Raw genomic sequence first — 41687 nt, forward strand, 5'->3', positions numbered from 1 at the left:
GCTTCAACACCGCCTCGACGTCGGACAACGAGCAATCGGTGTTCGACAACGGGCTCCCTCTCGGCCGAACCCCGTGGATCGAGAACGGCGTGCTGCGCTCCCTGATCCAGACACGGCAGTCGGCTGACCTCACTGGCCAGCCCGTCACGCCGTACGTCGACAATCTGATTCTCGACGCGGGCGGATCAGGGTCTCTCGACGATCTGGTACGCGGCACGGAGCGCGGACTGCTGCTGACCTGTTTGTGGTACATCCGCGAGGTCGATCCGCAAACTCTCCTGCTTACCGGGCTCACCCGCGACGGCGTCTACCTGATCGAGGACGGTGCGATCACCGGCGAGGTCAACAACTTCCGTTGGAACGAATCCCCGATCGATCTGCTGAACCGGTTCACGCATGCCTCTGCGCCGGAGCGGAGTTTCAGCCGCGAATGGGGCGACGACTACTTCAACCGCACCGCCACGCCGGCGCTGCGGATCCCCGACTTCAACATGTCCAGCGTGAGCCAGGCCCGCTGACCTGCCGCGCCAAAACGCCGCGGTCAGTCGGCGAACGCCTCCGGAGGCGGGCAGGCGCAGACCAGATTCCGGTCGCCGTACGCCTGATCGATGCGCGCCACGGGCGGCCAGTACTTGTCCGGATCGATCCCCGAGGGGAAGACGCCCAGCGTCCGGTCGTACGCGCGATCCCACTCGCCCACGAGTGCCCGCGAGGTGTGCGGGGCGTTGCGCAGCGGCGACTCTTCGGCCGAGTAGGTCCCGGCAGCCACCTGGTCGATCTCGTCACGGATGGCCAGCATCGCCTCGCAGAACCGGTCGATCTCGCGCAGGTCTTCGGACTCGGTGGGTTCGACCATCAGCGTGCCCGCGACGGGGAACGACATGGTGGGCGAGTGGAAACCGTAGTCGACGAGCCGCTTGGCGACGTCGTCGACCGTGACACCGGTGTCCTTGGTAAGGCCGCGCAGATCGAGGATGCACTCGTGAGCAACCAGACCGTTGTCGCCGGTGTACAGCACCGGGAAGGCCTGACCGAGCCGCTTGGCGATGTAGTTGGCGCTCAGCACCGCAGTCGCGGTCGCGCGGGTCAGCCCCGAGGCTCCCATCAACCGGATGTAGGCCCACGTGATGGCCAGGATGCCTGCGGAACCGTACGGTGCCGCGCTGATGGCACCGATGCCAGCGCGCTTCGCCTCGTCGGGGTGCTGCTCGTGTGAGGGAAGGTACGGCGCCAGGTGCGTGCGAACCGCGACCGGACCGACACCCGGACCGCCGCCACCGTGCGGGATGCAGAAGGTCTTGTGCAGGTTGAGGTGGGATACGTCGCCGCCGAACCGACCTGGGCGCGCGTAGCCGAGCAGCGCGTTGAGGTTGGCACCGTCGACATACACCTGGCCCCCCGCCGCGTGCACGAGGTCGCACAACTCGGTGATGGTCTCCTCGTAGACGCCGTGCGTCGACGGATACGTCACCATGATTCCGGCCAATGTCTCGGCGTGCTGCTCACACTTGGCGCGCAGGTCGTCCAGATCCACCGATCCGTCCTCGGCCGCCTTGACCACGACCACACGGAGTCCGGCCATCACGGCCGATGCCGCGTTGGTGCCGTGTGCCGAGGACGGGATCAAGATGACATCACGCCCCTCGTCGCCGTTGGCCTGGTGGTAGCCACGGATCGCCAGCAGGCCCGACAACTCACCCTGCGAGCCCGCGTTGGGCTGAATCGAGACTCGGTCATAGCCGGTGACCTCAGCCAACCAACCCTCCAGATCGCCGATCAACTTGGCATAGCCGGTGGCGTCCTGAGCCGGTACGAACGGGTGCACGTCGGCGAAACCCGGCAGGCTGATCGGCTCCATCTCGGTGGTGGCGTTGAGCTTCATCGTGCACGAACCGAGCGGGATCATGCCGCGGTCGAGCGCGTAGTCACGCGCGGAAAGCTTGCGCAGGTAGCGCAGCATCTGGGTCTCACTGCGATGCTCGTGGAACACCGGGTGGGTCAGGAAGTCGGTCTGTCGCAGCAGCGAGTCGGGCAGGCGTACGCCCGGGTTCGTGGTGCTCAGATCGGCGCTGAGCCCGAACGCTTTGAGCACCGAGGCAAGAGTGGAGCGGGTCGTCGTCTCGGATGTGGAGATGCCGACCGTGTCCGCGTCGACGAGACGAAGGTGCACGCCGAGCGTACGAGCGCTCGCGACGATGTCGCTCGCGCGACCCGGTGCCGCCACGGTGAAGGTGTCGAAGAAGGCATCCTGCCCGACCTCGTACCCACCGGCGCTCAGCGTCTGGGCGAGTAGGGAGGCGTAGCCGTGGGTCATCCGCGCGATCGCGCGTAGGCCGTCCGGCCCGTGATAGACCGCGTACATCGAGGCAGCGACCGCCAGCAGGACCTGCGCGGTGCAGATGTTGGACGTCGCCTTGTCGCGGCGGATGTGCTGCTCGCGGGTCTGCAGTGCCAGGCGGTACGCCGGCCGCCCCTCCGCGTCCACGCTGACGCCGACCAGGCGACCGGGCAGGTGCCGCTCCAACCCGGACCGTACGGCCATGAATCCCGCGTGCGGGCCGCCGTAGAACAACGGCACTCCGAAACGTTGCGACGAACCGACCACCACATCGGCGCCGAGTGCCCCCGGTGCCTCCAACAGCGTCAAGGCCAGCAGGTCGGCCGCAACCACCGCCATGCCGCCGCGCTCGTGGATCGCCTCGATCACCGGCCGGGGGTCGCTGATGCGACCCGAAGCACCGGGATATTGCACGAGCACACCGCACAGGTCCCCCTCCGGCAGGCCCTCGGTCAGGTCTGCGACGACGACCTCGATCCCGAGCCCCCGGGCCCGGGTGCGTACGACTTCGAGCGTCTGCGGGAGTGCGTCGGCGTCGACGACGAACGCGCCGGTGGCTTTGCGGTCTGCTCGCCGGATCAGCGTCATCGCCTCGGCTGCAGCGGTGCCCTCGTCAAGCAGCGACGACCCTGCCAAAGCCAGGCCAGCAAGGTCGGCGATCATCGTCTGGAAGTTGAGCAGCGCTTCGAGCCGGCCTTGGGAGATCTCCGGCTGGTAGGGCGTGTAGGCGGTGTACCACGACGGGTCCTCCAGTACGTTGCGCCGGATCACCGGAGGAGTGATCGTGCCGGAGTAGCCGAGACCGATCATGGACTCACCTGGCCGATTCGCCGCCGCGAGCGCGCGCAGTTCCTTGGCGACGGCGTCTTCCGAGGCCGGGCCGGGCAGGTTCAGCGACTCAGCCATGGCGATGCTGGCGGGGACTGCCGTCTGCATCAGCGCTTCGAGTGACTCGTATCCGAGCGTCTGGAGCATCGTGGCGACATCGTCTTGGGTGACGCCGATGTGACGCCGTGAGAAGGCGTGGGCGGCGCCGGTCTCCAGGTCGGCGAGAACGTACGGCTGATCGGTCATGGGCGCTCCTCGAATTGCGGGACTCGGGTCGCTCCCCCTCAGTCGCCCGCGGGCTCCAGAGTTGCCTGCTCCACACGGTCCTGGCGCCTGAGAGGTTCCGGGGAGGAGTTGCCCCTTCGGCGCTTCGTCACGTCACCGGCCCGCGGGCCGAAGGCGTACGAAGACTCTCCCGTGCGGGATAGTCAGCGCTGTCGAACCTACCGGATCAATCCCGAGGAGGCGACACCTTGGGCGCTGGGCGCGTGGGATCGTTGCGTGGCGAGTCGACGTCCTCGGGAACCTTGATCGGGCGCCAGCGCGCCCAACCCAAGAAGGCCGCTGCGACCACCAGCAGTCCCAGCCCGGTCCAGAGGTTGGCGTTGATGCCCCCGGTCTTGTCGGTTGCGGGATCGAAAGCCATCCCGGCAAGCGTCAGCAACAGGCCATAGATCCCCAGCAGGGCTCCGATGATGTTGCGGATGTCGAAGGCGCCCGCCGTCTTGGTCGGCGAGCCTGCGGATTCGGGGGTGCTCTCAGCAGATGAAGATGACATGGTGCTGCCCTCTCGTTAGAACGCGATGCTGAGTGCGATGACCAGGGCGGTGCGTTGAAGAACCCGAACAAGGTCTGGAGGTAGTCCATGACGTTGCTGAACCGTCCCGCGATGGAGGCGGTGAAGATCGCGATGAAGGTGGCGGCGACGGTTGCCAGGCGACCGATGCGCAGGTAGTAGTCGTCGTCGTGGTTCTTGCGGATGTAGTGCTGCCACAGGTCATAACTGAAGACGGTGTTGAACGCGCTGATGTTGGCGGCCATGCCGGCCATGAAGGCGGCCAGTTGGCATCGATCAGCGTGGCGTGGGCGATGCCGCCCAGACGTAGGTCGGGCAAGGCCTTACTCTTCCGAGTCGAGTTGGCCCTTCCAACCTAGGGGAGCATCGTGACCTGCGTCATACCTTCCGGGGTGGGCCTCAGCCCACGTTGCGGGCGGCGCGACGAGCGGCGAGCTCATCGCCGGCTGCCGGTGCGGCAACGGTGTCGGTGACGTCGGCGGTGCGCTCGGACGGCAGTTCGGCCAGCGAGCCCTCGATCTCGCGCCACACTCCCCCGATCGCGATGCCGAACACGCCCTGGCCCCCTGAGAGCAGGTCGATGACCTCGTCGTTGCTGGTGCACTCGTACACCGAGACGCCGTCGCTCATCAGCGTGACGCGGGTCAGGTCATCGGTGCCGCGGTCGTGCAGGAACTGCACCGCGGTGCGGATCTGCTGCAACGAGATCCCCGCGTCGAGCAGCCGCTTGATCACCTTGAGGATCAAGATGTCGCGGAACGAATAAAGCCGCTGGGAACCTGAGCCCTTGGCGCCACGTACGGTGGGCTCGACGAGCCCCGTACGCGCCCAGTAGTCAAGCTGGCGATAGGTGATGCCAGCCGCGTTGCACGCGGTCGGACCCCGATAGCCGAGGTCACTGGGCAGGGGTGAGACGTCGTCGGTGAAGAGCAGTCCCTGCTCCTCGGCGGACTCGGCCGCAGCGGTCGTGACGCCGTCCACCTCGTTCACGTTGTCCTGCACTGCAACCTCCGCGGGCCTACTCCGTTGCGCGTAACGTCCAGGGGATTCCGCAGGTGCGTGCTCAACGACTGCGAGAGCACAACGGTGGAGTTACAACAGAGACAGTTCAAGGTAAGTGTCGATACCTAGGCGGGTCAACGCGAGAGTCGGCGTGTCGCAACCCTCAACCTCAACTTGAGGGTGAGCCTTCGGGCCCTTCCTCGAAGTCGTCTGCGGACACCTGATCGAGGAACTCGCGGAACTTCTCGACCTCGTCCTCCTGCTCGGCAGGTACGTCCAGCCCGGCCTCGAGCAGCACCTCGTCGGCGACCCAGATGCGAGTTCCGGTGCGCAACGCGAGCGCGATCGAGTCCGAGGGACGGGCGCTGACCTCGGCCCCAGAGCCAAACCGCAGCGTCGCGAAGAAGACCCCGTCCTTGACGTCGGTGATCTCGACGCGATCCAAGGCGTTGTCGGTGGCGTCCAGGATGTTCTTGAGCAGGTCGTGCGTCAGCGGGCGCGGCGGGGTGACGCCCTGCTGAGCGAACGCGATCGCGGTCGCCTCGACTGCGCCGATCCAGATCGGCAGATAGCGCTCGCCCGTCACTTCGCGCAGCAACACGATGGGCTGGTTGGAGGGCATCTCGACCCTCACTCCGATGACATCGACCTCACGCACGTCGCCAGCCTAGCCCGAGGGTGAGGACGTCAGCGACGACGAAGTCCGGTCTTGACCAACGTGGCGTGCAGTCGTACGGACAGCGCGGCGATCTGCGAGATCGTGTCGTCGGCGCGACCTCGCGCGGCGCTGTCGCGACCGCTCTGCAACGGTGCGACGACCTGCTCCACCAGGCCCACCTCACGATCAGCTGCCGTCTTGAACGCACGAAGGTGACGGGGCTCGAAACCGAAGTCGGCCAATTCGCGTGCGGACTGCGCCACGATCAGCGCATCCGGGTCGAAGTGTGCGGTGCCCGGGATCGGGCGCACCAGGCCGTAGGCCTCCAACTGCTCCAGCAGATTCGCGTCGATCTCGGCGATCTTCATCAACTCGCGGCGCGAGAGGCGTACGTCGCTTTGGCGCAGGAAACTCTCCGCGCTGGGCAGGCCGTCCTCGGCCAAACGCACCTTGGGCACAGTCGGGACAACCGACTCGATGGGCGGCGGCTCCAGCCCGCGATCCATCGCGTCCAGGTGCTCCCCGATCACCTTCAGGGGCAGATAGTGATCGCGCTGCATGCGCAGCACATACCGCAACCTCTCGACGTCCTCGGCCGTGAACTTGCGGTAGCCCGAGGGGGTCCGCTCGGGCGTAATCAGGCCCTCGGCTTCGAGATAGCGGATCTTGGGGATCGAGATCCCGGTGAAGTCCGCACGCAACTGCTCCAGCACCTGACCGATGCTGAAACGTGCTCGTGACGGTGATGCGGCGGACCCGGCAGCCGGCATCGAGTCAGCGCCCCGGACCGGTGAAGAACACCAGGCGGTACTTGCCGACCTGCACCTCGTCCCCGTCGCGCAGGTCGACCGAGTCGATGCGGTCCCGGTTGACGTAGGTCCCGTTGAGGCTGCCGACATCGCGCACGGCGAAGGCCGTGCCCGTGCGGTGGAACTCCGCGTGGCGGCGCGACACCGTGACGTCGTCGAGGAAGATCTCGCTGTCCGGGTGCCGCCCGGCGTGCACCACGTCGAGGTCGAGCAGGAACCTGCTGCCTGCCCCCGGACCTCGCTGCACGATCAGCAACGCGTGCCCGCTGGGAAGCGCGTCGACCGCCGCGGCATCCACGGGGTTGAGGGCGCGGTCGGAGGTGTCGACCTGCTCGGGTGCGCCGAAGGTGATCGTGGCCGTCGCATCCGGAGCGGGCTCCTGCGAGGGCGACACCAGTTTGGTGCCGCATTGCGCGCAGAACTTCGCGTCGTCGGGGTTGCGATTACCGCAAGCGGTGCAGAACGGCATGCGTGGAACCTACCAGCCGGGTCGAGGGGAGCAGTGAGGGAAAACGAGTCTAGAGGGAGGCTTGATAGTCCGCAGCGGACATCAGGCCCTCCAGTGCGGACGGGTCGGAGAGCTTGACGTCGAACAGCCAGCCCTCGCCGTACGGGTCACTGTTCACCACCTCAGGGGTCCCCTCCAGCGCATCGTTGATCGCGACGACCTCACCCGAGACGGGCGCGTAGATGTCGCTCACCGACTTCGTCGACTCCAGTTCGCCGCAGGTGTCGCCACCCGAAAGCGCGTCGCCGACGGCAGGCAGGCTCACGAAGACGATGTCACCCAGAGCGTCTTGGGCGTATTCGGTGATGCCCACGCGTACGACCCCATCCGCAGCCTCGCGGACCCACTCGTGCTCGGCGGTGTAAGACAAGTCATCTGGGTACAAGGCTGCTCCTCGAATCGGGTGAGGTGAAGGTCGAAGACCGAGGTGTCGCGCAGGGCTCTGGTGGCGGCACCCTCGGGCTCAGGATGAGGCTAACGGATCAGGAATCGTCTGGCTCGGCGTATTCGGGTTTGATCGGCTGACGGACCTCACGGATGTCCAGGTTGCTGAACTCCCTGAGCGTGACGGTGGCTCCGCTCTCCTCCATCGCCCCCACCGGACCGCGAAAGAAGGTGACGCCTTCACGCAGGGTCGCGGGGTCGCCGATGGCGTCGATCACGAACGGGGAGGTCACCTCGGCGCCGCCGAAGGTGAAGCCCGCAACAGTGGGCTCGACCGCGGTCTGCGCGATGACGCGCTGGGAGTCGTTGACGCCGATGGCCTCGGCACCCGCGTTGCGAAGCTTCCTGGATCAGATCCACCATCGTGTCGATCCCGACTCGGCCGTCGGTCTCGGTGATCGTGATCCGCAGTCCCGGACCGGAGACCGGCACCAGTCCGGCCAGCACGTTGTAGGTGTCGAGATCGTTGCGGGCCTCCCCCAACGCCGCCTCACGGCGAGAGTTGGCTGATCTGAGGTCGTCGAGGGTGCCCTCCAAGCGTTCGCGTTCCTCCTCGGCCAGTTGCGAGGCGCCACTGAGACCGTTGAGGACGTCGATGAAGTCCTGCTCGCGGTATCCGGCGTACGTGTCGTCATCATCGGTGAGTCGCACCTGGGTGACCGCGCCGAACCCGAGCGCGGCCAGCAGCACCGCCACCAGAATCTGTCCCCTGCCGGGTTTGGAGAACGCATGCCATAGGCGGCGACGGGCGCGAGTCTCGTCCGGTGCCGCCGGCTCGCTCGACGGGATCGTCGGCTCCTCGTCCACAAGGTCAGGCATGGAAGAGATGCCTCCGGATGGCCGCGACGTTGGAGAAGATCCGGATCCCGAGCACCACGATGACGCCGGTGGACAGTTGCCCGCCGACCCCGAGCTTGTCGCCCATGAACACGATCGCGGCAGCGATCACCACGTTGCTGACGAACGACACCACGAAGACCTTGTCGTCGAACTTGCCTTCCAAGAGCGCCCGCAGGCCCCCGAACACGGCATCGAGCGCGGCCACGACTGCTATCGGCAGGTAGGGCAGCAACGAGGGGGGCACGGAGGGGTCGAGGAAGACTCCCAACACCACCCCCAGCACCAGACCGAGCACGGCGATCACGGCATCACTCCTTGGGTCTCGGGCAACGGTACGTCCCCGCGTACGCCGAGGCGCACCGTACGCAGCTGCGGAGCCGTCACGGCACCCAGACGCAAACTCTTGACCTGCTCCTGGGTGACCGTGAAATCCAGCAGTCGCGCGTAGTCGAGGAAGCGGACACCCGTGGGGGCCTCCAGAAGCCGGGCCGCCAGCGTGCCGGAATCCCCGATCGCCGCAACCACATAAGGAGGCGTCAGGGGTCGGGAGTTGACGTGGACGACGTCGCCACTGTTCTTGATATAGGTCAGCGGCGTCATTCGCTGACCGTTGATCGCGATGGCCTCCGCGCCCGCGGTCCACAAGGCGTTGACCAACAGCGCGAGGTCGGCGTCGCGTACGGAATCACGGGGCGCGGCACCTTCGGGACTGTTCACCGTGATCTTCAGCGCAGGACCGGTGACGGCGCGGAAGCCGGTGCGCGCAGCCACCCCAGCGGCTTCCTGCTCCATGGCGTTGGCGTCTCGGTCGGCCGCCTGACCACGCGTACCCTCCGTGGCGATCTGCGAGCGGAGTTCGGCGTTGCCGGACTGGATCCCTGCCAGGCTGTCACGTTGAGCCTGTACGCGTTCGATCAGGATCGGCCTGCTCTCCTGCTCGTCGACGGACTGCTGCGCCGTCTGCGTGACGGCGACGGCGAGCACCACGCCGACAGCGACCAGCGTCGCGATGCGCAGCACCAGTTGCGGCCCGGCTCGCTCGGTGCCGGAGTTGGCCCTGCGCGTGGCGGCGAGGTCGTAGTCGCGATCGAGGGTCTCGTACGCGATCCGTTCCAGCAACGGCATCCGGGCAATGTCGTGCGGGGAGGCGTCGCGAGTGACGACGTCGGCCGGTGCGCGACCGTCAGCCATGGCGCTCCGCGGCGGGCAGGGGCTCGCTCTCGCGCAGCAACACCACGACCTGATACGCGTACAGGATCCCGGCCCACCAATACAGCCCGATCCCCCACAACGCGAAGGCCCAGCCGAACACGTTGGCCAGCGTCGCCATGGCGCCGGTGCCGTCACCGAGCAGCAGCAGCGGGAACGCGTACAGAAGATTGAAGGTGGCGGCCTTGCCGAGGAAGTGCACCGGCAGTGCGCTGTAGCCCCGGGTGCGCAAGAACGGCACGAGGACCCACAGCAGCAGATCGCGCAGCGGCAAGATCACGGCTACCCACCACGGGATGATGTCGCGCAATGCCAGACCCACCACCACCGCCAGGATGTAGAGGCGGTCGGCGACAGGGTCCAGGATCTGGCCCAGCGTGGACCATTGGTTAAGTCGTCGTGCCAGGTAGCCGTCGAGCCAGTCGGTCACACCCGAGACCATCAAGACGACCAGAGCCCAGCCGTCGGCTTCGGGACCGAGAACCAACCACAAGAACAGTGGCACGCCGAGCAGGCGGGTCATGCTGATCACGTTGGGGATCGTCCAGACGCGAGACGTACGCGCTCCGGTGTCGATCACGGCGACAGACTACCGAGCAGCGGTCCAGTTGACGTGATCACCTGGCTGGCGTCCGCACCCGATCACTGATCATCGTGATGCGCGGCATCGCGAATCTCGCCGACGAGTTCCTCGATGATGTCCTCCAAGGTGACCAGCCCCGTCACCGCGCCCTTGTCGTCGACGACCTGTCCCAGATGTGCGCCCCGCCGGCGCAGTGTGCCCAACGCGTCGTGGAGCAGGTCGCTGTCCCGGACAGCGGCGAAGGGGCGGACCCACTTGTCGTCGATGATGCGCGTACGCCGCTGCGGCGTCGTCTCGATGACGTCCTTGATGTGCAGATACCCGAGCAGCATCCCGTCAGGCCCCGAAACCGGGAAGCGACTGAAACCCGTCGTCGCGCACAGTTCCTCCACCTGCTCAGGGGTGCTGCCGCGCGAGATCACGGTCAACTCGTCGAGAGGCAGTCGTACGCTGTCCACCGTCTTGTCGGCGAACCCGAGAGCGCCGGTGAGCCGGCCGTACTCCTCGTCCGCAAGCAGTCCTTCGCCACGCGACTCCTCGACCAGGGCCGCGACCTGTTCGCGAGTGAAGGTCGAGCTGACCTCCCCTTGCATCTGCACACCCACGAGTCTCAAGACGCCGCGCGCGCACGCGTCGATCAGCCGCACGAGGGGACGCAGCACGGTGACGATGCCCCACACTGCAGGCCCCAGGATCATCGCGGCGCGCTCAGGGCCAGCGAGGGCGATGTTCTTCGGCACCATCTCCCCCATCACGACGTGGAGGTAGACCACGATCGACATCGCCACGGCGAACGACACCGGGTGCAGCGCGGCCTCGGGCAGGTGCAGACGGTGCAGCAACGGTTCGAGCAGGTGCGCGACCGCCGGTTCGCCGACCGCACCGAGGACCAGGCTGCACACGGTGATGCCGAGTTGGTTGACACCGATCACCAACGAGATGTTCTCCATCGCGCGCAGGGTGGTCCGCGCGAGTCGGGATCCCGCCTGGGCATGGGGTTCGATCTGGCTGCGTCGAGCCGAGAGCAGCGCGAACTCGGCACCCACGAAGAAGGCGTTGCCCAGCAACAGTGCGAGCGCGAGGAACACCGCGCCGGTGTCACTCATGGTCGCGCCTGATGCGCAAGGCAAGTCGGTCCACGCGCAGGCCGTCCATCCGGACCACCTCAAGCAGGGCGGTTCGAGCCGTCTCGGCGCGCTGTTGGATCTCGTCAGCGAGCAGATCCGGCAACGGCACTTCGGCGACGTCACCGGGGCGCGGCAAGCGCCCGAGCGTACGAAGCACCAGGCCTGCGACCGTGTCGTAGTCCTCGTGCTCGGGAAGCGCGATGCCGCTGACGTCCTGTACTTCGTCGGGACGCAGCAGTCCTGAGATGGACCAGCCTCCGTCGCGCAGTCGGAAGGCTCGGCTGCCCAGCCGGTCGTGTTCGTCCGCGATGTCGCCCAGGATCTCCTCGACCGCGTCCTCCAGCGTGACGATGCCCGCGAAACCGGCGTACTCGTCGAGGACGACGGCGAGCTGGAAACCATCCGCGCGCAGGAGGGTGAGCAGCGGGTCGAGCCGCAGCGAGTCGGGCACGACGATCGGCCTGGCCATGATGTGTTTGACCCGCGACGTCGCGCGGTCGCCGAGCGGCACGGCGACCGCGTGTTTGAGATGGACGGTGCCGACGACCTCCTCGTTGTCCAGCACGGGGAATCGACTGTGTCCGGTGGCCCTGGCCAACTCGATGACGCTGACGACGCGATCGCCCACGTCCAGGCTATGCGTGCGAACCCGCGGGGTCATGATCTCGCCTGCCGTACGCGTGCCGAACTCGACAGACCGCCCCATCAACACCGCGGTGCTCGCATCAAGGGTGCCCTGCTCGCCCGAGTGCGCGATCAGGCTGGCGAGTTCTTGCGAACTGCGTGCCGAACGCAATTCTTCTTGAGGCTCCACGCCCAAGCGCCGCACGATCGTGTTGGCAGAGCCGTTGAGAAAGCGGATCGGGATGGCGTTGACCGTGGTGAAGATCCGCGAGAAGGCCTGCGTCGCCATCGCGGTCTCGTACGGCCTGGCGATCGCGAGATTCTTGGGCACCAACTCGCCGAAGATGATGGTCAGCGCGGTGCTCAGAGTCAGGCCCACCGCGACGGCGATGCCGGGCACCATCGTGTCGGGGATCCCCGCACTGCCCAGCGCTGGACCGATCAGGGTGGCGATGGCGGGCTCGGCAAGGAAACCGATGGCCAGGTTGGTGACGGTGATGCCGACCTGTGCGCCCGAGAGTTGTGTGGAGAGTTGTCGCAGCGCGCGCTGAACACCCGCCGCCCTCGCGTCTCCCGCTTCTGCCGCGCGAGCCACGGCCGTACGGTCGACGGTGACGAACGCGAACTCAGCGGCGACGAAGACCCCGCACAACGCGATCATCGCCAACGAGATGACGAGCAGGATCAGAGCGGTCATCGTGGCGCGAACTCTAGTGGTGCGGCGCCAGACGTACGCATTCGGACGTCACTCGGAGGGTTCGGGCACCTTCACGTCCGGGGTCTTGCACTTCTCGATCTGCGGGTTCAGTCCCGTGTAGTTCAGGGGTCCGGCCAGCACTGTGAGGCCGATCGTGCCCAACTCGGCGCAGCCGCGCTCGCTCGAGTTGTCCAAGTAGCCGCGCTGGAACGCCGCGGCTCCCCCGATCAACAGCCAGATGATGAGCGCCAGGCCGAGAAGTTTCCTCATAGCCCTCAAGAGTGCCGCACCGGGTCGCACTTTCGCCTCACCCGTGAGGGGACACGCCGCACCGCAGTCCGGGTCCCACCTCGCCCGCACTCCACTTTCGGCTACTCCTTGCACTTCACACCTTGCTATTCGCTCATGCGTTCGATAGAGTGGGCGATACGCCACATCAGCCTGACAGGGCCACCAGGACCAGTCACCAGTGCGCAATCCCGGGGCTGTCGTCGCGAGTTGTGAGGTCGCCCGTAATTGTGCCGTGAGAACCGGCCCCCCTTCGACGCTGAAGCACAAGCACGCCCGCTTGCGCCTTGTCGTCCTTGGAGGGAGGCCGGTCCAGATGTCCACCACACCTGGCATGCATCCCATCCTCGGGGCGGCCGAGTTGATCCGTACGACACTGGCTTCGGTTGCGGCCACGAACGCGACGTTCATGTCTCCGGCAGACAAGCAGACCGCGTTGGTGCAGTTGACCTCTGCTGCGTCGTCGCTGCACGAGTTGACGCTGCGGGTGCTCGCCACCGCGGGCGAAGTGGCTGCAGACACGGCGTTTCGCGATGGCGCTGACTGGTGGGCCGCCGAGGCTCGGTTGCGGCGAGACGAGGCCCGCGCAGCGCAGCGACTGGCCCAAGCTCTCGACCGCCGTTATGGGCTGGTGGCGGCGGGAATGGCGTCAGGTGGGGTCAATCCGGCGCAGGCGCACGTGGTCGCGTCCGTGCTCGATGCTCTGCCTGACGACCTGCCGCCCGAGTTGTTGCCCAAGGCCGAGGCCCACCTCGTCGGCTTGTGTGCCGATCACGACCCTGCGGACCTGCGCCGGCTGGGGTCGCATCTAATCGAGGTGCTCGCCCCCGAGATCGCCGAGGAAGCCGAACGCAAGAGACTTGAACGCCTGGAGCGCGCGGCAGCGGCAAAGACCCGACTCCGGTTGCGCCGACTCGGCGATGGCACCACCCGACTCTCCGGCTTGATCCCCGACGCGTCCGCCACTCGGCTCGCCACCTTCCTTGACGCGTTCACCAACCCGCGCAAGAACCCCGACGAGCTCCCCGACCGCATCGTGGGCGCCTCCCCCGAACACGGCGGCGACCCCCTCGCCCGGCTCACCCATCCCCGCCGACTCGGCGAGGCGTTCGTCCAACTCTTGGAGTCGCTCGACCCGTCGCGACTTCCCCTGCACGGAGGTGACGCGACCACAGTCGTGATCAAGATCGACCTCGACGCCTTGCGTACCGGACTCGGCATCGGCGAGATCGTCGCCGCGTCGGCCCTCCCGGGCGACAACGTCACGGCCGACCGCATAAGTGCAGGCGAAGTACGCAGGCTGGCCTGCAGCGCCACCCTCATCCCCACCCTCCTGGGTGGCGCATCGGAGGTGCTTGACCTCGGCCGGGCCCAACGCCTGTTCACCGCAGCCCAGCGACGAGCCCTGCTCCTGCGAGATCAGACCTGCAGAGCAGCAGGCTGCACGATCCCCGGCACCTGGGCCGAAGCCCACCACTGGATCCCTTGGCAGGCAGGCGGGCCTACCAGCCTCGACAACGCGGTGTTGCTGTGTCACCACCATCACCAACGAGCCCACGACGAGGATTACGACCACGATCGGTTGCCCGACGGCACCATCCGCTACCACCGACGCAGATAGGAGCGTCGCGGCACATCTCTCCCCCGCCTGCCCGGCTGCCCTGCCCCGCGACTTAACGCGAGGGACACGAGGACGATGAGATCTCCCGCGATCGCGTCGAGGAAGTAGTGGTTTCCGGTGAGGACCACCGCGGTGATCATGAGAACTGGGATCAGCCTCCCGACTGCCCGGACCCAGGCCGAGCGGCCCTCGCGAACAAGAGCGATGCCGACGAGCAGGTCCCACCCGACGTGGAAGCTCGGCATCGCGGCGTACGGGTTGGTAAAGGCGGGCGGCTGCAGCACACGGTAGGCCTCGGTGTTCAACGTGACGGTGTCGACGAACCCGAGGTCCATTAGCCGTGGCGGCGCGACCGGGTACAACGCCACGATCAGCATGCCCACGACTCCGGAGATCAGGAGGGCGTTGCGGTAGACCACGTACGCCGAAGGTCGGCGTCGGCCCAGCCAGACGAGGACAGTGAAGATGACCGGCCAGTGGCCGTAGATGTAGATCGCGTTCATCACCCGTTCCAGGCCCGCGATCCCCAGCGCCCATCTTTGCAGGTCGAGTTCGTGAAATATGCCCAGGCGCTGTTCGAGCGCGACGATGTCCCAGGCGTTGTTTGCCGCCTGTGCATGATCGCCGGCCGTGAGACTGCGGACACCGAAGTAGACCGCCACGGCAAGCCCCAGCAGGACCGCCTCGCGCAGATACACCCGTTTCGAGGACAGGACCCCAGGCGCCGTCCGCGCAGGCGAGTCTTCGAGCACAGCGGGGCGGTCGATCAGGAGCGTCGGGGCCATCGTCCGATGACATCAACTCCGACCCGCCCTTGGCATCAGGTGATGCACCCGGATCAACCCTCGTCTTCTGGTTGGGGACAGCCCGGGGGAAAAGGGGCTCGAACCCTGATGTCGAACGGTCGGCGGAAGGCTAGCGGTGTCAGATCTGGTTGTCAGAGTGGCGGTCAAACCCCAAAAACGAGGGAGAGGCTGCCTCTCCGATTCTGGAGAAAACAGCCTCTGACCTGCGGTTTTACTTGTCGGGCTGACAGGATTTGAACCTGCGACCCCTTGACCCCCAGTCAAGTGCGCTACCAAACTGCGCCACAGCCCGATGCCCCGTGGGGCGGGTGAACACTATCGCAGCGTCCCGACGGTGAAGAATCCGGGGCGCGAGTCGGCTCAGCAGGCCAGGGTGGTGGCCGTCATCTCCATCTGCGTCACGAACATGTCGCCCGCACCGAGGTGCCTGCGCCACACCAATGCTGCACCTGCATCACGCCCGGGTTTGTGGTCGCTGCTGCGTCGCCGACGGTGGCCGTGAAACCGGTGGTGCTGCTGGTCGCGTTGGTTTGATCGAGCACCGATTCGGCGTACCACTCCACCGGGCACGGCCCGGAGGTTGCCAGCGCGGGCGCGGCATCGGGCGCCTCCCCCATTTGGCCACGCCCTGATGCACAGTCAGAACCACACAAAGCCAACGAAACACATCGTCAGCGCTTCCGCTTCTCCCGAGGACGTTGCTGCAGGACGATCGGCGTCCCGACGAAACCGAACTGCTCGCGCAGGCGTCGCTCCATGAAGCGCTCGTACGACGCGTCGAGCTTGCCCGAGGTGAACAACACGAACGTCGGAGGCGCAATCGACGTTTGGGTGCCGAAAAGGATCTTCGCCTGCTTGCCCGAGCGCACCGGGTGTGGGTGTTCGGCGACCAGGCGCCCCAGGAACGCATTGAGGGATCCCGTGGAGATTCGTGTCTCCCATCCCTCGATCGCCCGATTGAGCGCGGGGACCAGTCGGTCGATGTGCCAGCCGGTGCGCGCGGTGATGTTGATCCGGGGCGCCCACTGGACCTGTACGAGATCACGCTCGATCTCACGCTCCAGATAGTGACGCCGCTCCTCGTCGACCAGATCCCACTTGTTGAACGCGATCACCAGGGCACGACCGGCCTCACGCACGGTCTGCAGGATCCGTACGTCCTGCTCCGAGAGCGACTGGCCCGCGTCCAGCACGAGAACCGCGACTTCGGCGCGGTCGATCGCCGTGGTCGTGCGCAGCGACGCGTAGTACTCGTGGCCCGACGCCTCCTTGACCCGCTTGCGGATGCCGGCGGTGTCGATGAATCGCCAGACCTCGCCACCAATCTCGACGAGTTCGTCGACCGGGTCGACCGTGGTCCCGGCCACGTTGTCGACGACCACCCGCTCCTCCCCTGCCAACTTGTTGAGCAGCGACGACTTGCCGACGTTGGGCTTGCCCACGATCGCGATCCGCCGGGGACCGCCGACCTCCTCGTACGACACCTCGGGCGTCTCCGGCAGCGCCCCCAAGATCGCATCAAGCAGATCTCCGGAGCCACGGCCGTGCAGCGCCGAGACGGGTTGCGGCTCCCCCAGGCCCAAATTCCACAGTGCCGCAGCCTCGGTCTCCGTGCGCAGATCGTCGACCTTGTTGGCCGCCAGAACGACCGGTTTGCCCGAGCGCCGGAGCACCCGTACGACAGCCTCGTCGGCGTCGGTGATGCCGACGGTCGCATCCACCACGAAGAGCACCGCGTCGGCAAGAGAGACCGCAATCTCGGCCTGGGCCTTGATCCGCTCGGCGAGGCCGCGCGCGTCGGGGTCCCAGCCGCCGGTGTCGACGACTGTGAAGGCGCGCCCGTTCCAGTTGGCGTCATAGGAGACCCGGTCGCGAGTCACGCCCGGAATGTCTTGCACCACGGCCTCGCGCCGCCCGATGATCCGGTTGACCAGGGTCGACTTGCCGACGTTGGGGCGGCCTACGACTGCGAGCACAGGCGTGGCGACGCCGTTCGATTCGGTGTGGGGGTCGGTCACAAGACGTCCTGTTCTTTGGCGAGGGCTGCCTCTTTGTCACCCTCGGGAAGCGGGCCGGGCAGGTTGAGTCGCGTCTCGGCCTTGGCATTGTCGAGGCATCGGACCAGATGCTGTCGCAAGGCCTCGGTGCTGTCTTCGACCACGGACTTCGTCCGCGGCCACGGGCGCGCGGCGGTGCGCCAGGGCATGCCGAACGACACATCCACACGGGTGCCGCGCGGTGGACGAGACCGGCTCCCAGCACCGGGGAGCCGGGTGCCGAAGAACTGCACTGGCACCACCGGGGCACCGCTGACCAGAGCCAGGTAGGCAGCACCGCGATTGATACGTGACAACTCACCGTCGCCGCGGGTGCCCTCGGGGAAGATTCCGGCGGCTCCGCCTTCCGTCAGCACTCGCAGACATGCCTTGACCGCACCCGGATCGGGGTTGCGCCGATCGAGGGAGATCTGTCCGGCCCAGCGCAGGAAAGGCCCCATGGGTCCGCGGAACATCTCCTGCTTGGTCAGCGCGTGCACCGGCCGAGGCGACACGGTCGCGAGCAGCGGTCCGTCCCACCAGCCGACGTGGTTGGGCGCCATGATCACCGGCCCGGCGAGCGGAACGCGGTCGGCGTGGTGCGTACGCAGGTCGTAATAGCTCTTCAGCAACCGCAGCGCGGCCGGACGTAGCCGCGTCAGCGCGCCGGTGCTGGGGTGCGCGATCGCGTCGATGCGCGGCAGGCCGTCGTACGACGTCACGGGCCGGACTCTCCGGTCAGGGCCACGATCTGCGCGATGACCTCGTCCAACGTCAGGAAGGTGGAGTCGATGTGGACCGAACCATCGGCCATGGTCAGAGGGGCGGTCGCCCGGGAGGAGTCGATCTCGTCACGGCTGAGGAGTGATTCCTGGGTCGCGGCCACGTCCGCACCCCCCTCCTCCAACGCCCGACGGGCGGCACGTGCGGCGGCGTCGGCGCTGAGATAGACCTTCACCCGCGCCTCGGGAGCGACCACCGAGCCGATGTCGCGTCCCTCGACCACGATCTGACCGGCGCCGATGATCTCGCGCTGCAGTGCGAGCAGCCGCGCCCGGACGGCTGGAACGGCGGCCACGGGACTGACCGCACCGGTGACCTCCTCGCCACGGATCTCCACTCCCACGTCGCGACCGTCCACGTGGATGGCCGGATCGCGGGGGTCCGTGCCCGACTCGAGCACCGGCTCGTGCACGCGTCGTGCGATCGCGTCCGGGTCCTGGATGTCGACGCCGTGCTCCAACATCCACCAGGTGATGGCTCGAAACATCGCACCGGTGTCGAGGTAGCGCAGCCCGAGGCGCTCGGCGACGCCGCGCGACGTGCTGCTCTTGCCCGACCCGGAGGGACCGTCGATCGCGATGATCAGACCGGGGGCACGATCGTCGGCAGCAGCAGAGCACACGACCGAAGATCCTACCGGTGGGTCACCCAGCCCTTCGATTCCAACGCGTCCAGGAGAGTCTTCGCATAGCTGGCCTCGACGCCGAGTTCGACCAGACCGGTGTCGCGCCCCGGGTCGTGATCGATGCGTACGTCCTCGATGTTGACGCCACTCTCCCCCGCGTCGGCGAAAAGTCGGGCGAGGGCCCCGGGTTGGTCAGGGATCGACACGAAGACCGTGGCGCTCTCGCGGGTCGGGCCTCCGTGCTTGCCCGGGATCTGCTGCGTTCCGCTGACACCTTGAACCAGGAGTTGGGTGAGCGCATCGGTCGACCCGTTCTCGACAGCCTGCATCAGCGCATCGAGATCCTCACGCAACTCTCGCAGAAGACAGAGCACCGGCACCGCGTTCGCGGCCACGATCTGGCGCCACAAGGTCGGATCGGAAGCCGCGATCCTGGTGACGTCGCGTACGCCCTGGCCGGCGAGAGCAAGTTCGTCCGCCGGAGCGGAGGCAAGTCGTCCCGCGACGAGCACCGACATCAGATGCGGCAGGTGCGAGATCCGCGCGACGGCGGCGTCGTGCTCCTCTGGTCGCAGCATGACCACCGCGGCACCCGCCAACTCGGCGACGGCTGTGACTAACTCGATCGCTGCGAGGTCGGCCGACTCGTGGGGGGTGACCGCCCACGGGCGACCCTCGAAGAGGGTGTGCGTAGCAGCCAACGGACCGGAGCGTTCTGAGCCGGCCATCGGGTGCGATCCGACGTACCTGGCCAACCACTCCGCGGGCACCTTCGCTGCCACATAGGCGAGGGGGGCGACCTTGACGCTGCCCACATCAGTGACCGAGGCGTCCTCGAAGCGGCCGAGCGCGTCCGCGATCGTCGCGCCGAGATGGTCAGGAGGCACGGCCACCACCACGACCTGCGGTCGGTCCCCTTCCACCAGCGGACGCCCGGCGTCGAGTTGATGAGCCGTGCGTACGTGTTGGGGGTCCCGGTCCTCCAGCAGCACCTCCACACCCTGAGCGCGAAGCGCCAACGCGATCGACGTGCCCACCAGTCCGGTGCCGACGACCAGGACCGGGCCGGCCAGCGGTGCGTTCACGCCTCGGGCCCGTCGACCACCTCATGCACGCGACTGAGGTCACGACGCAGGCTCGCCGCGCCGTGCAGGTAGCAGTGGGTGATGTCTCCGCGCGGCAGGTCGGACTCCACGTGGGCGAGCATGCGTACGACTCGCGGCATCGACCCCTCGATCTCCAGTTCGGCCGCGCACATCAGCGGCACGTCGGTGAACCCGAGCCCGCGAGCGGCGTACGCGGGAAACTCGCTGACCAGGTCGCTGGTCGAGGTGAAGACGACCGAGATGAAGTCGTCGGTGGTGAGTCCGTTGGACGTCATCACGTCCGAGACCATCTCAGCGACACGCTCCAACAAGTGGTCGCGTTCGTCGCGTTCCAGTTGGGTGGCTCCGCGTACGGCTCTGACTGGCATAGCAGAAGGATAGGGAGGCGCCGGCTCAGAGACCGACACCGTCCATCAGTGCGCCCAGTTCGGTCACGGAGAGTTCGCGCAACTCCCCGGGCGCCAGCCGTTGCAACGTCAGGGGACCGATCTGCGTACGGGTCAGGCGACGCACCGGATGGCCGACGTGCTCCAACAGCCGACGCACGATGCGGTTTCGGCCTTCATGGATGGTCAGTTCGACGATCGAGCGATTGGCCGCGTCCTTGCGCGGATCACCGCCGAGCACCTTGGCGCGCGACACCGTGACCGGTCCGTCGTCGAGCGTGACGCCCTTGAGGAGTGCGCGGATCGTACGGATGTGCACCTCACCCTCGACCTCAGCGACATAGGTCTTGTCGACCTCGTGCGACGGATGCGCCAGGTGCTGGGCGAAGTCACCGTCGTTGGTCAAGATGATCAGCCCGGAAGTGTCGGTGTCGAGGCGACCGACGTGGAAAAGGCGCTCAGGGCGGTCCTTCACCAGATCGCCCAGGTTCCGGCGGCCGTCGGGGTCCGACATCGTCGAGACCACTCCGCGGGGCTTGTTGAGCACCAGGTAGACGTGCTGGCTGATCGGCGGCAGTCGCCGCCCCTCGACCCGCACGACAGCGTTAGCCGGATCGACCTTGGTGCCCAATCGGGTCACGACTTCCCCGTCGACCTCGACAAGTCCGGCGAGCATCAACTCTTCACACTTGCGCCGCGAGGCCACTCCCGATTGCGCGAGCAGCTTCTGCAGCCGGATGAGTCCGTCCTCATCGGGCTTGGGTCGATCGGAGGCGGGATGCTCGTCTTTTTGATCGTGGGGTTTCACTCGGCACCCCGATCCGAGGCACCCTGATCCGGGGCAGCCTGATCCGGGGCAGCCTGATCCGGGACGGTCGGCTCGGGTGTGCTGGCGAGCACTGCACCGAGTTCGTCCTCCAAGTCGTCCAGATCGGGAAGGTAGGGCGCCAGCTCCGGCAGGTCGTCCAAGGAGGTCACACCCATCCGCTCCAGGAAATAGGAACTGGTGCGATAGAGCGTCGCGCCATGCTCCCCGTCATGGCCGGCCTCTTCTACCAGTCCGCGCGTCAACAGCGTACGCATCACGCCATCGACGTTGACCCCGCGTACGGCCGACACCCGTGCCCGCGAGACCGGCTGCTTGTAGGCCACCACCGCCAGCGTCTCCAGGGCCGCCTGCGTCAGTCGGGCCTGTTGGCCGTCAAGCACGAACTTCTCCACGACCGGAGCGAAGTCCTCGCGGGTGTAGTAACGCCAACCGCCCGCGACATTGCGCAACTCGAAGCCGCGACCTTGGGCGTCGTACTCCCCGGCCAAAGCGCGCAAAGCAGCCTGCACCTCGGGCACGGGAAAACCGACGGTGGCGGCCAAGGTGCTCTCGTCCAAGGGCTGGTCGGCGACCATGAGGAGTGCTTCGAGCGAAGGCGCCAGCGACTCCGGGTCTACCAGGGCGACGTCCAAGGTGTCCCCCAAGGTGTGCCCGTCAGAGGCTGCGTCCTGATCGGTGTTGACCTCGGGCTCAAGATCCTCGGAGTGAGGGGTCTCAGTCATGCTCGTTCCTCCGGCTCGCTGGGAGCCTCGTCGGGTCCGGGGGTGGCCTCACCCTCGGGCGCTGGTTCGGTGCCGGGCAGCAGGTCGTAGTCGTCCTCGATCTCGACCTCACCCTCCTCGCTGCCTGTCCATCTCACGGTGAGTTCGCCCAAAGGCGTCAGTTGCTCGAAACCGACCGCGCCCTCGCGAAAGAGCTCGAGCAGGGCGAGGAAGCGCGCGACCGTGGTCAGTCTGTCGGGCGAGTCGCCGCACAGAGCCCGGAAGGTCTGGGTGCCAAAGCGGCGCAACCGCTCGACGATCAGCGCCGCCTGATCGCGTACGGACACCTGCGCGGCGTGGATGTGCTGCAGGGACAGTTCGAGCACCGGCTTGGGCTCCAACGCCTTCGCCGCCAACTGAGCGAACTGCTCGAGCCCGATCCCGATCAGCACCTCCGGCAGCAGGGTCGCGAACCGCTCTTCGAGGCCCACTGCACGCGGGTGTCGCTTGGCTTCGGCCGCCAGTCGGGACTCGAACGAACCGGCAACCTGCTTGAACGCCTTGTATTGCAACAACCGGGCGAACAGCAGGTCTCGCGCCTCCAGCAGAGCCAGGTCCTCCTCGTCCTCCACGTCGCCTTGGGGCAGCAGCCGCGCAGCCTTCAGGTCGAGCAGCGTGGAGGCCACCAGCAGGAAGGAGGTCGTCTGTTCCAGGTCCCACGTGGGTCCGAGCGCCTTGACGTGACCAATGAACTCATCGGTCACCCGCGACAGCGACACCTCGGTGATGTCGAGTTTGTGCTTGGAGATCAGGCTCAACAGCAGGTCGAAGGGACCCTCGAAGTTGTCGAGGTGCACGGCGAATGCCGGAGCTGCTGCACCCGGCTCCCCCGCCAAGGCCGTCTGCGCGGTGCCTGGCTGGGTCATCCCTCGATCAGCCGTCGTACGAGCGCGCTCTCCTCGCCGTGCTCCTCATAGTCGGCCAACACCAACGAGATCGCCTCGCGGACCAAGCGACCCCGGTCGATGGCGAGGCCGTGGCGCGCCCGCATGGACAGGCGTGCCTGCTCCAACTCGAGGAGTTCGGCCGAGGTGACGTAGACGGTCATCTTCTCGTCGTGGCGCACTCGACCGCTCGGGCGCTTGGTGGGCGTGGGCTCGGCCGCGTCGGGAACGGCACGTACGGGCGCAGGCGCCGACTCGGCCGCGTCCGTGGGCCGGAACAGGTCGTCGGCCGACGGCAGGCTCACGCGTCGCGAGGCTCGTCCTGACATCTGGCGAGCACCTCCTTGGCGAGGTCGCGGTAGGCCGTCGCGCCGGCCGAGGTCGAGGCGTACGTCGTGATCGGCTCGCCCGCCACCGTGGAGTCAGAGAACTTCACGGTGCGTCGGATCACCGTGTGGAAGACCTTGTCACCCCACGCCTGGACCAACCGCTCCATCACCTCCCGACCGTGCAGTGTGCGACCGTCGAACATCGTGCCGAGCACGCCGTCGATCTCCAGCTTGGGGTTGAGCCGCTCCCGAACCTTGTCGATCGTCGTCTTGAGCAGGGCGACACCGCGCAGCGCGAAGTATTCGCACTCCAGGGGCACGATGACCCCGTCGGAGGCGGTCAGGGCGTTCACCGTGAGCAGGCCGAGCGAGGGCTGGCAGTCGATCAGAATCACGTCATAGTCGGCCAGCGCAGGAGCGAGCACACGCTGGAGGGTCTGCTCACGAGCGACCTCGTGCACCAACTGCACCTCGGCGGCGGAGAGGTCGATGTTGCTCGGGAGCAGATCCATGCCCTCGATGCCGGTGGGGACGACGACCTCGGACAACGCGACGTCGCGCTCCATCAACAAGTTGTAGATGCTGAGTTCCATGTCGTGCGGGTTGAGGCCCAAGCCGACCGACAGCGACCCCTGGGGGTCGAAGTCGACGAGCAGCACCTTGCGGCCGAACTCGGCCAGCGCCGCGCCCAGATTGATGGTCGTGGTCGTCTTGCCGACCCCGCCCTTCTGGTTGCACATCGAGATCACCCGGGCGTTGCCGTGCTGGGTCAACGGCGCGGGGTCGGGCAACACCGGGATTGGGCGCCCCGTCGGCCCCAGCTTGGGCTCGGAATCAGGCACGGGGAAGGGCACGGGGTCGCTCACGACAGGCTCACTCACGTCGGGGATCTGTGAAGTCGGCACAGTCGCGCGCGGGGGCATCGCTGGCGCTGCACCACCCGTACCGACCGAACCGCCTCCACCGTACGGCGCGCCACCGACACCACTCATCTGGGACCCCTCGTCCTCGTCTGGTCTTTGTCGACACGGCGACTTCTCGCCTTGCCGTCGGTGACTCTAGGGCCGCCGAGAACGCGGTCACAACACAAGTCCGGTAACCCCCAGCGGGCATGCCGAATCTGTTCATGGTCACGCGCGGTCTCTGCACAGGCGAGCCCTCGGCTGTGGACACACCTGTGGAGTCGCGACGACCGATTCAGTGCCCGCCGCAGCGCCGAATCGCCAGTACGAGCAGCGAGCGCGCGATCGCCAACGTCTCGTCGATGCTGACCTGATCGCGTGGCGAGTGGGCGTCCTCCACCCGTCCCGGACCGTACTGCAGGGTCGGGATTCCCCCGATACCGATCATCAACCGCAGATCACTGCCGTACGCACCCGCCGCGGGCGCCGGACGCAGGCCATGCACGGACTCGACGGCCGCCGCCACGTCCGTGATCAGCGGATCGTCGTCGGCGAGGCGTCCGGAGGCGAACTGGCCGCCCGGCCAGGTGATCCGTGGCGGGTGGTCGGTCAGCCAGGGATCGCGGAGTGCGGCCGCAGCAAGGGCAGCTTCGAGAGCCGCGCGGGCGTGCGCGACGTCCTCGCCCAGGCGTACGCCCAGTCGGCCCTCGGCAGTCAGCCGATCCGGCACCGACGAGGCCCAGTCGCCGGTGCGGATGATCCCGAGCGAGATGCCGTACGGCAGCACGTTGTCGCCGAAGAGCGCGTCGCGATCGACGTTTCGTTCGCGTTCGAGCTCGGCGAGTGCTGCGTGCAACGGCAAGAACGCCTCGAAAGCGCTGACGCCCGAAAGCCGTGCCGACCCGTGGGCGGCACGGCCGTCCACCTCGATCAGGAACGTCAACGCGCCCGCGTTCGCGGTGACCAACCGCCCACCGGTGGGCTCGGTGATCACGCACGCATCTCCGCCGTGCCCGCGTACGAGCGTCGCGAAGGCGCCGAGGCCACCGTCCTCCTCGCTGACGACGGTGTGCACCGCCAGCGGGCGCTCGAGTCGTACGCCGGCCGCGCGCAACGTGCGGATGACCGCGGAGTTGATCGCGACACCTGCCTTCATGTCACACGCGCCGCGACCATGCAGCACTCCCGCACCGTCGATCCGCGCGCCGAATGGGTCCCGATCGCGCCACTTGGCCAGGTCGCCGGTAGGGACCACGTCGACGTGGCCCTGCAGCACCAGAGCGGGCGTGCCCGGGCCGGTCTGCGCGACCATTCCGTAGCCCTCGACTCGCGGCACTTCGGTGCCCGGGAATCGCGGGTCCGTCGTCAGCGCCTCCAGGTCGAACTGCCACGAGTCCACGTCCAGGTCGTACGCCGCGTACTCCCGCGCCAGGTGGTGCTGGAGCTCGGATTCCTCGGCGGTGCCTGTCACGCTCGGGCGCCGCACCAACTGCACCAGATCCTCGACGAGCGCCTGCTCGTCCAGGGACGCCACCACGGCGGCCTCGCGTTGGGTGAGTCCGTCCACGGTGTCACTCCAGCCCGTCGAGCCGCCGCATCGCCACCGTGGCGAGCACCAACTCCCCCGACTCGTCGCTGGCGTCGCAGTCCACGACCGCGTCGATGACCCAGTCTCGATGTCCCTCGGGATCCAACAGCGTTTGGCGTACGCGCCGAATCCTGGCGCGGGCCCCCTCTTCGACACCCACGGGTTCACCGGTCGCCACCTCGCCGATCGCCAGGAGTGCCGGTCCACGCGCATCTCCGGCGGTCAGCAGGGTGTCGTGCTCGGTGAAGTACGCCTCGATCGCGTCGTCCCAGCCCGATCGGCCGACACCGACCGCGCGAGGCGGCTCCGTCCGGTCGGCCGCGGCGCGTTCGAGCCGCATCAGCGCGTCCAGGTCGTCGCGCGCGACCGCCTCCACGCGCGCGAACATCGCATTGCGAATCGCGATCTCGAACGCGCGGGTGCTGGAGAAGGGCCGCGGCGGCGGCGCCGCCGGAGCGCCAGGATCGCGCACCAGGTCGGGATCGGAGAGCCCCTCCCACTCGTCCAGCAGCGACGAGTCGGTCTGGCGGACCGTGTCGCCGAGCCACTCGATCAGGTCATCGAGTTCCGGCGGTCGGTGCGCGTCCGGCACCGTATGCCGCAGCGTGCGATAGGCGTCGGTGAGATAGCGCAGCACCAAACCCTCGGAGCGGGCGATCTCGAAGCGCTTGACGAAGTCCGTGAACGACATCCCCTGCTCCCACATCAGTCGCACGATCGACTTGGGGTTCAGCGCGTCGGGTGAGAGCCACGGATGCGTCTCGCGATAGATCTCGTACGCCGGTTCGAGCAGGTCGAGCAGCGGCTGCGGCCAGGTGACCTCGTCCAGGATCGCCATCCGCTCTTCGTACTCCACGCCGTCGGCCTTGAGTTCGGCGACGAGTTCGCCGCGGGCGATGTTCTGCTGCGCGAACAGGATCTGGCGCGGCGCCTCCAAGACCGCCTCCACGACCGAGAGCACATCGAGGGCGTACGTCGCAGATTCGGGGTCGAGCAGATCGAACGCCGCCAGCGCGAAGTGCGAGAGCGGCTGGTTGAGGGCGAAATCCGGCGGCAGGTCGACGGTCAAGACATAGCGGCGACCGAACTCGTCGGGTGTGTCGAGCCTGGTGATCACGTCGGAGCGTACGAGCGACCGGGCCAGCCGCAGCGCGCGCCGCGACAACTTCACCTGCTGCTTGCGCTGCTCGTGGTTGTCGGTCAGCAGACGCCGCATCACCGAGAACGCGTCCTCCTCGCGGGAGAGGACGTTGATGAGCATCGCGTTGTCGACCTTCATCCGCGAGACCAGCGTCTCGGGGATGCCCTCGACGAGCTTGGTGAAGGTGGCCTCACTCCACACGACGGTGCCTGGTGGCGGCTTCTTGAGATGCGGCTTGGAGTTCTTCTTCGCATTCGCGGCGTTCTTGGCCGCCGACTTGGCCTTGGCCGCCTCGTTCTCGATCACATGCTCAGGAGCTTGGACGACGACGTAGCCCGTCGTGTCGAAGCCGGCCCGCCCGGCACGACCTGCGATCTGCTGGAACTCCCGGATCCGCAGCACCCGGTCTCGTTGGCCATCGAACTTCGCCAGCCCGGTGAACAGCACGGTGCGGATCGGCACGTTGATGCCGACCCCGAGGGTGTCGGTGCCGCAGATGACGCTGAGGGCTCCGGCCTGCGCGAGCCGCTCCACCAGACGCCGATACTTCGGCAGCATCCCGGCGTGGTGCACGCCGATGCCGACCCGCAAGAGCCGCCCCAGCGTCTTGCCGAATCCGGCCCCGAAGCGGAAGCCCTCCATGATCTGCTTGCGCATCTCCCCGGAACTCGCCACGCCGGCGCTCGTCCCCCCGGCGCTCGTCCCCCCGGTGCTCGTGCCCGTCCCCCCAGTGGTCGTGCCCGTCCCCCCGGTGCTCGTCCCCCCGGTGGTCGTCCCCCCGGTGGTTGAGGAGCGCCGAAGGCGCGTCTCGAAACCACTTCGCTGCAGACTCACCGCATGCTCCACCGCCGCCGCCTGCGTCGGATGCACCACGTAGACCGGCGCCTGCCCGGTCTCGACGATCTCCCCCAACGCTTGCGGCAGCGGTGTCAGCGACCAAGAGAAGACGAGGGGTACGGGCCGCTCGGCATCGGCCACCACTTCGACCTCTCGGTGCGTACGCCGCAGAAGATCATCGCGCAGCCAGCCCACGTCGCCTAACGTCGCGGACATCAGCAGGAACTGGGCATCCACCAGTTCGAGCAGCGGCACCTGCCACGCCCAGCCCCGGTCGGGTTCGGCATAGAAGTGGAACTCGTCCATCACCACGAGGCCGACGTCGGCCGCCCGCCCCTCACGCAAGGCGATGTTGGCGAGCACCTCTGCGGTGCACGCGATGATCGGCGCGTCGGCGTTGACCGCCGCGTCTCCGGTCAGCATCCCCACGTTGTCCGCACCGAACGTGGCGACCAGGTCGAAGAACTTCTCACTCACCAGCGCCTTGATCGGGGCCGTGTAGAACGACACCCGATCCGCCGAGAGCGCCTCGTGGATCGCCGCCGTAGCCACCAGCGACTTGCCCGAACCGGTAGGCGTGGCGAGCACCACGTGCGATCCGGAATACAACGCCAGGATCGCTTCCTCCTGATGTTCATACAGCGACAGCCCGCGCGCGGTGGCCCACGCGGAGAACGCGTCGTACGCCGCGTCGGGACCTCCCGAGGTGGCACCCAAGTGAGCCGTCATCAGCGTGCCCTGGGATGCGACGTGGCGAAGACCTCGCGCAGGTTGTCGACCGTGACCAGCGTGTAGATCTGCGTCGTGGTCACCGACGCGTGTCCGAGCAGTTCCTGGACCACGCGTACGTCCGCCCCACCCTCGAGCAGATGCGTCGCGAACGAGTGCCGCAGCGTGTGCGGCGAGACGTCCTTGTCCACGCCAGCCCGATCGGCCGCACCGACCAGGATCGCCCAGGCAGACTGGCGCGAGAGCCGACCGCCTCGCGAATTGAGGAAGACGGCGGCACCAGGCGCGGCCCTGACCGAAGCCTTCTCGAGGATCGCGGGGCGGCCTCGGGTCAGCCACGCGCCGAGCGCGTCCGCGGCGTACGACCCGAGTGGCACCATCCGCTCCTTGGCACCCTTGCCGCGCAACAGCACCGCGCCGTCGACCAGATCGACGTCATCCACGTCGAGCCCGACAGCCTCGGAGATGCGCGCGCCGGTGCCGTACAGCACCTCCAGCAACGCCCGGTCGCGCAATGCCAATGGCGTATCAGCCGACCCGGCAGCGGCCAGGATCGCCTCGACCTCCGCCAGCGACAGCGCCTTGGGCAGTCGCTTGGCCGCCGAGGGCGGCTTGACCGACGCAGCCGGGTTGTCCTGGGCCAGGCCATCGAGGACCGCGAACTTGTGGAACCCGCGCACCGCGACGACCGTACGAGCAGCCGACGACGCACTCAACGCAGGATGCTCCTGGTCGCCCTCGCGCAGCCGCATCAAGAACTCGGTAATGGTGGCTTCCTGCACGGAGCCCAGATCCTCGATCCCCTGGCCCGCCAGGAAACCGCGATAGCGGCGCAGGTCGCGTGCGTACGACTTCAAGGTGTTGTCGGCCAAGCCTCTCTCTACCGACAGGTGGTCCAAGTACGTCCGCACGGCGCGCGCCACAGCATCAGCCAAGGAGGCCACGCTCCTTGACCGCCAACACCGCGAGCGCCACCGGTGCGTCCTGCAGGCGTCCGTCCAGCACCGCGGCGAGCAGGTCGGCGTACGGCACCCAGAAGGGCTCGATGTCGATCTCCTCGTGGTGCAGTTCGAAGTCGCCGCGATCCGCAGGCGTCAGGTCTGTGGCCAGGTAGTAGTGCAGGAGTTCGCTGGTGATGCCGGGCGAGGAGTAGGTGCTCAGCAGTGGCGTCCACGTGGCTGCCGACAACTGCACCTCTTCTCGCAACTCCCGCTTCGCCGCCTCGACCGGGTCCTCGTCGACCGCGTCGAGGAGTCCTGCCGGGAGTTCGACGAACGTACGCTGCGCGGGGTGGCGGTATTGCCTCAGGCAGCACACCCGCTGCTCATCATCCAAAGCCAGGACCACCACAGCGCCGGGATGTTCCAAGACGAGCCGTCCGAAGCTGCCGCCCACACCGTCCGGCCGACGGATCAGATCCTCACGAAACGCCATCACCCAGTCCGTGCGGTAGTGGTCGGTCGAGGAATCGACAGGCCAGGCTGTCGGTTCGTCCCGCAGATGCTCGTCCACGGGTCGGACACTACTGTGACCGACATGACTGCCGAACAGATCCTCTACCTCACCCAGGACGAGGCGAAGGCCCGCTCGCAGATCCTGTCCGTCGAGCGCTACGACATCGAGGTCGACATGCGCGACCTGCTGGAGGGAGAGGTCTGGCGTTCGGTCTCGACCGTACGATTCACCTGCTCCGAGCCGGGTGCCTCGACCTTCGTCGACGTGGTGGGTGAGGTGCACTCCGCGCAACTCAATGGCCAGGAACTCGACCTTTCCACCCACGCCGGTGGTCGGCTCCCGCTGTCCGGCCTGACCGCAGACAACACCCTGGTGGTGTCGATGTCGCAACACAACACCGGATCCGCCGAGGGCATCCTGCGTACGGTCGACCCGACCGATGGGCTGGTCTATGTCTGGACCTCCTTGGAGGCCGACGACGCGCGCCGGGTCTGGGCCTGCTTCGACCAGCCGGACCTCAAGGCACCACACCGATTCGTCGTCACGGCACCCGAGTCGTGGGTGGTGACCTCCAACGGCGCCCCCGAGTCGATCACGCAGGCGCCAGACGGCGACGGCCGCGTGTGGACTTATCCCGACACTCCCCCGCTCTCGACGTACGTGGTGGTAGTCAACGCCGGCCCGTTCCACGAGATCCGCCAGCAGCACGATGGCTACGACCTCGGCTTCTTCTGTCGCCAGTCGCTGATCCCCCACTTGGAGCGCGATCTCGACGAGATGGTCACGGTGACCCGGCAGAGCCTGGCCTTCTTCGCCGACAAGTTCGGGATTGCCTTCCCGCAGGAGCGTTACGACCAGGTCTTCGTTCCCAACCTCGGCGGCGCGATGGAGAACTGGGGCTGTGTCACCTACGGCGATGCGCAACTGTTCCGTACGCCGGGTTCCTACATGCAGCGCGAGACGCGCGCGGAGTTCATCCTGCACGAGATGGCACACATGTGGTTCGGCGATCTCGTCACGATGCAGTGGTGGGACGACCTGTGGCTCAACGAGGCGTTCGCGTCGTGGGCCTCGTGCTGGGCGCTGGGACGCGTGACCCAATTCGACGACATCTGGGCGACCTTCCTGGCCGGCTTCAAGAAGCAGGCGTACGAGATGGACATGAGCCCGGCTCGCCACCCCATCCGCGGCGAGGTGCCCGACGTGTCGGTGGCGCTGGCCAACTTCGACGCGATCACCTATCTCAAGGGCCAAAGCGTCCTGCACCAACTGATGGCCTACATCGGCGAGGACGCGTTCGTCGCAGGCTTGCAGGCGTACTTCGCCAAGCACGCGTGGAGCAACACCCGACTCTCCGACCTGATGGACGAGTACGCCGCTGCCGCGGGCCAGGACCTGACCGAGTGGACGTCCGCGTGGCTCGATCGAGCCGGCCCGGACGTGATCAGCCTGGACGCGATCAGCCTGGACGGCGCGACGGTCTCGGCGCAGTCCCCGGACGAGGCTGGCCCCCGTCCGCACCGGTTCGACATCGCCCACTACGCGGTCGGTGACACTCTGAGCGCCACCGGGGTCACCGAAGTCTCCCTCGTCGGCTCCTCCCAGGACGTCGGCGTGCTCGACGGCGAGTTGCATCTGCTCAACTCCAGCGACGTCACCTACGCGGTCGTACGCCCGGACGCACGCTCGCAGGAAATCATGTTCGACCGGGTAGCCGAACTGCCCGACCCGTTGTCTCGCGCCGTGGTCATCAACACCGCGACCCAGTTGCTGTTGCTCGGCGAACTTGCCCCCCGAATCGCGGCGAAGGCGGCCACCAAGGCACTTGCGAGCGAGCCCGTGGCAGGACTCGCGGAGAGTTTCGCGAGCCAGGGCTACCTGTTCGCCGACCGCTGGGCTCCGGGGGCGGAGTCAGCCGAACTGAAGGCCGCGCTGGCCGAGGCCTGCGTACGCCAGGTCGACCGCCCCGACGCCAGCCAGGCAGCCCTGCGGATGCTGGCCCAGTGTGCGACCAGTGACGCAGACTGGGCGATCCTGGAGGAGGCCGCCGCGAAGGCGACCGACACCGACCTCACCTGGCGGATGCTTGCTCGCCGAGCCGAACTGGGAGATCTCGATCGTGCTGCCGCCGACGCGTTGCTGACCGCCGACCCGGATCCCGACGCCCACATCCGGCACCTCATGGTGCTGGCTCAGGCCCCGGACACCGAGTCCAAGGACGAGGTCTGGAAGGCGTTCTTCGTGGATCGCTCGGTCCCCGCGAGCCGTGAGACGCTCGTGTTGGGGCAGATGTTCTGGCGGTCGGCACAGCACGAGCTGCTGGAGCCGTACACCTATCGCTACCTCGACGAACTCACCCGGATGGCCGGAGGCTTGCTCAACCAGGGCGTGGTCATCCGCGCGATGTATCCGCAAGGAGTGGGCGACGCGGCTTTCGCGGACGCTGCCGAGCACGCGACGAGCGGCGATGCGATCAGTGCGTACGCCAAGAACCAGGTGCGTGCCCAGACCTTCGTGCTGCGTCAGATCCTCACTGCTCGCACCCGCTGACTCGCAGACTGTGCCGGGTCGGTCTGGGTCAGGCCTCGTCGTCGTAGGTCCTGCGCAGTCCCGACTCATCGAGGGGGAACCGCTCGGAGCGCTGACGCTCGATGGCCGCACCGATCAGCCCGGCGAATAGCGGATGCGGCCGAGTCGGGCGCGAACGCAACTCCGGGTGCGCCTGGGTCGCGACGTAGTAGGGGTGGACGTCAGCAGGAAGCTCGACGAACTCGACCAGCCCCAGTTCCGGGTTGGTGCCGGAGAAGACCAGGCCCGCCCGCTCCAGGGCGTCGCGGTAGGTGTCGTTGAACTCGTAACGGTGACGGTGTCGCTCCTCGACCACGTCGCTGCCGTAGGTCGCATGCACGACCGTGCCGGGGATGAGTTGGGCCTTCTGCAGGCCCAGGCGCATGGTGCCGCCGAGGTCGCCAGCACCCTCCACGAACTGTTTCTGCTCCTCGATGGTGGAGATCACCGGCTCGGTCGTCTGCGGATCGAACTCCGTGGAACCGGCGCCCGTGACCTCGGCGACATTGCGGGCGTACTCGATCACCATGCACTGCAGACCCAGACAAATGCCCAGGGTGGGCAGCAGATGTGTGCGCGCGTGCGTGAAGGCACCGAGTTTGCCCTCGATCCCGCGAATGCCGAAGCCGCCTGGCACCAACACCGCGTCGACGTCGGCCAAGGCCCGTGCCGCGCCTTCAGGAGTCTCACATTCGTCCGACGGCACCCAGCGCAGGTGCACCTTCGCCTCATGCGCGAATCCACCCGCACGCAACGCTTCCGCGATCGAGAGGTACGCGTCCGGCAGGTCGATGTACTTGCCGACCAGCGCGACCGTGACCTCTTCGTTGGGGTGATGTACGCGGCGCAGCAGGTCGTCCCAGTCGGTCCAGTCGACGTCGCGCCAGGGCAGGTCGAGACGGCGTACGACGATCGCGTCCAGCCCCTCGCGGTGCAGCACCTTGGGGATGTCATAGATCGAAGGCGCATCGGCAGCCGTCACCACCGCGTCCTCGTCGACGTCACACATCAACGAGATCTTGCGTTTGATCCCGTCGGGGAGTTCTCGGTCTGAACGACACACGATCGCGTCCGGCTGGATGCCGATCGAGCGCAACGCAGCCACCGAGTGCTGGGTGGGCTTGGTCTTCAACTCCTGCGACGGTCCGATCCACGGCACCAGCGACACGTGGATGAAGAAGCAGTTGTCACGCCCGATGTCGTGGCGCACCTGGCGCGCTGCTTCCAGGAACGGCAGCGACTCGATGTCGCCGACCGTGCCGCCGACCTCGGTAATGACCACGTCGACGTCATCGCCGCCCATGCCGATGATGCGGTCCTTGATCTCGTTGGTGATGTGCGGGATGACCTGCACCGTGTCACCGAGGTAGTCCCCCCGGCGCTCGCGCGCGATCACGTTGGAATAGACCTGGCCAGTCGTCACGTTCGCGTCGCCGCTCAGGTCGCGGTCGAGGAACCGCTCGTAGTGGCCGATGTCGAGGTCGGTCTCCGCGCCGTCGTTGGTGACGAACACCTCGCCGTGCTGGAACGGGTTCATCGTGCCGGGATCGACGTTCAGGTAGGGATCCAACTTCTGCATCGTCACCCGGATCCCGCGTGCCTTGAGCAGGTTGCCGAGAGAGGACGCGGTCAATCCCTTGCCGAGAGAGGAGGCGACGCCCCCGGTGACGAAGATGTGCTTGGCAGGAGCGCGGCTACCGGAGGGCTTCACGGGCTTCAAGCCTACAACAGGTCACAGGTCTTCGTGGTCAGCGCGCCGACCGCGATTGCGCGGCCTCCAGGAGTTCGACGGCGTGTGCCTGGGCGCTGTCCGACTCCTCGACTCCGGCCAGCATCCGGGAGAGTTCACGTACGCGTCCCGGCTCGTCGAGCACGGTGAGCCCGCTGGTGGTGACGACACCGTCACTGGACTTCTCGATCAGCACGTGGCGATCCGCGAAGGCCGCGACCTGAGGGAGGTGGGTGACCACCAGCACCTGAGCGTCCTTGGCCAAGCGCGCGAGCCGGGCACCGATCTCGGTCGCCGCTCGTCCGCCCACGCCGGCATCCACCTCGTCGAAGACGAACGTCGGCACGTCACCGGAGCCGGCCAAGACGACCTCGAGTCCCAACATCACGCGGGAGAGTTCGCCGCCGGATGCGGTCTTGGCCAGGGAGCGTGGCTCGGATCCGGGGTTGGCGGCCAGACGAAACTCGATCTCGTCGACGCCTGTCCGACCGAAGGCGACCTCGCGTGACCCCACGGTGAGTCCGTCTGTCGTCACGTCGCGTTGTTGTACGACCAGGGCGAGCCGCGCGTGCGGCATCGCCAGCGCGTTGATCTCCTCTGTGACCCGGGCAGCCAGGTCGGCCGCAGCGTCGGTCCGCAACTGCGACAACTCCCCCGCCGCAGCGCCCAACTGCGTACGCAATGCCGCCCGCTCGGCGCGCAGCGTCTCGATCCGGGTGTCGGAGTCGTCGAGTGTGACGAGTCGGCGCGCGGCGTCCTCGCTCCAACGCAGCACGTCCTCGATGGTGTCGCCGTACTTGCGTTGCAGTGCGGTGAGTCCGGCGCGCCGCTCGGACACGGCGGCAAGCCTTGCCGGGTCGACGTCGACGTCGGCGGCGTACGAGGCCACGTCGGCCGCCAGGTCGGAGAGCAGATAAGAGACCTCGGCCAGCCGCTCGGCTAGCCCGGCCACCTCCGCATCATGCTCGCGTACGGCCTCCAACACCCGACGTGCCGCGGCCACCGCGCCGAGCGCGTCCGGGGCCTCGCGCTCGCTGCTCAGCGCTTCGCGGGCCGCTTCGGTGTGGGTGCGCAGCGTGTCGGCGTGTCCCAGTCGCGACTCCTCCTGCGCGAGCCTGACATCCTCCCCGGACTCGGGCGCCAACGCTGCGATCTCGCCGAGCCCGAAACGCAGCAGATCGGCCTCGCGTGCCCTCTCCCGGGCCAGGTCCACGAGTTCACGCAACTCGGCCTCAGCAGCGACGAGGCGGTCGTACGTCTCGACGTAGGCACCGAGAGTCTTCTGCAACGCCACCCCACCGAAGTGGTCGAGAGCGTCGAGTTGGGCCTGTGGTCGCACCAACCGGTGCTGATCGGACTGACCATGGACGGCGACGATGGGGGCAGTGAGCTCAGCCAGGGCCGCGATCGGCACCGCAGCACCACCCACGAATGCACGAGAGCGGCCTTCCGCCGCGACATGGCGAGCGAGCAGGACGCCCTCGTCCTCCACGACTCCGCCCAGTCCTTCGACCCCTGGTCGGATCAGTGCCAGGGAACGAGCCGCCACGATCCCCTCGATCCGCGCCTGACGCGCTCCGGTGCGTACGCCGCCGGAGTCCGCACGGCCCCCCAACAACAGGCCCAGAGCCGTGACGATCATCGTCTTGCCTGCGCCGGTCTCACCGCTAACCACGGTCAGCCCGGGCCCCAGCGGCAGCGTCGACGACTCGATCACTCCGAGGTCGGTGATCCGGAGTTCCTCGATCACGTCTCCGCGCTCCTGCGTTGTTCTCGGCGGCGCTCGGCCGCACCGCGCCACCCCTGCACAGGCAGGTCGAACTTGGCCACCAACCGGTCCGCGAAGGGCGCCGGGTGGAGTCGCACCAGCGGTACGGGGGTCGCCCCGCGACGGACCTCGATCCGAGCCCCGGGTGGCAGGTCGACGGCTCGCCGTCCGTCGCACCAGAGCACACCGGACGCAGACGTGCGCGACAGCACCTCGATCGCCAACGTAGAAGTCGGCGACACCACCATCGGCCGCGCGAACAACGCGTGCGCGCTGATCGGGACCATCAGCAGCGCCTGCACTCCCGGCCAGACGATCGGGCCGCCGGCGGAGAAGTTGTAGGCGGTGCTCCCAGTCGGCGTCGCGCACACCACGCCATCACAACCCCAGCGTGAGACCGGCCGGTCATCGATCTCGACGACCACCTCGAGCATCCGCTCACGGGCCGCCTTCTCGACGCTTGCCTCGTTGAGGGCGAAGCTGCGCAGCACGACCTCGCCGTCGTGCCAGACGGTGACGTCGACAGTCAGTCGATCCTCGATCTCGTAGCGACGCTCGATCACTGCCGAGACGACGCTGTCGAGATCCTCGGCTTCGGCTTCGGCAAGGAAACCCACATGGCCGAGGTTGATACCCAGCAACGGGGTGCCGCTGGCGTGGGTCACTTCGGCCGCGCGAAGGATCGTGCCATCGCCTCCGATGACCAGGGCCAGTTCGCATCCCTGACCGGCATCGTCTAGCGAGTCGGTGAGTTCAACCTGGCCGTCGACACCAAGCGAGGCCGCGTCGTCGGTCGTCATCCGGACGGTCAGGCCCGCGCCGAGGAGAGCTGCGAGCGTACGAGCCGCCGCGTCACGCGCATCGTCTCGTCCGGTATGCGCCAGCAGCAACACCGTGCGGCCAAGCAGCATGTCCTCTCCGCGCACCGTCATGGCTCCAGCCTCTCACCAGACGCCGACAGTGTGGCGGTGCGCTCTGCTTCGGCCCGGATCTCATCGTCACCGACCAGCGGTGGTGCGTGCCTGAGCCAGATGAAGAACTCGACGTTGCCGGACGGCCCGGGCAACGGACTCGTCGCCACCGCTTGCAGTCCCCAACCCAGTTCGCCGGCAGTTCGGACGACTTCGCCGACGGACTCGGCGCGCAGCACCGGATCGCGTACGACTCCACCTTTGCCCACTCGATCCTTGCCGACCTCGAACTGTGGCTTGACCATCAACGCCATGTCACCCTCGGTCGCTGTGACCCGAGACAGGGCGGGGAGCACGAGTCGAAGCGAAATGAACGACAGGTCCCCGACCACGACGTCCACCGGGCCGCCGATGAGTTCCACGGTGAGGTCGCGGATGTTGGTGCGGTCGTGGACACGAACGCGCTCGTCCGCGCGCAGCGGCCAGGCAAGCTGGCCGTAGCCCACATCCACCGCGACCACCTCACCGGCACCGTGCCGAAGCAGCACATCAGTGAAGCCGCCGGTCGAGGCACCCGCGTCCAAGCATCTGCGTCCAGCGATCAGCAAGCCGCGCGGCCCGAAGGCCGTGAGTGCTCCCTGGAGTTTGTGTCCGCCCCGGGAGACGTACTCGACACGGTCCGGATCGGCCGTGACCACGATGGCGACATCTGTCGTGACGCCGGTCGCGGGCTTGTGGGCCACTGTCCCGGACACCTTGACCTGTCCGGCACCGATCAGTTCGCTGGCGTGCTCTCGCGAACGCGCCAGACCACGGCGTACCAACTCGGCATCCAGCCGCAAACGTCGGGGACCCAAGTCAGTGGGCGCTATGGGAGCGGGGGCCGTCGGCGGCAACGCTGTCGGCGGCAACGCTGTCGGCGGCAACGCCGTCGGTGTGCACGCCTCCAGAGTCGTCGCCGCGCAAGGTACGCCGCAGCGTCTGGTGGATCTCCTCGAAGACTGCAGCGTGCTCCGAGACCGACAACTCGTCGAGCTCGGCGAGGCGGGCAAGCGCGTCATCGACTCCCGCGTGTGCTGCGGACGCCGACGCTTCCTGGTCGGAGGAATCCTGCGGCTGACTCATGTCGGCACACTACCGTCGAAGGCCGCCGGCTCGCCGGACGCGTCGAGGTGTGCCCACCCGGCCTCGGCCGCAGCCCGCCACCAGTCGTCAGCGGCGCCTCGACCCGTGACGACGAGGCGGCCCTGCGTCACCTGTGCCGACCATCCGCGGACCCGGAAAGCCTCACCCTCACGCTCAACGTGAGGATGAGAGTCGAGCAATCCGCGCAGGTCGACGGCCAGATAAGTCGGACGCTCGCCCGGTCCGGCGGTCAGCAGTTCCGTGATGCCCGTGACTCCAGTGAGGACGAGAAGCGACGGAATCTCAGCCTGGACGGCGCCTTGGATATCGGTGTCCAGACGGTCGCCCACCATCAACGGTCGGTGCGACGCGATCCGTTCCAGCGTCTCGTCGAACAACGGGCGGGCGGGCTTGCCGGCGATCTTGGCTTCTGCCTCACCGAACTTCCTCAACAGATCGACAAGTACCCCATGGCCGGGCGCGACTCCGAAGGCTGTCGGGATGGTCCGATCGGCATTGCTGGCGTAGTACGGCAGCCCCTCTCGGATGCGCACGGCGGCGTGCATGATGTCGCCCCAGGACACGTCCGGGCCGTAGCCCGACACCATTGCGACCACGTCGTCTTCCTGGACGCCGCAGACCTGTAACCCCTCGGCCGACAGCGCCTCCTTCAAACCGCTCCCCCCGAGCACGGCAACTCGAGACCCGGTGCCGAAGTCGTTCACCAACAGGTGGGCCACCGCCTGCGCTGACGTGACGACCTCGTCCGGGGTCGCCACCACTCCCACCCGCTCGAGTTTGTCGACCACATCGGCCGGTGGACGAGACGCGTTGTTGGTGATGTAGGCCACCGAGGTGTTCCCCCCGCGGACCTCGGCGATTGCTTCGGCGGCGTGGGCCACCGGGCCATCACCCACATAGACGACGCCGTCGAGGTCGAACATGACCAGATCGAAGCCCTCGATCAGCGGACCCTCGCTCGCCTTCAACACCCGACTCACTGCCTTTCGTGCCACCGGGACCCGGCGTTGTTGGCACCCCGTACGATGCTGCGATGGAGTCCATGGCGACGCAGACGCCGCCGTACCTGGCCTCTCCACTGACATTGCTGCCTTTTGTCGGCCTGACGATCTCTCCGACCAAGGTCGGCGAACATGCTGCCGCCCGCGCGACAGCCCGACCCTATCGTGACGTGGCTGCTCGCCTCCTGCGCTGGCAGGCCCAAGGACGCATCCTGCGCGACCGGTCGCCCGCCGTGTACGTGCACGAATACTCCGGTGACGGCCTTACCGTGCGGGGTCTGGTCGGCCTGATCCCACTGTCTCGGCGGGCACGTTCCCACAACGAACGCGCGGTCTTTCCCCACGAGGGCGTGTATCAGACTCAGTCGGAACAGCTGGCCAGCCGGATGGCTGAGATGCGGATCAACCCTGCGCCGATCCTACTGGTGCATCAGGGGCGCGCCCGTCTGCGCGGCTGGATGGACGAGATCACCAAGGAATCGCCGCTGCATCAGTTCCAAGATCGCGCCGGCCAGCAGCACCGCGTGTGGGCTATCCGCGGCGAGTCCGACCTCCAGGCGTTGCAGCGCATCATCGCCAAGACGCAGGCGATCATCGCGGACGGACACCACCGCTACACCGCGTATCTGCGCCTTCAGGCAGAGCACCCGGGTACCGGCTGGGATTTCGGACTGGCCATGCTGGTCGACCAGGCTGACACTCCCCTCTTCCTCGGAGCCATCCACCGGGTGCTGCACGGCGTGGATCTGGCCACGCTCGGCGATGCTGTCGCGGGCACTCCCCACCGCCTGGAGATCCGATCGCGCGAGCGGGCGCTTGAAGTGCTCAGCCCCGACTGCGTGGTTGTGAGCGATTCGAGGAGTTGGGCGATCCTCCGGCTCGCCCTGCTGCCAGGACAGATTGCGGTGGGAGTTCTCCACGACGAACTCCTGTCTGCTCTCGCGCCCGCACCCACCAGCGTCGACTACCACCACTCGGTAGAGTCCGCGCTCCAAGGCGCACGGCGCGGTCGAGCAGTGGCCGTCATCTTGCCGGCGCCGACCTTCGATCAGGTCCGCGATGCCGTCACCCATGATCGGTTGCTGCCGCAAAAGGCGACCTCGTTCCAGCCCAAGCCCAGCGTCGGTGTCCTTATGCGCTCGCTCGACGAATGATCTTGCCCTGGCTCATCTCCACCTCCACTCTCGAGCCCTTCCCCGCCCCGGTCGAAAAGAACCGGCGTCGCAACCGCCCGTGCACCTGAACGACGTCACCGGCTTGCCAGGTCAGCACCTTGCGTTGGGATGCCTTGCTCCAGGCGCAGCAATCGAAGGTGTCCACCGAAGGTCCCGGACGCCCCCGCCGCGAGCGCGGCTCGCGAGGCACCACGATCCGGAACGTGATCAATCGATCTCCCGAGGGCAGATCCCGTTCCTCGGGCGCTGCCGCCACTCGACCCCGCAGGCTCACGGCATTGTCGAACACCTGCTCTTCCACCTGTGCTGTCATCTCGCACCTCCTGGCCGAAGACACTGCCGAAAGTCACCGACAATGCCACCGATCGGGAACCGACCCTGTGGACAACTGGGCGCAAAGGCCGGACTGTGGAGAAGAAGTGGCTCCCATCAGCATCTGGGAGCGACGAAGGCCCCAAGATTTGCCACCGAAATTGCGTGTAGCGGGCCCGTGTGGGCCCGCTACAGCGTGGTGTGTGTTCGGCGGCGTCCTACTCTCCCACAGCCTCTCGGTTGCAGTACCATCGGCGCTGAGAGGCTTAACTTCCGGGTTCGGGATGGGTCCGGGTGTTTCCCTCTCGCTGTGGCCGCCGTAACTCTATTCAACTATCCCATTCTTGTTGTGGTCCCCCCGGGGTATTGGCCGGGGGGTTGGGTTTGTTGTTTCAGATTTTGTATAGGGACGCGAGTTTCTTGGTTGTGTTTGTTACGTTGCGCGGGTTTGTTTGTGTTTGGGGGCAAGCCCTCGGCCTATTAGTACCGGTCGGCTGGGCATTGCTGCTGTACACCTCCGGCCTATCAACCCACTAGTCTGGTGGGGGCCTTAACCCCTCAATGGGGGTGGGAAACCTTATCTTGAAACGTGCTTCCCGCTTAGATGCGTTCAGCGGTTATCACTTCCGAACGTAGCTAACCAGCCGTGCTCCTGGCGGAACAACTGGCACACCAGAGGTTCGTCCATCCCGGTCCTCTCGTACTAGGGACAGCCTTTCTCAAGTTTCCTGCGCGCGCGGCGGATAGGGACCGAACTGTCTCACGACGTTCTAAACCCAGCTCGCGTGCCGCTTTAATGGGCGAACAGCCCAACCCTTGGGACCTACTCCAGCCCCAGGATGCGACGAGCCGACATCGAGGTGCCAAACCATCCCGTCGATATGGACTCTTGGGGAAGATCAGCCTGTTATCCCCGGGGTACCTTTTATCCGTTGAGTGACCACGCTTCCACATGCCGTGGCCAGATCACTAGTTCCGACTTTCGTCCCTGCTCGACATGTCTGTCTCACAGTCAAGCTCCCTTGTGCACTTACACTCGACACCTGATTGCCAACCAGGCTGAGGGAACCTTTGAGCGCCTCCGTTACATTTTAGGAGGCAACCGCCCCAGTTAAACTACCCATCAGGCACTGTCCCTGAACCGGATCACGGTCCGAGGTTAGATATCTAGTACGACCAGAGTGGTATTTCAACGTTGACTCCACCCCAACTGGCGTCGAGGTTTCACAGTCTCCCACCTATCCTACACAAGCCGAACCAAACACCAATACCAAACTATAGTAAAGGTCCCGGGGTCTTTCCGTCCTGCCGCGCGTAACGAGCATCTTTACTCGTAGTGCAATTTCGCCGAGTCCATGGTTGAGACAGCGCCCAAGTCGTTACTCCATTCGTGCAGGTCGGAACTTACCCGACAAGGAATTTCGCTACCTTAGGATGGTTATAGTTACCACCGCCGTTTACTGGGGCTTAAATTCTCAGCTTCGACCCCGAAGGGTCTAACCGGTCCT

General features: G+C 67.0%; 42 protein-coding genes, 1 tRNA gene, 2 rRNA genes, 1 pseudogene and 1 riboswitch (2 of these 47 cut by a window edge). Of the genes and pseudogenes, 4 read left to right on the forward strand and 42 right to left on the reverse strand.

Features of this window, described 5'->3' with window-relative positions:
• Positions 1-518, forward strand: partial view of a metallopeptidase TldD-related protein gene (locus V9G04_07895; protein ID MEI2713211.1) — the 3' portion only. It extends 868 nt beyond the left edge of the window; only the last 518 of its 1386 coding nucleotides appear in the window; the start codon falls outside the window, past its left edge; it ends in the stop codon at positions 516-518.
• 23 nt (positions 519-541) lie between these two features.
• On the opposite strand, the gene gcvP is transcribed toward V9G04_07895, so the two are convergent.
• From gcvP to V9G04_07975, 16 genes and pseudogenes are all read right to left on the reverse strand, one after another.
• Positions 542-3412 carry an aminomethyl-transferring glycine dehydrogenase gene (gene gcvP, locus V9G04_07900; GenBank protein MEI2713212.1) on the reverse strand — a complete coding sequence of 957 codons (2871 nt, stop codon included), beginning with the start codon at positions 3410-3412 and terminating at the stop codon, positions 542-544.
• A 65-nt stretch (positions 3413-3477) separates the two neighbouring features.
• A riboswitch (glycine riboswitch) is annotated at positions 3478-3594 on the reverse strand.
• Between the two features lie 23 nt (positions 3595-3617).
• On the reverse strand, positions 3618-3944 hold the full coding sequence (locus tag V9G04_07905; protein MEI2713213.1) for a hypothetical protein: 327 nt from the start codon (positions 3942-3944) through the stop codon (positions 3618-3620).
• Positions 3945-3979: 35 nt separating this feature from the next.
• Positions 3980-4228, reverse strand: a pseudogene (locus tag V9G04_07910) (Na+/galactose cotransporter).
• A gap of 133 nt (positions 4229-4361) precedes the next feature.
• Positions 4362-4952, reverse strand: a complete 591-nt coding sequence (locus V9G04_07915) for a MerR family transcriptional regulator (GenBank protein MEI2713214.1) — start codon at positions 4950-4952, stop codon at positions 4362-4364.
• Positions 4953-5133: 181 nt separating this feature from the next.
• Positions 5134-5622, reverse strand: a complete 489-nt coding sequence (locus tag V9G04_07920) for a bifunctional nuclease family protein (GenBank protein ID MEI2713215.1) — start codon at positions 5620-5622, stop codon at positions 5134-5136.
• A 29-nt stretch (positions 5623-5651) separates the two neighbouring features.
• The gene (locus V9G04_07925) at positions 5652-6335 is read right to left on the reverse strand and encodes a MerR family transcriptional regulator (protein ID MEI2713216.1); all 684 of its coding nucleotides are present in this window, start codon (positions 6333-6335) and stop codon (positions 5652-5654) included.
• 61 nt (positions 6336-6396) lie between these two features.
• Positions 6397-6900 (reverse strand): FHA domain-containing protein, encoded by a 504-nt coding sequence (locus V9G04_07930; protein ID MEI2713217.1) that lies wholly within the window; start codon positions 6898-6900, stop codon positions 6397-6399.
• A 49-nt stretch (positions 6901-6949) separates the two neighbouring features.
• Complete coding sequence (gene gcvH, locus V9G04_07935; GenBank protein MEI2713218.1) at positions 6950-7324, reverse strand: glycine cleavage system protein GcvH; 375 nt, start codon at positions 7322-7324, stop codon at positions 6950-6952.
• Between the two features lie 97 nt (positions 7325-7421).
• Positions 7422-7673 carry a DUF881 domain-containing protein gene (locus tag V9G04_07940; GenBank protein ID MEI2713219.1) on the reverse strand — a complete coding sequence of 84 codons (252 nt, stop codon included), beginning with the start codon at positions 7671-7673 and terminating at the stop codon, positions 7422-7424.
• Positions 7564-8202 (reverse strand): hypothetical protein, encoded by a 639-nt coding sequence (locus V9G04_07945; protein ID MEI2713220.1) that lies wholly within the window; start codon positions 8200-8202, stop codon positions 7564-7566. Before V9G04_07945 ends, V9G04_07940 begins: the two co-directional genes overlap by 110 nt.
• Positions 8195-8527 (reverse strand): small basic family protein, encoded by a 333-nt coding sequence (locus V9G04_07950; protein MEI2713221.1) that lies wholly within the window; start codon positions 8525-8527, stop codon positions 8195-8197. The genes V9G04_07945 and V9G04_07950 overlap by 8 nt, the downstream gene beginning before the upstream one ends.
• Complete coding sequence (locus tag V9G04_07955) at positions 8524-9414, reverse strand: DUF881 domain-containing protein (GenBank protein MEI2713222.1); 891 nt, start codon at positions 9412-9414, stop codon at positions 8524-8526. Before V9G04_07955 ends, V9G04_07950 begins: the two co-directional genes overlap by 4 nt.
• Positions 9407-10012, reverse strand: coding sequence for a CDP-alcohol phosphatidyltransferase family protein (locus V9G04_07960; GenBank protein MEI2713223.1), 606 nt, complete (start codon positions 10010-10012; stop codon positions 9407-9409). The genes V9G04_07955 and V9G04_07960 overlap by 8 nt, the downstream gene beginning before the upstream one ends.
• Before the next feature lie 62 nt (positions 10013-10074).
• The gene (locus tag V9G04_07965) at positions 10075-11121 is read right to left on the reverse strand and encodes a hemolysin family protein (GenBank protein MEI2713224.1); all 1047 of its coding nucleotides are present in this window, start codon (positions 11119-11121) and stop codon (positions 10075-10077) included.
• Entirely contained in the window at positions 11114-12463 is a 1350-nt protein-coding gene (locus V9G04_07970) for a hemolysin family protein (GenBank protein ID MEI2713225.1), read from the reverse strand. Before V9G04_07970 ends, V9G04_07965 begins: the two co-directional genes overlap by 8 nt.
• Before the next feature lie 48 nt (positions 12464-12511).
• Complete coding sequence (locus tag V9G04_07975) at positions 12512-12733, reverse strand: hypothetical protein (GenBank protein MEI2713226.1); 222 nt, start codon at positions 12731-12733, stop codon at positions 12512-12514.
• A 334-nt stretch (positions 12734-13067) separates the two neighbouring features.
• Here V9G04_07975 and V9G04_07980 point away from each other — a divergent pair, with 334 nt between their 5' ends.
• Complete coding sequence (locus V9G04_07980; protein MEI2713227.1) at positions 13068-14372, forward strand: DUF222 domain-containing protein; 1305 nt, start codon at positions 13068-13070, stop codon at positions 14370-14372.
• Here V9G04_07980 and V9G04_07985 read toward each other — a convergent pair.
• The 17 genes from V9G04_07985 to V9G04_08065 form a co-directional block, all read right to left on the reverse strand.
• A complete protein-coding gene (locus V9G04_07985) occupies positions 14354-15157 on the reverse strand; it encodes a phosphatase PAP2 family protein (protein ID MEI2713228.1) in 804 nt (267 codons plus the stop codon). The genes V9G04_07980 and V9G04_07985 overlap by 19 nt on opposite strands.
• A 239-nt stretch (positions 15158-15396) precedes the next feature.
• Positions 15397-15470 (reverse strand) — tRNA-Pro (locus V9G04_07990).
• 106 nt (positions 15471-15576) lie between these two features.
• Positions 15577-15795, reverse strand: a complete 219-nt coding sequence (locus V9G04_07995; GenBank protein ID MEI2713229.1) for a hypothetical protein — start codon at positions 15793-15795, stop codon at positions 15577-15579.
• Between the two features lie 54 nt (positions 15796-15849).
• Positions 15850-17196, reverse strand: coding sequence for a ribosome biogenesis GTPase Der (gene der, locus V9G04_08000; GenBank protein ID MEI2713230.1), 1347 nt, complete (start codon positions 17194-17196; stop codon positions 15850-15852).
• A complete protein-coding gene (locus tag V9G04_08005) occupies positions 17193-17936 on the reverse strand; it encodes a lysophospholipid acyltransferase family protein (protein ID MEI2713231.1) in 744 nt (247 codons plus the stop codon). The genes der and V9G04_08005 overlap by 4 nt, the downstream gene beginning before the upstream one ends.
• Positions 17933-18619 (reverse strand): (d)CMP kinase, encoded by a 687-nt coding sequence (cmk, locus tag V9G04_08010; GenBank protein ID MEI2713232.1) that lies wholly within the window; start codon positions 18617-18619, stop codon positions 17933-17935. The genes V9G04_08005 and cmk overlap by 4 nt, the downstream gene beginning before the upstream one ends.
• Before the next feature lie 11 nt (positions 18620-18630).
• Positions 18631-19707, reverse strand: a complete 1077-nt coding sequence (locus tag V9G04_08015; protein MEI2713233.1) for a prephenate dehydrogenase — start codon at positions 19705-19707, stop codon at positions 18631-18633.
• The gene (gene aroH / locus V9G04_08020; GenBank protein MEI2713234.1) at positions 19704-20096 is read right to left on the reverse strand and encodes a chorismate mutase; all 393 of its coding nucleotides are present in this window, start codon (positions 20094-20096) and stop codon (positions 19704-19706) included. The genes V9G04_08015 and aroH overlap by 4 nt, the downstream gene beginning before the upstream one ends.
• 25 nt (positions 20097-20121) lie before the next feature.
• On the reverse strand, positions 20122-20922 hold the full coding sequence (locus tag V9G04_08025; GenBank protein MEI2713235.1) for a pseudouridine synthase: 801 nt from the start codon (positions 20920-20922) through the stop codon (positions 20122-20124).
• The gene (gene scpB / locus V9G04_08030) at positions 20919-21665 is read right to left on the reverse strand and encodes an SMC-Scp complex subunit ScpB (GenBank protein MEI2713236.1); all 747 of its coding nucleotides are present in this window, start codon (positions 21663-21665) and stop codon (positions 20919-20921) included. The genes V9G04_08025 and scpB overlap by 4 nt, the downstream gene beginning before the upstream one ends.
• The gene (locus V9G04_08035) at positions 21662-22570 is read right to left on the reverse strand and encodes a segregation/condensation protein A (protein MEI2713237.1); all 909 of its coding nucleotides are present in this window, start codon (positions 22568-22570) and stop codon (positions 21662-21664) included. Before V9G04_08035 ends, scpB begins: the two co-directional genes overlap by 4 nt.
• Positions 22567-22917 (reverse strand): hypothetical protein, encoded by a 351-nt coding sequence (locus V9G04_08040; GenBank protein ID MEI2713238.1) that lies wholly within the window; start codon positions 22915-22917, stop codon positions 22567-22569. The genes V9G04_08035 and V9G04_08040 overlap by 4 nt, the downstream gene beginning before the upstream one ends.
• Positions 22890-23798: a ParA family protein gene (locus V9G04_08045; protein ID MEI2713239.1), complete on the reverse strand. Its 909-nt coding sequence runs from the start codon at positions 23796-23798 to the stop codon at positions 22890-22892. The genes V9G04_08040 and V9G04_08045 overlap by 28 nt, the downstream gene beginning before the upstream one ends.
• Positions 23799-24114: 316 nt before the next feature.
• Positions 24115-25386 (reverse strand): M20/M25/M40 family metallo-hydrolase, encoded by a 1272-nt coding sequence (locus tag V9G04_08050; GenBank protein MEI2713240.1) that lies wholly within the window; start codon positions 25384-25386, stop codon positions 24115-24117.
• 4 nt (positions 25387-25390) lie between these two features.
• On the reverse strand, positions 25391-28114 hold the full coding sequence (locus V9G04_08055; GenBank protein ID MEI2713241.1) for a DUF3516 domain-containing protein: 2724 nt from the start codon (positions 28112-28114) through the stop codon (positions 25391-25393).
• A complete protein-coding gene (xerD, locus tag V9G04_08060; protein ID MEI2713242.1) occupies positions 28114-29049 on the reverse strand; it encodes a site-specific tyrosine recombinase XerD in 936 nt (311 codons plus the stop codon). The genes V9G04_08055 and xerD overlap by 1 nt, the downstream gene beginning before the upstream one ends.
• On the reverse strand, positions 29042-29626 hold the full coding sequence (locus V9G04_08065) for an NUDIX hydrolase (GenBank protein ID MEI2713243.1): 585 nt from the start codon (positions 29624-29626) through the stop codon (positions 29042-29044). The genes xerD and V9G04_08065 overlap by 8 nt, the downstream gene beginning before the upstream one ends.
• 24 nt (positions 29627-29650) lie before the next feature.
• Between V9G04_08065 and pepN the strand changes: the two genes are divergently transcribed.
• Positions 29651-32119 carry an aminopeptidase N gene (gene pepN / locus V9G04_08070; GenBank protein MEI2713244.1) on the forward strand — a complete coding sequence of 823 codons (2469 nt, stop codon included), beginning with the start codon at positions 29651-29653 and terminating at the stop codon, positions 32117-32119.
• Between the two features lie 28 nt (positions 32120-32147).
• Here the strand turns inward: pepN and V9G04_08075 are convergent, their stop codons facing one another.
• Genes V9G04_08075 through V9G04_08100 form a run of 6 tightly spaced genes read right to left on the reverse strand, consistent with a single transcriptional unit; the run spans position 32148 to position 38671 of the window.
• Complete coding sequence (locus V9G04_08075) at positions 32148-33848, reverse strand: CTP synthase (protein MEI2713245.1); 1701 nt, start codon at positions 33846-33848, stop codon at positions 32148-32150.
• 37 nt (positions 33849-33885) lie between these two features.
• The gene (recN, locus tag V9G04_08080; protein MEI2713246.1) at positions 33886-35616 is read right to left on the reverse strand and encodes a DNA repair protein RecN; all 1731 of its coding nucleotides are present in this window, start codon (positions 35614-35616) and stop codon (positions 33886-33888) included.
• Positions 35613-36566, reverse strand: a complete 954-nt coding sequence (locus V9G04_08085) for an NAD kinase (protein MEI2713247.1) — start codon at positions 36564-36566, stop codon at positions 35613-35615. The genes recN and V9G04_08085 overlap by 4 nt, the downstream gene beginning before the upstream one ends.
• Positions 36563-37402: a TlyA family RNA methyltransferase gene (locus tag V9G04_08090; protein MEI2713248.1), complete on the reverse strand. Its 840-nt coding sequence runs from the start codon at positions 37400-37402 to the stop codon at positions 36563-36565. Before V9G04_08090 ends, V9G04_08085 begins: the two co-directional genes overlap by 4 nt.
• Position 37403: 1 nt before the next feature.
• Positions 37404-37670: a hypothetical protein gene (locus V9G04_08095; GenBank protein MEI2713249.1), complete on the reverse strand. Its 267-nt coding sequence runs from the start codon at positions 37668-37670 to the stop codon at positions 37404-37406.
• Positions 37667-38671 carry an HAD-IIA family hydrolase gene (locus tag V9G04_08100; GenBank protein MEI2713250.1) on the reverse strand — a complete coding sequence of 335 codons (1005 nt, stop codon included), beginning with the start codon at positions 38669-38671 and terminating at the stop codon, positions 37667-37669. The genes V9G04_08095 and V9G04_08100 overlap by 4 nt, the downstream gene beginning before the upstream one ends.
• A 53-nt stretch (positions 38672-38724) precedes the next feature.
• On the opposite strand from V9G04_08100, the gene V9G04_08105 reads away from it, so the two are divergent.
• Positions 38725-39846 (forward strand): DUF1015 family protein, encoded by a 1122-nt coding sequence (locus V9G04_08105; GenBank protein ID MEI2713251.1) that lies wholly within the window; start codon positions 38725-38727, stop codon positions 39844-39846.
• Here V9G04_08105 and V9G04_08110 read toward each other — a convergent pair.
• The 3 genes from V9G04_08110 to V9G04_08120 form a co-directional block, all read right to left on the reverse strand.
• On the reverse strand, positions 39824-40180 hold the full coding sequence (locus tag V9G04_08110) for a single-stranded DNA-binding protein (GenBank protein MEI2713252.1): 357 nt from the start codon (positions 40178-40180) through the stop codon (positions 39824-39826). The two genes, V9G04_08105 and V9G04_08110, sit on opposite strands and share 23 nt — an antisense overlap.
• A 204-nt stretch (positions 40181-40384) precedes the next feature.
• A 5S ribosomal RNA gene (gene rrf / locus V9G04_08115) occupies positions 40385-40501 on the reverse strand.
• 138 nt (positions 40502-40639) lie between these two features.
• Positions 40640-41687: ribosomal RNA gene (locus tag V9G04_08120) — 23S ribosomal RNA — on the reverse strand (it continues 2071 nt past the right edge of the window).

This window comes from Nocardioides sp. (genome assembly GCA_037045645.1).
In the GTDB taxonomy this organism is placed as follows: domain Bacteria; phylum Actinomycetota; class Actinomycetes; order Propionibacteriales; family Nocardioidaceae; genus Nocardioides.

Excerpts from the sequence above, each read along its gene's own strand:
- gcvP (MEI2713212.1), bottom strand. The coding sequence starts at position 3,412 with ATGACCGATCAGCCGTACGTTCTCGCCGACCTGGAGACCGGCGCCGCC.
- V9G04_07905 (MEI2713213.1), bottom strand. The coding sequence starts at position 3,944 with ATGTCATCTTCATCTGCTGAGAGCACCCCCGAATCCGCAGGCTCGCCG.
- V9G04_07930 (MEI2713217.1), bottom strand. The coding sequence starts at position 6,900 with ATGCCGTTCTGCACCGCTTGCGGTAATCGCAACCCCGACGACGCGAAG.
- V9G04_07945 (MEI2713220.1), bottom strand. The coding sequence starts at position 8,202 with ATGCCTGACCTTGTGGACGAGGAGCCGACGATCCCGTCGAGCGAGCCG.
- V9G04_07955 (MEI2713222.1), bottom strand. The coding sequence starts at position 9,414 with ATGGCTGACGGTCGCGCACCGGCCGACGTCGTCACTCGCGACGCCTCC.
- V9G04_07965 (MEI2713224.1), bottom strand. The coding sequence starts at position 11,121 with ATGAGTGACACCGGCGCGGTGTTCCTCGCGCTCGCACTGTTGCTGGGC.
- V9G04_07970 (MEI2713225.1), bottom strand. The coding sequence starts at position 12,463 with ATGACCGCTCTGATCCTGCTCGTCATCTCGTTGGCGATGATCGCGTTG.
- V9G04_07975 (MEI2713226.1), bottom strand. The coding sequence starts at position 12,733 with ATGAGGAAACTTCTCGGCCTGGCGCTCATCATCTGGCTGTTGATCGGG.
- V9G04_07980 (MEI2713227.1), top strand. The coding sequence starts at position 13,068 with ATGTCCACCACACCTGGCATGCATCCCATCCTCGGGGCGGCCGAGTTG.
- V9G04_07985 (MEI2713228.1), bottom strand. The coding sequence starts at position 15,157 with ATGGCCCCGACGCTCCTGATCGACCGCCCCGCTGTGCTCGAAGACTCG.
- V9G04_07995 (MEI2713229.1), bottom strand. The coding sequence starts at position 15,795 with ATGGGGGAGGCGCCCGATGCCGCGCCCGCGCTGGCAACCTCCGGGCCG.
- aroH (MEI2713234.1), bottom strand. The coding sequence starts at position 20,096 with ATGCCAGTCAGAGCCGTACGCGGAGCCACCCAACTGGAACGCGACGAA.
- scpB (MEI2713236.1), bottom strand. The coding sequence starts at position 21,665 with ATGACTGAGACCCCTCACTCCGAGGATCTTGAGCCCGAGGTCAACACC.
- V9G04_08035 (MEI2713237.1), bottom strand. The coding sequence starts at position 22,570 with ATGACCCAGCCAGGCACCGCGCAGACGGCCTTGGCGGGGGAGCCGGGT.
- V9G04_08040 (MEI2713238.1), bottom strand. The coding sequence starts at position 22,917 with ATGTCAGGACGAGCCTCGCGACGCGTGAGCCTGCCGTCGGCCGACGAC.
- V9G04_08055 (MEI2713241.1), bottom strand. The coding sequence starts at position 28,114 with ATGACGGCTCACTTGGGTGCCACCTCGGGAGGTCCCGACGCGGCGTAC.
- pepN (MEI2713244.1), top strand. The coding sequence starts at position 29,651 with ATGACTGCCGAACAGATCCTCTACCTCACCCAGGACGAGGCGAAGGCC.
- V9G04_08085 (MEI2713247.1), bottom strand. The coding sequence starts at position 36,566 with ATGACGGTGCGCGGAGAGGACATGCTGCTTGGCCGCACGGTGTTGCTG.
- V9G04_08095 (MEI2713249.1), bottom strand. The coding sequence starts at position 37,670 with ATGAGTCAGCCGCAGGATTCCTCCGACCAGGAAGCGTCGGCGTCCGCA.
- V9G04_08105 (MEI2713251.1), top strand. The coding sequence starts at position 38,725 with ATGGAGTCCATGGCGACGCAGACGCCGCCGTACCTGGCCTCTCCACTG.
- V9G04_08110 (MEI2713252.1), bottom strand. The coding sequence starts at position 40,180 with ATGACAGCACAGGTGGAAGAGCAGGTGTTCGACAATGCCGTGAGCCTG.